The organism is Paenibacillus bouchesdurhonensis, assembly GCF_900155685.1.
Lineage (GTDB): Bacteria > Bacillota > Bacilli > Paenibacillales > Paenibacillaceae > Fontibacillus > Fontibacillus bouchesdurhonensis.
The window spans coordinates 1,116,010-1,173,680 of the sequence record NZ_LT732548.1; the positions used below are offsets into that span (position 1 = coordinate 1,116,010).

Annotated in this window: 54 protein-coding genes (2 of these 54 only partly in view); 35 read left to right on the forward strand and 19 right to left on the reverse strand. The window is 48.3% G+C overall.

Going from position 1 to position 57,671, the window contains the following annotated elements; genetic code table 11:
* Both CZ379_RS09575 and CZ379_RS09580 read right to left on the reverse strand, forming a co-directional pair.
* Positions 1–1,303, reverse strand: the 5' portion of a protein-coding gene (locus CZ379_RS09575) for a spore germination protein (protein ID WP_110931420.1). The gene continues 179 nt to the left of window position 1, outside the view; the window shows 1,303 of its 1,482 coding nt (coding positions 1–1,303); it begins with the start codon at positions 1,301–1,303; the stop codon falls past the left edge of the window.
* Entirely contained in the window at positions 1,293–2,390 is a 1,098-nt protein-coding gene (locus CZ379_RS09580) for a GerAB/ArcD/ProY family transporter (RefSeq protein WP_110931421.1), read from the reverse strand. Before CZ379_RS09580 ends, CZ379_RS09575 begins: the two co-directional genes overlap by 11 nt.
* A 135-nt stretch (positions 2,391–2,525) precedes the next feature.
* Between CZ379_RS09580 and CZ379_RS09585 the strand changes: the two genes are divergently transcribed.
* The 3 genes from CZ379_RS09585 (at position 2,526) to CZ379_RS09595 (ending at position 6,866) form a co-directional block, all read left to right on the forward strand.
* Positions 2,526–3,362: a YwmB family TATA-box binding protein gene (locus tag CZ379_RS09585; protein ID WP_199925549.1), complete on the forward strand. Its 837-nt coding sequence runs from the start codon at positions 2,526–2,528 to the stop codon at positions 3,360–3,362.
* Positions 3,363–3,545: 183 nt separating this feature from the next.
* Positions 3,546–5,093, forward strand: a complete 1,548-nt coding sequence (gene zwf, locus CZ379_RS09590; protein ID WP_110931423.1) for a glucose-6-phosphate dehydrogenase — start codon at positions 3,546–3,548, stop codon at positions 5,091–5,093.
* Positions 5,094–5,282: 189 nt separating this feature from the next.
* Entirely contained in the window at positions 5,283–6,866 is a 1,584-nt protein-coding gene (locus tag CZ379_RS09595) for a peptide chain release factor 3 (RefSeq protein ID WP_110931424.1), read from the forward strand.
* A gap of 175 nt (positions 6,867–7,041) precedes the next feature.
* On the opposite strand, the gene sspI is transcribed toward CZ379_RS09595, so the two are convergent.
* Complete coding sequence (gene sspI / locus CZ379_RS09600) at positions 7,042–7,275, reverse strand: small acid-soluble spore protein SspI (protein ID WP_110931425.1); 234 nt, start codon at positions 7,273–7,275, stop codon at positions 7,042–7,044.
* A 106-nt stretch (positions 7,276–7,381) separates the two neighbouring features.
* On the opposite strand from sspI, the gene CZ379_RS09605 reads away from it, so the two are divergent.
* The 8 genes from CZ379_RS09605 (at position 7,382) to nadE (ending at position 16,664) form a co-directional block, all read left to right on the forward strand.
* Positions 7,382–8,077, forward strand: a complete 696-nt coding sequence (locus tag CZ379_RS09605; RefSeq protein ID WP_199925808.1) for a potassium channel family protein — start codon at positions 7,382–7,384, stop codon at positions 8,075–8,077.
* Between the two features lie 21 nt (positions 8,078–8,098).
* On the forward strand, positions 8,099–8,893 hold the full coding sequence (locus tag CZ379_RS09610; protein WP_110931427.1) for a TrmH family RNA methyltransferase: 795 nt from the start codon (positions 8,099–8,101) through the stop codon (positions 8,891–8,893).
* Positions 8,894–9,350: 457 nt separating this feature from the next.
* Positions 9,351–10,628, forward strand: a complete 1,278-nt coding sequence (locus tag CZ379_RS09615; protein WP_110931428.1) for a MerR family transcriptional regulator — start codon at positions 9,351–9,353, stop codon at positions 10,626–10,628.
* Positions 10,629–10,769: 141 nt separating this feature from the next.
* Entirely contained in the window at positions 10,770–12,581 is a 1,812-nt protein-coding gene (locus CZ379_RS09620) for an FAD-dependent oxidoreductase (protein WP_110931429.1), read from the forward strand.
* A 202-nt stretch (positions 12,582–12,783) separates the two neighbouring features.
* A complete protein-coding gene (locus tag CZ379_RS09625; RefSeq protein ID WP_110931430.1) occupies positions 12,784–13,560 on the forward strand; it encodes an NUDIX hydrolase in 777 nt (258 codons plus the stop codon).
* Positions 13,561–13,621: 61 nt separating this feature from the next.
* Entirely contained in the window at positions 13,622–14,182 is a 561-nt protein-coding gene (locus CZ379_RS09630) for a cysteine hydrolase family protein (protein WP_110931431.1), read from the forward strand.
* A gap of 22 nt (positions 14,183–14,204) precedes the next feature.
* Positions 14,205–15,707 (forward strand): nicotinate phosphoribosyltransferase, encoded by a 1,503-nt coding sequence (locus tag CZ379_RS09635; protein ID WP_110931432.1) that lies wholly within the window; start codon positions 14,205–14,207, stop codon positions 15,705–15,707.
* A gap of 123 nt (positions 15,708–15,830) precedes the next feature.
* A complete protein-coding gene (gene nadE, locus CZ379_RS09640) occupies positions 15,831–16,664 on the forward strand; it encodes an ammonia-dependent NAD(+) synthetase (protein ID WP_110931433.1) in 834 nt (277 codons plus the stop codon).
* A gap of 76 nt (positions 16,665–16,740) precedes the next feature.
* Here nadE and CZ379_RS09645 read toward each other — a convergent pair whose 3' ends face one another.
* The 3 genes from CZ379_RS09645 to CZ379_RS26110 form a co-directional block, all read right to left on the reverse strand.
* On the reverse strand, positions 16,741–17,697 hold the full coding sequence (locus CZ379_RS09645; RefSeq protein ID WP_234404873.1) for a hypothetical protein: 957 nt from the start codon (positions 17,695–17,697) through the stop codon (positions 16,741–16,743).
* Positions 17,663–18,352, reverse strand: coding sequence for an ATP-binding cassette domain-containing protein (locus CZ379_RS09650; RefSeq protein WP_110931435.1), 690 nt, complete (start codon positions 18,350–18,352; stop codon positions 17,663–17,665). Before CZ379_RS09650 ends, CZ379_RS09645 begins: the two co-directional genes overlap by 35 nt.
* 72 nt (positions 18,353–18,424) lie before the next feature.
* Positions 18,425–18,961, reverse strand: coding sequence for a hypothetical protein (locus CZ379_RS26110; RefSeq protein ID WP_199925551.1), 537 nt, complete (start codon positions 18,959–18,961; stop codon positions 18,425–18,427).
* A gap of 280 nt (positions 18,962–19,241) precedes the next feature.
* Here CZ379_RS26110 and CZ379_RS09655 point away from each other — a divergent pair, with 280 nt between their 5' ends.
* Both CZ379_RS09655 and yunB read left to right on the forward strand, forming a co-directional pair.
* Complete coding sequence (locus CZ379_RS09655) at positions 19,242–21,560, forward strand: ATP-dependent helicase (RefSeq protein ID WP_110934299.1); 2,319 nt, start codon at positions 19,242–19,244, stop codon at positions 21,558–21,560.
* Positions 21,561–21,658: 98 nt separating this feature from the next.
* On the forward strand, positions 21,659–22,420 hold the full coding sequence (yunB, locus tag CZ379_RS09660) for a sporulation protein YunB (RefSeq protein ID WP_110934300.1): 762 nt from the start codon (positions 21,659–21,661) through the stop codon (positions 22,418–22,420).
* A gap of 99 nt (positions 22,421–22,519) precedes the next feature.
* Here the strand turns inward: yunB and CZ379_RS09665 are convergent, their stop codons facing one another.
* A complete protein-coding gene (locus tag CZ379_RS09665; RefSeq protein ID WP_110931436.1) occupies positions 22,520–23,365 on the reverse strand; it encodes an AraC family transcriptional regulator in 846 nt (281 codons plus the stop codon).
* 157 nt (positions 23,366–23,522) lie between these two features.
* Here CZ379_RS09665 and CZ379_RS09670 point away from each other — a divergent pair, with 157 nt between their 5' ends.
* A complete protein-coding gene (locus CZ379_RS09670) occupies positions 23,523–25,682 on the forward strand; it encodes an alpha-galactosidase (protein ID WP_110931437.1) in 2,160 nt (719 codons plus the stop codon).
* Positions 25,683–25,750: 68 nt separating this feature from the next.
* Here CZ379_RS09670 and CZ379_RS09675 read toward each other — a convergent pair whose 3' ends face one another.
* Positions 25,751–26,806 (reverse strand): M23 family metallopeptidase, encoded by a 1,056-nt coding sequence (locus CZ379_RS09675; protein ID WP_110931438.1) that lies wholly within the window; start codon positions 26,804–26,806, stop codon positions 25,751–25,753.
* A 174-nt stretch (positions 26,807–26,980) separates the two neighbouring features.
* Between CZ379_RS09675 and lipA the strand changes: the two genes are divergently transcribed.
* Positions 26,981–27,880 carry a lipoyl synthase gene (gene lipA, locus CZ379_RS09680; protein WP_110931439.1) on the forward strand — a complete coding sequence of 300 codons (900 nt, stop codon included), beginning with the start codon at positions 26,981–26,983 and terminating at the stop codon, positions 27,878–27,880.
* 25 nt (positions 27,881–27,905) lie between these two features.
* On the forward strand, positions 27,906–28,241 hold the full coding sequence (locus CZ379_RS09685) for a YutD family protein (RefSeq protein WP_110931440.1): 336 nt from the start codon (positions 27,906–27,908) through the stop codon (positions 28,239–28,241).
* A gap of 421 nt (positions 28,242–28,662) precedes the next feature.
* On the opposite strand, the gene CZ379_RS09690 is transcribed toward CZ379_RS09685, so the two are convergent.
* The 3 genes from CZ379_RS09690 to ylbJ form a co-directional block, all read right to left on the reverse strand.
* Positions 28,663–30,114, reverse strand: coding sequence for a S41 family peptidase (locus tag CZ379_RS09690; RefSeq protein WP_110931441.1), 1,452 nt, complete (start codon positions 30,112–30,114; stop codon positions 28,663–28,665).
* Between the two features lie 135 nt (positions 30,115–30,249).
* Positions 30,250–31,053, reverse strand: a complete 804-nt coding sequence (locus CZ379_RS09695; RefSeq protein ID WP_110931442.1) for an NAD kinase — start codon at positions 31,051–31,053, stop codon at positions 30,250–30,252.
* A gap of 68 nt (positions 31,054–31,121) precedes the next feature.
* Positions 31,122–32,408, reverse strand: coding sequence for a sporulation integral membrane protein YlbJ (ylbJ, locus tag CZ379_RS09700; RefSeq protein ID WP_110931443.1), 1,287 nt, complete (start codon positions 32,406–32,408; stop codon positions 31,122–31,124).
* A gap of 390 nt (positions 32,409–32,798) precedes the next feature.
* Here ylbJ and CZ379_RS09705 point away from each other — a divergent pair, with 390 nt between their 5' ends.
* Together CZ379_RS09705 and CZ379_RS09710 are read left to right on the forward strand one after the other, a co-directional pair.
* Positions 32,799–33,176 (forward strand): globin domain-containing protein, encoded by a 378-nt coding sequence (locus tag CZ379_RS09705; RefSeq protein ID WP_110934301.1) that lies wholly within the window; start codon positions 32,799–32,801, stop codon positions 33,174–33,176.
* A gap of 51 nt (positions 33,177–33,227) precedes the next feature.
* Complete coding sequence (locus tag CZ379_RS09710; RefSeq protein WP_110934302.1) at positions 33,228–33,926, forward strand: DUF2225 domain-containing protein; 699 nt, start codon at positions 33,228–33,230, stop codon at positions 33,924–33,926.
* Positions 33,927–34,031: 105 nt separating this feature from the next.
* Here the strand turns inward: CZ379_RS09710 and CZ379_RS09715 are convergent, their stop codons facing one another.
* Positions 34,032–34,265, reverse strand: a complete 234-nt coding sequence (locus CZ379_RS09715) for a hypothetical protein (protein WP_110931444.1) — start codon at positions 34,263–34,265, stop codon at positions 34,032–34,034.
* Positions 34,262–34,438 (reverse strand): YycC family protein, encoded by a 177-nt coding sequence (locus CZ379_RS09720; RefSeq protein WP_110931445.1) that lies wholly within the window; start codon positions 34,436–34,438, stop codon positions 34,262–34,264. Before CZ379_RS09720 ends, CZ379_RS09715 begins: the two co-directional genes overlap by 4 nt.
* Before the next feature lie 88 nt (positions 34,439–34,526).
* Between CZ379_RS09720 and CZ379_RS09725 the strand changes: the two genes are divergently transcribed.
* Entirely contained in the window at positions 34,527–36,329 is a 1,803-nt protein-coding gene (locus CZ379_RS09725; RefSeq protein WP_110931446.1) for a M3 family oligoendopeptidase, read from the forward strand.
* A 426-nt stretch (positions 36,330–36,755) separates the two neighbouring features.
* Complete coding sequence (locus tag CZ379_RS09730; protein ID WP_110931447.1) at positions 36,756–37,166, forward strand: O-methyltransferase; 411 nt, start codon at positions 36,756–36,758, stop codon at positions 37,164–37,166.
* 93 nt (positions 37,167–37,259) lie between these two features.
* On the opposite strand, the gene CZ379_RS09735 is transcribed toward CZ379_RS09730, so the two are convergent.
* Positions 37,260–37,487 (reverse strand): alpha/beta-type small acid-soluble spore protein, encoded by a 228-nt coding sequence (locus tag CZ379_RS09735; protein ID WP_110931448.1) that lies wholly within the window; start codon positions 37,485–37,487, stop codon positions 37,260–37,262.
* Positions 37,488–37,662: 175 nt separating this feature from the next.
* Entirely contained in the window at positions 37,663–38,637 is a 975-nt protein-coding gene (locus CZ379_RS09740) for an aldose 1-epimerase (protein WP_110931449.1), read from the reverse strand.
* Between the two features lie 513 nt (positions 38,638–39,150).
* On the opposite strand from CZ379_RS09740, the gene trpS reads away from it, so the two are divergent.
* The 3 genes from trpS to CZ379_RS09755 all read left to right on the forward strand — a co-directional run bounded on the left by trpS (position 39,151) and on the right by CZ379_RS09755 (position 41,915).
* Positions 39,151–40,134: a tryptophan--tRNA ligase gene (gene trpS / locus CZ379_RS09745; protein ID WP_110931450.1), complete on the forward strand. Its 984-nt coding sequence runs from the start codon at positions 39,151–39,153 to the stop codon at positions 40,132–40,134.
* Positions 40,135–40,340: 206 nt separating this feature from the next.
* Complete coding sequence (gene cyoE / locus CZ379_RS09750; protein WP_110931451.1) at positions 40,341–41,279, forward strand: heme o synthase; 939 nt, start codon at positions 40,341–40,343, stop codon at positions 41,277–41,279.
* 36 nt (positions 41,280–41,315) lie between these two features.
* Entirely contained in the window at positions 41,316–41,915 is a 600-nt protein-coding gene (locus CZ379_RS09755) for an SCO family protein (RefSeq protein ID WP_110931452.1), read from the forward strand.
* Positions 41,916–41,919: 4 nt separating this feature from the next.
* On the opposite strand, the gene CZ379_RS09760 is transcribed toward CZ379_RS09755, so the two are convergent.
* The 3 genes from CZ379_RS09760 to CZ379_RS09770 form a co-directional block, all read right to left on the reverse strand.
* Positions 41,920–42,267: a toprim domain-containing protein gene (locus CZ379_RS09760; RefSeq protein ID WP_110931453.1), complete on the reverse strand. Its 348-nt coding sequence runs from the start codon at positions 42,265–42,267 to the stop codon at positions 41,920–41,922.
* Positions 42,268–42,422: 155 nt separating this feature from the next.
* A complete protein-coding gene (locus tag CZ379_RS26615; protein WP_110931454.1) occupies positions 42,423–42,545 on the reverse strand; it encodes a sporulation protein YjcZ in 123 nt (40 codons plus the stop codon).
* A 138-nt stretch (positions 42,546–42,683) separates the two neighbouring features.
* On the reverse strand, positions 42,684–43,850 hold the full coding sequence (locus CZ379_RS09770) for an MFS transporter (protein WP_110934303.1): 1,167 nt from the start codon (positions 43,848–43,850) through the stop codon (positions 42,684–42,686).
* 254 nt (positions 43,851–44,104) lie between these two features.
* Here CZ379_RS09770 and CZ379_RS09775 point away from each other — a divergent pair, with 254 nt between their 5' ends.
* The 12 genes from CZ379_RS09775 to CZ379_RS09830 all read left to right on the forward strand — a co-directional run bounded on the left by CZ379_RS09775 (position 44,105) and on the right by CZ379_RS09830 (position 57,503).
* Positions 44,105–44,545, forward strand: a complete 441-nt coding sequence (locus tag CZ379_RS09775; RefSeq protein WP_110934304.1) for a hypothetical protein — start codon at positions 44,105–44,107, stop codon at positions 44,543–44,545.
* A 23-nt stretch (positions 44,546–44,568) separates the two neighbouring features.
* Positions 44,569–45,720 (forward strand): transglutaminase domain-containing protein, encoded by a 1,152-nt coding sequence (locus tag CZ379_RS09780; protein ID WP_110931455.1) that lies wholly within the window; start codon positions 44,569–44,571, stop codon positions 45,718–45,720.
* Positions 45,721–45,782: 62 nt separating this feature from the next.
* Entirely contained in the window at positions 45,783–47,825 is a 2,043-nt protein-coding gene (locus CZ379_RS09785; protein ID WP_110931456.1) for a peptidoglycan D,D-transpeptidase FtsI family protein, read from the forward strand.
* Between the two features lie 159 nt (positions 47,826–47,984).
* Positions 47,985–50,009, forward strand: coding sequence for a peptidoglycan D,D-transpeptidase FtsI family protein (locus CZ379_RS09790; protein WP_110931457.1), 2,025 nt, complete (start codon positions 47,985–47,987; stop codon positions 50,007–50,009).
* 205 nt (positions 50,010–50,214) lie between these two features.
* Positions 50,215–51,189: a metal ABC transporter solute-binding protein, Zn/Mn family gene (locus CZ379_RS09795; protein ID WP_110931458.1), complete on the forward strand. Its 975-nt coding sequence runs from the start codon at positions 50,215–50,217 to the stop codon at positions 51,187–51,189.
* 48 nt (positions 51,190–51,237) lie between these two features.
* Positions 51,238–51,996, forward strand: coding sequence for a metal ABC transporter ATP-binding protein (locus CZ379_RS09800; protein WP_110931459.1), 759 nt, complete (start codon positions 51,238–51,240; stop codon positions 51,994–51,996).
* 6 nt (positions 51,997–52,002) lie between these two features.
* Entirely contained in the window at positions 52,003–52,962 is a 960-nt protein-coding gene (locus CZ379_RS09805) for a metal ABC transporter permease (protein ID WP_110931460.1), read from the forward strand.
* A complete protein-coding gene (locus tag CZ379_RS09810) occupies positions 52,962–53,843 on the forward strand; it encodes a metal ABC transporter permease (protein ID WP_110931461.1) in 882 nt (293 codons plus the stop codon). Before CZ379_RS09805 ends, CZ379_RS09810 begins: the two co-directional genes overlap by 1 nt.
* A 209-nt stretch (positions 53,844–54,052) precedes the next feature.
* Positions 54,053–54,502 carry a GNAT family N-acetyltransferase gene (locus CZ379_RS09815; protein ID WP_110931462.1) on the forward strand — a complete coding sequence of 150 codons (450 nt, stop codon included), beginning with the start codon at positions 54,053–54,055 and terminating at the stop codon, positions 54,500–54,502.
* Positions 54,503–54,528: 26 nt separating this feature from the next.
* Positions 54,529–55,329 carry a Cof-type HAD-IIB family hydrolase gene (locus tag CZ379_RS09820; protein ID WP_110931463.1) on the forward strand — a complete coding sequence of 267 codons (801 nt, stop codon included), beginning with the start codon at positions 54,529–54,531 and terminating at the stop codon, positions 55,327–55,329.
* 7 nt (positions 55,330–55,336) lie between these two features.
* Entirely contained in the window at positions 55,337–55,822 is a 486-nt protein-coding gene (locus tag CZ379_RS09825; protein ID WP_110931464.1) for a DUF456 domain-containing protein, read from the forward strand.
* A 46-nt stretch (positions 55,823–55,868) separates the two neighbouring features.
* On the forward strand, positions 55,869–57,503 hold the full coding sequence (locus CZ379_RS09830) for a putative polysaccharide biosynthesis protein (protein ID WP_110931465.1): 1,635 nt from the start codon (positions 55,869–55,871) through the stop codon (positions 57,501–57,503).
* Here CZ379_RS09830 and CZ379_RS09835 read toward each other — a convergent pair.
* A protein-coding gene (locus CZ379_RS09835; RefSeq protein ID WP_110931466.1) for a DUF2515 family protein crosses the window boundary here: on the reverse strand, positions 57,500–57,671 show its final stretch. 1,085 nt of this gene lie beyond the right edge of the window; the window shows 172 of its 1,257 coding nt (coding positions 1,086–1,257); the start codon falls outside the window, past its right edge; its stop codon occupies positions 57,500–57,502. The genes CZ379_RS09830 and CZ379_RS09835 overlap by 4 nt on opposite strands.

Consider the following 57,671-nt stretch of genomic DNA (forward strand, 5'->3'; position numbering starts at 1 on the left):
CACTGATCAGGAACCCGAACATCCCCAAGATTGAGGATACAAATAATATATACAGCCGAAACTGGGATACTGCCCCGGTAAGCGATTGGTTGACAAGGGTATAGGTAGCTACAGTCGCAATGGCCACCGTGACGATGATCGTTGGCGAGGTGATGCCGGCTCGAATTGCAGCATCGCCGATAATGAGTCCACCGACCACGGTCACGGTCTGGCCAACGGCTTTGGGCAAGCGGCGTCCGGCCTCATTGAATATTTCGAATAGAAACAACATTATAAAGGCCTCCAATTGTATGGGAAAGGGAAGGCCATGCCGTGAATTGCTAATTGTCGCAAGCAGCGGAAGTGGAACCTGCTCCAAATTATAGCTTGTTAGCGCAACGTAGAACCCCGGCAGTAACATGGAGATTAGCAGGCCGAATACCCGCAGTATCTTCTGCATCGAAACGATGTAGTAGGAAGTATTCTCGTCTTCAGGTGAGGTGAATAAGGTCGTGATTGTTACCGGAGCCACAATGGCCATCGGAATACCGTCAACGATTACGACAAATTTACCGTTCAGCAGCGCATCTACGGCAAAGTCAGGACGTCCGGTATAATCGGTTAACGGAAAAAAGGCGTTTTTTTCATTGGTCACCACGTTCTCGATAAATGAAGTACCCATAATCGCGTCCGTATCGATACTATTTAAATTTCTTCTGATTTCTTGAAGGATGTCCTCATTGATGATGTCACTAATGTAAAATAAGCCGATTTTATTTTCGCCCCGCTTTCCCGCATTATAGTGCTCCACGCAGAGGGATTGGGTTCGCAGGCGCTTGCGCAGCAGTCCTGTGTTTGTAATAAGCTCTTCTGTAAATCCGTCCTGGGGGCCTTTAATGGAGGATTCCGTCGTAGGCTCCTCCGGCGCTCGAGAAGGAGGGTTAGCGATATCCAGGCTAAAGAACGCATCCAGTTTCTCGATATAAATGATCAGCTTTCCGCTATAAACCTGAAGAGTTAACTCGTGCAATAACGATTCTTCAGGCAAGGAGATCAGAGGGAGATGACGGTTGCGTTCGATGTCTATCATATTTGGTTCAGGAAATTCTTCGAAAATGGCCGTTAAACCGGGAAGCGCGATTTGATTCAACTGCATCGTATCAGCCATGGCATCACAATATATTATTGTTACCGGCTGATTGGCATTCTCGTCTCCTCCCTGTATGCAGTGAATAACGACATCTGCTGACTTCGAGAAATACTGCTGTAAAAATGGAGTATCAATATGCTCTGCTGCCGCAGGCAGCGGTGAGTTATTTGTCATGGATCGGTTCTCCTTTCTTGAGCGATCGGATGAAGACAGCAAGGGTAAGCAGCAGCGTAACGATAAGAATCAGGAATGTGTTGAACGGGAACACAAATCGAATCAAGAGGTTTTGAAACTGGATGTCCGTAAAGGTGGTAAGGCACAACAGGGTTAGGGCGACAGAATATAACAGCAACAAGGTATTGCGCTGCTGCTTATTACTGATGTTCCAGATGTCCGTTGCGATGAACAAAGCTACAGCGATGCGCATGATCACTCCGGCGAGCCACTGATAGATCGAGAAGAAATCGGTCTGCGACACATATTTTCCAAACCCGGCAATTCTCCATTGTTCATAGGCAGGATAGCGCTGCAAGGAGGCCTCGTGAGGGTTGAATTCCGCAATGGAGCCGGTAAGAGGGCCCAATGTTAAACCGATTAGGATAAAGCCCAGAACAAGGAAGTGTCTCTTGGTAAGCGGTGCTTTTAAATATGGCTGCAAAAATAGAATAAAGAAAATCTCGAATAATCCTGTGCAGGCATACATGACTCCTTTGATGGGGGGGCCCCAGCCATTTTCCAACAACGGGAACAACTGATGATAATCTTTAAACTGGACGTTTACGATAGCCACATAGAATCCTAGAAGAACAACGAGTGGGAGCAGTATTCCGGAGGCGTATGCCATGGAATTCACGCCGAGTCGAGCCGCGATCAGGCAGACCAGCACAAGCCCGGCAGCCGTTACAATCATGGGCGTGTAAGGAAGAAAGGTCACCTTAGTCCACATGATGGTATCGAACAGAGCAAACCAGGCGGTACCGAGGAAGTAAACAGACGTGATGATTTTAAACGGGATGGAAATTACTTTCCCGTACTGGTTTTCCAGCCAAACGGGCAATGGTTTGCCATTTGTTCGGCTTGAGATATAGGCGATCAGCAGCGTAATAAAGACGAATGGAACTACCGATAGAATGACGGAGAACCACGCATCCCGCTTCGCGGTTTGGAGAAGCGCGGGAATAATGAATACATGATTCGTGATGCCGACCGTGAGCATGATGGTCATGATCGCTTGCAGAGCCGTAGGTTTTGGGGGATTCATTTACATCAGTCTCCAGTCTATGATTCAGTGAGCTTATTATTTTCCAGTCAGAGAAAGGATATGCAAGTATAAATTTCTGCTCCTATGGAGAACCTGTTGATAGATTCATAGAATGGTTCGGGAGAGATGATATTCATGAGAAAATTATGGGGTATTATCGCTATGGTTATTGTGGCGGGAGCAATTATGATAAAGACATTGAACGGGCCAGGAACAACAGCTAGCGCGATTGCTGCTTATTCGTCCGAGGCTGAATTATCGAGAATGCAATTGGAGAAAATATTGGCTGTAGGCAAGAGCATGACTCAGGGAGAAATACGAGGCACCGTGAAGTGGCAGGGAGAATGGCTTACCGAACTGTCCTTGGAGGAAGCGGCGAAGCTTCTGGCTGACCGTCTGGGTTGGCTGGATCGTTATGCAGAACAAGTGCATGACCGGGAAGTGCTGTATGCTGAATCCGTGACAGAAGAAATTCACGGCAAACTGGCCATTCTTTCTCATGGAGACGGGCTGTATTATGTTGTCCTCCGGCTTGAAAATCAAACGTTGATGGGGTTGGAGCAGTTGGCGGAATACAGTGTGAAGTATGGTGAAATGCTCCTTGCAGAAGGCGTGCGCATCAAATGGAATGCGGCTTTGCAGGGGGCAAGCATGGAAGCCGATGATGCGCCAATCCTGTCGCAAACCGGTGTTTCCACGAGCATTAGTCAAGAGGGGGAGCCTCAGGCTATGTCTGTGACCGTCGCCTTCGACGCAATCGAATCTAGTGCCAAGAAGCGGCTGAAGCTGCACCAGGTGGAGAGTTTTGAGGATGAGCGTACGGTCAGCCGCTCTTATGCAGTGGAGGAATTGCCGATCAGGGTGCAAAGCGCCGGGCAGGATATTAGCTTACAGCTAGCGCTTCATTGGAATACGGAGACGGAGCGATATGACATATCTATAGGTTCTCCACTGCTGACGGTCGAATATTAATGAATATTAGATAAATATTAGATGAATTTTCAAAGAACATAACTAATTTTGATATGAATTTGATGGCATCCTTGTAGTGAATATGCTAAAATATCATCACATGCTGTGATGCCGTGTAAGGTTATAGCATTGATGGGAGAATGAATAAATATACACTATATTACATAGAAAGAATGAGGAGCCATGACTGAAATACAAAATCTAGATTCAGTGAAGACACCAGGAACGGTATACTTCATTTTCGGAGCAACCGGAGATTTGGCACGGCGCAAGTTGTTTCCCGCAATATATTCCTTGTATCGCGAAGGAAAGCTCGGAGAAGATTTTGCGGTTATCGGCGTGGCGCGACGTCCCCGCTCAAGAGAAGAATTCCGTGATGATGTGTATCATTCCATTCAGGAGTTTTGTCGTTATTCCGTTGATGATAATGCGGAGTGGAGTCGTTTTGCAGAGCATTTTTCGTACAAATCGCTGGACATTAACAATATAGATGGATACCGGGAGCTGCTCCAGCAGACCGAGGAAGTGGAAGCTCGCTTCGGCATTCCGGGCAATCGACTGTTCTATCTGGCACTTGCGCCGGAATTGTTCGGCAGCGTATCCTTCAATTTGCAGAAGGGCGGCATGCTGGATAGCAGTGGCTGGCATCGACTCGTCATTGAGAAGCCGTTCGGCTATGATCTAATCTCTGCACAGAAGCTGAATGAAGAATTGAACCAAGTGTTCAAAGAGGAAGAGATTTATCGAATTGACCATTATCTCGGCAAAGAGATGGTACAGAATATCGAAGTGATTCGCTTCGCGAATGCGTTCTTCGAGCCGCTTTGGAACAATAAGCATATTTCTAATATCCAGATTACGCTGAGCGAAACTGTCGGCGTAGAGGAGCGCGGCGGGTATTATGACAATGCCGGGGCTCTTCGCGACATGGGGCAGAACCATATGCTGCAATTGCTTACGATGATTGCGATGGAGCCGCCAAGCCGATTGCTCGCCGAGGACATTCGGGATGAGAAGGTGAAGGTGCTTCGTTCGCTTCGCCCGTACACTTCCCCGCAGGAAGTGAAGGAGAATGTTGTTCGGGGGCAATATTCTGAAGGCGAGAGCGGCGGCAAGGCGCTGCCGGGCTATCGTCAAGAGGATAAAGTTGACCCGAATTCCAATACAGAGACGTATTTTGCGGCAAAGGTATATGTGGACAATTTCCGCTGGTCGGGAGTTCCGTTCTATATCCGCACCGGTAAACGCCTCCCGGTGAAGACAACGGAAGTCGTGGTGGAATTCAAGCAAATGCCTACTAACGTCTACCTCGGCCAAAAGCATAAGCTTGAGCCCAATCTTCTAGTAATTCGCGTCAACCCGATGGAAGGGATCTACATCAAGATCAACGCGAAGAAGCCGGGAACAGAGTCGCAAATCAGTCCGCTGGCAATGGAATTCTGCCAAAGCTGCCAAGTAGGCATTAACTCTCCTGAGGCATATGAGCGTCTGATTCATGATGCAGCCAATGGCGATTCCACTTACTTTACCCGGTGGGATGAGGTTGCTACAGCATGGGCGTTCGTTGACCGTATCGCTACAGCGTGGGCGCAGGAATCCGGAGATATCAGCACTTATGCAGCTGGATCTTGGGGCCCTGAGGAAGCGGATAAGCTGCTGGCGCAGGATGGCTTCCACTGGTGGCCGGTGAATGGCCAGGAAGAGGACAACGTCATTTGGATCAAGGGTTAGGCTGATATCGATATTGATATCGAGCTGGCTGGGTAAATATAAGCCGTCGATCAGTTGAAATGCTGGTTGGCGGCTTCTTTATTGTTAAGAAATATGTCTCCCAAGATGTGAGGGTGTTTTTGCGTACAAAGAGACAAAATATGTTACAATATACAACGTGAATTTGTGGAATGAGAGGACTAGTGATAAATGAGCAAAGCATTGGGACAAGTGCTGCAGCAGGAAGTGGACAAACGGCGGACGTTTGCGATCATTTCCCACCCGGATGCCGGGAAAACAACATTAACCGAGAAGCTGTTGTTGTTCGGCGGAGCGATCCGTCTGGCTGGATCAGTAAAGGCTCGAAAGGCAAGCAAGCATGCGACAAGCGACTGGATGGAAATTGAGAAGCAGCGCGGAATCTCCGTGACTTCCTCCGTCATGCAGTTTGATTATAACGGTCACCGGATTAACATTTTGGATACACCGGGCCACCAGGATTTTAGTGAGGACACGTATCGAACGTTGACCGCTGCGGACAGTGCCGTCATGCTGATCGACGTGGCCAAAGGCGTTGAGGTTCAGACGATTAAGCTGTTCCAGGTTTGTGCCAAGCGCGGCATTCCGATCTTTACCTTCATCAACAAGCTGGATCGGGAAGGGCGGAGCCCGTTTGATCTCATGGAAGAGCTCGAGCAGGTGCTGGGCATACGCTCTGTGCCGATGAACTGGCCGATCGGCTCGGGGCGCGAGTTATCGGGCATTTATGACCGGATGAATAATCAGGTTGAATTGTTCCAAGGGGACGATCATTCCCAGATTCAGGTGAAGAAGGTGGAGAACTATCATGACCCTGCGATCCGTGAGTTGGCTGGGGAATTTCTTCATGATCAGCTCTGTCAAGATTTGGAGCTCCTCGATGTGGCGGGCGATCCTTTCGATATGGAAAAGGTAAGCCGCGGCGAGCTCACTCCGATCTTCTTCGGCAGTGCTGTAAATAATTTTGGCGTTCAGACGTTTCTGGAGAACTTCCTGCGCCTTGCTCCGAAGCCGGAGCCGCGGCATAGTTTGGCGGGAGTGGTTGAGCCGACTCATGAAAAATTCTCGGGTTATGTATTCAAAATCCAGGCCAATATGAATCCGGCGCACCGGGATCGAATTGCCTTCTTGCGCATTGTTTCTGGAAAATTCGAGCGGGGCATGTCGGTGAAGCATGTTCGTGTCGGCAAAGAGATTAAACTCTCACAGCCGCAGCAGTTCCTTGCCCAGGATCGGGATATCGTAACGGAAGCATATCCGGGTGATATTATCGGTTTGTTTGATCCGGGTATTTTCCGAATCGGGGATTCCCTTAGCCAAGGAAGCGAGATTCAGTTTGATGAGCTGCCGACCTTCTCTCCGGAGATTTTTGCCAAGGTAACGGTGAAGAACGCTTTGAAGCATAAGCAATACCAGAAAGGAATCGATCAGCTTACAGAAGAGGGAACGATTCAAGTGTTCACTACGGTAGGTTTTGAAGATATGCTGCTTGGCGTCGTTGGGCAGCTGCAGTTCGAGGTGTTCGAATACCGGATGAAAGGCGAGTACGGCGTGGACGTGCAATTGCAGCGAATGCCGTATCAGTTCGCCCGCTGGCTTGTCGCGGACAAGGTTGATCCATCGAAATTCCGGATTAATTCCACGCTGGTTAAGGATAAGAAGGGGAATTATGTCGTCCTGTTTGAGAACGAATATGCGATGAGAACCGCGATGGAAAAAAATCCGGATGCAAAGTTTTTAGAAACGGCGCCTTAAGCGATTAGTTCGGAGAAATAGGTTAAGGCTTACCCGCCATATTGGAAATCATTACAGGGGTTGTAATGGGGTCAAGCCGGAGGCCTATGGTTTTAGATAAAAACTAAAGGAAGCCTCCTTATCCGACATCATGTCAGGAAGGAAGCTTCCTTTGTTGTGTTGCAGCGGGCGATCGTTATTTCAATGGCTTAAGCTCGGCAGAAGAAAGCTCTTTGCTTAGGAGTGAGATCAGTTCATCCTTTTTGGGGTCATCAATATGCTTCCAGATGATCTCGAAGACGACTCCAAGGCCGGGAAGCGCCGCTTCCTGGGCATCGATAGATCCTTCTACCATGTCCCGCAGGCCTGCTTCATTCTTGCCGTGCATCTTATGCACAACTGCTTGTCTAAGGTCAAGAGTAATTGGCATAGCAATACCTCCCTGAAATAGTCATTGCCCGCTGTTAATGTTCCCGATGTACGCTGTGAAAATACAAGTTAAGGACATGTTGTGGTATACTAATTCGCATAAAATAATGACTCGGGCAGGTGGAAGCATGGCACAATCCGGAAAGAAACAATACGCCGTTATCGGCATGGGTCGATTTGGGCTTAGCGTGGCTACTGCCTTAAGCGGTATGGGCTTTGATGTGCTGGCGGTCGATTCCAACGAGCAGCGTACGCAGGCGGTATCGAATATTGTTACGCATGCTGTCTCGGCGGATTCTACGGACGAGGAGGCGCTTCGTGCGCTGGGCATCCGGAATTTTGATGTTGTGGTCGTCGCGATCGGCGAGAATATTCAGGCGAGCATTTTAACAACGCTCATTCTTAAAGATTTCGGCGGGCCGATCATCATCGTTAAAGCTCAAAATGAACTGCACGGCAAGGTGCTGAATAAGATTGGCGCGGACAAGGTGATTTATCCAGAGCGGGATATGGGGCTTCGCCTCGCCCATCACTTGACTTCACCGAATATATTGGACTACATTGAACTGTCGGACGAATACAGCATCGTTGATTTGCAGATCACGAAGGCGATGGTGGGAAAAAACCTGAAGGAGCTCGATATTCGCGCTAAATTCGGGTGCAACGTTATGGCGATCAAGACGGGCAGCAAGATGAACATTTCACCGGCAGCCAATGATCGGCTTGCTGATGGAGATATTCTCGTTATTGTCGGAGAGAAGAACGATCTTAAGAAGCTGGAACTAGCTTACTCGGAATCATAAAATAAGGGGATGAACCGAACTATGCAGCAAATTACTTCTCCGCACAATCCCCGTGTGAAGGAATGGGCTGGGCTGCTTGAGAAGAAAAATAGGGATAAGCAGCATAAATTTCTGATCGAAGGCATTCATTTGGTTCAGGAAGCGATTAAGGCGCAGATTGATCTGGAATGCGTCTGTTATGAAATCGAGCGCGGCATTCCTGCGGAGTTATCGGAGGCAGCGTCCGCTTCGCTGGGCGTGGAATGGATCGGCGTTACGGCGGCGATCATCGCCAAATGTACCGACGCGAAGACACCGCAGCCCGTATTTGCGGTCGTTCGCAAGAGCAGCGATGAGCTGGAGCCTCTGCTGGCGGAGGAGCGCAGCCTCGTTGTCGTCCTGGATGGGGTGCAGGACCCGGGCAATGTGGGCACAATCATTCGCAGCGCGGATGCCGTGGGAGCGAGCGGCGTAATCGTCGGGCCGGGCAGCGCGGATATATACAATCCGAAGGTCATCCGCTCGACGATGGGCTCGTTGTTCCATTTGCCCGTAATTGAGGGGGAGCTGGCTGACATTCTGCCTCAAGCGAAGGAGCGAGGCATCCGACTCGCCGGAACCAGCCTGCAAGCCGCGAAGAGCTGCTATGCTTATGACTTTACAGGGCCGGTATGGCTCCTGTTTGGCAGCGAGGCGAGAGGTCTTAGCCCGAACGTCCGGGAGCTGATGGACGACGGGCTGCTTATTCCGATGCGGGGCCAAGCAGAATCGCTGAACGTGGCGATGGCCGCGTCGGTGCTGCTGTTTGAGGCGCAGCGGCAGCGGTATTTTAAGTAATCACCAAACTCTAAAGACTGGTAAATGCTCTAATCTTTGGTCAAGCGTTTCCCCAGTCTTTTTCTCCTTTCGTTCACAATTTATCCAATTTATTTCTAGGTTTTCATCCTGGATTTATGTCGAATTGGGACAGTATTTATTATCCCGAACATGAAGGAGAGGGCAGCATATCCAACGGACTTCCCTTTGTGTATGCTTCAACAGATAGTTGCGCAGTATTTATTGATCGGGTACGATAGCGGTAGGAGGCAAGAAAAAGGAATTGGCGGCCATTTGGAGAGTATTTAGCAGCTGCAGGCATTCTGATGAACTATCCATCAGCCACATTGTGATTTTTTTCACTATATATGTTGACATAGTTGATTACCGGCATCCCGACGCTAAACACTGCGTGCTGCGGAATCTCTTTCAGACATACTGCAGCCCGACATCATGAACCATAAAGGAGTAATGCAAAATGAAGATTGGCGAGTTCGCAAGAAGAAATAACATAACGCATGATACGATTCGCCATTACATAGACATGGGACTGCTGGTTGTTGAAAAGCAGGGCTCCCAATATCATTTTACGGAAGAGGATAGCGGCGCCATCGAGCAAATAGTTATGCTGAAGCAACTGGATTTTTCCTTAACCGAAATTCAGGAAATTCTATGCTTCTATCGGCTTGAAGGGGAGAAATCGGATGATTTCAGAAGCTTTTACTTGTCACATTTGGAGAGAAAGCAGGAGCAAGTCAGGCAAGAGCAGCAAAAGATGAAAGAAATCGACTATCATCTCAAAAACAAAATTAACGAGTTGAAGTTAGAAGATAATCGTAACCTGAGAAGGCTGGGGTTTCCCATATCCTCCCTAGCACTCCTGCACTGTCCGTATTGCAAAAATGCGCTCGGGATCAGCGGCGGATCTATAGCGAACAATATGATCCTGGAAGCAGCTATTGAGTGCAAGTGCGGTTACACCGCGGTCATTGAGGATGGAATTTTTATCGATACGAATGCGGCCGGAAGGGCTGGAAGAAAAAAGGAGATGCCGACGAAGCATGAGTTTCTGGAGGTTGCTTCACCGAAGTACATTAATTTTATTTATAATGGGACGACGACATTAATCGACTATATGCAAAACTACGGAAACACCCCGAAATATATTATGGAGCTGGATAATTGCGCTGGCCGGTTTCTGATGCAGTATATCGATGATTTGCCCAGCAGCAGCACCTATATTCTCATTTGCCATGACAAGGAACGGATCGCGAATTTGAAGAATAACTTAATGATCCAGCACGAGCATAGCAACTATATTTTCTTCTGCTGTGAAATCGACCAATTGCCTATCGTTCATTCCTCTATAGATATCATAATCGATCATTGGATGAGCAAAAATTATGCAAAATCCGCGCAAAAGTTTCTCCTGGATATCGTATCGCCTCTTCTTAAGCCGGAGGGGCTGCTTATCGGAGCGTATCCTCATCTGGGTACGAAATGCAGAGATTTTATGGACATCCCGCTAGAATTAAGGGATCAATTCAATCGCAATAAAATACTGGAAAGATTGGCTGAGTTAAATTATTCGCCAGTAGATACGGTAGATCTCGGGCCAATCATTGAAGATAATCCGTACATCGACATCAAAAACAAGGAGCAATATTTGACTCTTTATGTTGGCAGGAAAAAAAGCAATTTTGAGCTGATATCCTCTGGAGCCCAGCATGTGCACATACAAAATATGATTTCTTGAAATGTGGGGTCGACCCCGTACTTTCAAATTTCTTAAGATTATTTACGTGCATTTTTTCACAAAGTCACCTTGACATCGTCATAACCCCAGAATTTAAAATCAAAGCTGTACTCAGGAATTTTAAATCAAGGGGGAACCGGGATGAAAAGGAATAGGAATTGGAAAAGGATAAGGCTGTTGCTAGTGGGGCTTGTGTTAATACTCGGCCTGGCTGCTTGCTCGCAGTCTGCTTCAGATACAAACTCGAACTCAGGAGATGCTTCTGCCATTTATAAAGCAGGTACTTATACGGCAACGGCAGAAGGCAACAACGGCGATATGACGGTCGAAGTCGTATTCGATGCTAAATCGATTGTTTCGGTTACCGTGAAGGAGCATAGCGAAACGAAAGGTCTCAGTGATACGCCAATCGAGCGCATCCCTCAACAGATTATCGATGGACAGACATTGGCTGTTGATGCTGTGTCGGGTGCAACCAATACCTCGGAGGCGATTCTTGCCGCCGTAGAAGATTGCGTTAAGCAGGCTGGAGGGGATATAGATGCCCTTAAAATCGCTGTAGCAAACGATGCTCAGCCGCAGAAGGAAATGGAATTAACGACTGATGTTGTCGTCATCGGCGGTGGAGGAACCGGTCTTGCCGCTGCAGGCTCCGCGTTTGAGAATGGCGCTAAGGTCGTTGTGCTGGAGAAAATGGCAACAGTTGGCGGTTCCACGGCTTTATCTGGCGGAAGCATCGCCGCTACGGGTACCCGCTTCCAGGAGGAGCTTGGCATCGAGGATACGCCGGAGTCATGGATGAAGCTATGGAAGGAGCGCCAGCAAACCAGTCTGCGGGACAGTGAATATCCGGATTATGAGCGCGTGCAGAAATTCATGGATGATGCCGTAGACACAACCCATTGGTTAGTTGATTATATGAATCATAAATATGTAAAAGTTGGCGGATTTGGCGTTGACCCTGTAGCTCGCCTTCATGATCCGGAAGCGGGCGGAGCCAGCTTGATTGCAAATCTGGAGAAGACGCTCCAGGATAAAGGCATTGACATTCTTACCGAAACGAAAGCAACAGAATTAATTACGGATGAGCAGGGCGCTGTAATTGGCGTGATCGCCGAGAATGCAGAAGGAAAGCTAATCGTTCATGCGAAAAAGGTCATTATTGCATCAGGCGGTTTTGCAAAGAGCGAGGAGCTGATGAAGCGCTTTGTGCCTGAGTTTGTGGATAACATGGACGTAAGTGCGGCTGCCGCGGGCAGTACGGGTGACGGTATTCTTATGGCAGAGCAGTTGGGAGCGGCGCTCTACGAAGATCCGTGGATTATCGGGCTGGGCGTTGCGGCGCACATTCCTGAATTGCGTGCATTGGAATGGGATCCTACAAAAGTATACGTGAATGAAAAAGGCGAGCGCTATATGAATGAAAACAGTCACTATGCCATTGTAACCAATAAGGCGGAAGCCAATGATCAGATATGGGTAGTTATTGACTCAAGCGACAACAACGCGAAGGTCATCGAATCGATTCAAGGCAAGCTTCCAAATGAAGAGATTGCGTTTGGCGAGACCTTCACGGAACTGGCTGCCGCAATGGGGGTGCCTGAAGCGGTCTTCGCGAACACGATGGAATCGTTCAATGCCGGCGCTGCCTCCGGGAAGGATGCCTTCCAGAAGGATTCCCAAATGCTCGTCCCGGTAAATAAAGGGCCATATTACGCATTCAAGTTCTATCCCCGAACGATGGGAACCTTTGGCGGAATCAAGATAGATGAGAATTTCCGGGTGCTCAAAGAGGACGGCTCGATTATCAGCAATCTTTACGCGGGCGGCGAAGCAGCAAACCGATATTTGTACAATCAGGTCTATATGACTGGAAGTTCTGTACAGTATGCGCTGACCAGCGGACGGTTGAGCGGAGCGCACGCTGCACAAGCAGTGAAGGAAGGCAACTAGTCAATCTAATAGCCAATAAAAATCGCCCAGCCTCTACTTCGACAGAGGCTGGGCGATTTTGCTGCAGGCCATTCATCTCTATTAGATTTAAGTTCTATGAATAAATATCACAGTTGCCCTTGACAAATAAAGAAACAAAGCCGATAATACAATTAACAAATTGTTAATTGATAATTTGCATAGAGGAGGTCTGACCCAGCGCATGTCGAATGAACAGGCTTTGCAGCAATATGACGTAAAGAAATATAGAACACCTGACGGGTACACCTCAGATATTGCGGTATTTACCATTAGATCTGCGAGAGACGAAATGTTTAAGCCTCCGACTATGGAGCTCCACATTATGCTTATAAAACGGAGCATGATCGATAGCGAGGGGCGCCCCAATATTGAGGCGGGCAAATGGGCACTGCCCGGCGGCTTCGTAGATCCGGATGAGACGGCATTCCAATCGGCTGCCCGGGAATTGAAAGAGGAGACTGGCGTGGATCATATCCATCTCCAGCATTATGGCGTATACGACGCTCCGGGGCGTGATCCGCGAGGCTGGATTATCTCTAATGCGCATTATGCGATTGTACCAGAGCATCAGCTTGCTCAACGCCAGGCCAATGACGATGCGAGCGAGGTGGAGCTTTTTCCAGTGGAGGAGGTGCTGCAGCTCGAGCTTGCTTTTGACCATGCGCAAATTATCGCTGATGCCATTGCTGTCATCCGGCACAAGCTGCTCGAAACCACGGTGGCCAAGGAGTTTCTGCCAGCAGAGTTTACGTATTCTGAGCTCCAAGCGGTACTGCTTACCGTGACAGACGATTCCGCGATTGCATTGGACGCTGCATTTGCCCGTAAAATAAAAAGCTTGCCTTTTATTCAGGAAATCGAAGGGAAGAAGACAACACGCACATCCAAGAAACCTACTCAGCTGTATCGTTTTGTTGACGTAGAAGTGAATAGCTCGATCTATCACGCCAAAAGGTAATTTTTTTTAGTTTTGTTAATTAACAAATTGATAATTGTTAAATAAAGAGGAGGAGCTTGTTATGATTACTCTAAACAAAAGAGCGTTAATTAATGTTGATTACACGTATGATTTTGTCGCAGCGGACGGAGCGTTGACATGCGGTGAGCCTGGACAAGCGATCGAGGAACGTATGGCTGAGCTGACTAAAGAGTTTATTGAGCGTGGTGATTTTGTGGTATTGGCGATTGACCTTCATAAGCAGGGCGACACGCTGCATCCAGAGACGAAGCTGTTTCCTCCGCATAATATCGAAGGGACAACTGGACGGAAGCTGTATGGGGCGTTAGATGCGGTGTACCAGACCTACAAGAATTCCGAAAACATGTACTGGATGGATAAAACAAGATATAGCGCATTCGCGGGTACAGATCTTGAACTGACTCTTCGTGCACGTGGAATTACGGAGCTTCATTTGGTCGGGGTGTGTACGGATATTTGCGTGCTGCACACGGCGGTGGATGCTTACAACAAAGGCTTTGAGCTTGTTATTCACGCGAATGCTGTCGCAAGCTTTGACCCGAAAGGACATGCGTGGGCGCTAAGGCATTTCAAAGGAACGCTGGGCGCGACGATTCTATGAGATAAGAGAGGGGATAGCCGATATGAGAACTCAAGCAAACATCCAGCTTCCATCGCTGCCTTATGCCGATGATGGACTTGCCCTGCATACGGATAAATATCAGATTAATATGGTGGAGGCCTATTGGCGGGATCAAATGCATGAGCGTAAAGCCGTATTCGATGTCTATTTTCGCAAAATTCCGTTTCAAAACGGCTATTCTGTCTTTGCAGGACTGGAGCGAGTCATTCGCTACCTTAAGAAATTCCGATTTACAGAGAGCGATTTAGCCTATTTAAAAGAGGAGGGCTATGGCGACGATTACCTCGCCTATCTTGAAACGCTGCGCTTTACGGGAACGGTGCGCTCGATGAGGGAAGGGGAGCTTGTCTTTGCCAATGAACCGATCATGCAGATCGAAGCTCCGCTTGCAGAGGCGCAGTTAATCGAGACGGCTGTGCTGAACATCGTCAACTATCAAACGCTGATTGCAAGTAAAGCCTCGCGGATTAAACAAGTGATCGAGGATGGTGTGAGCATGGAGTTCGGCACCCGCCGAGCCCAGGAGATGGATGCCGCAATTTGGGGGACTAGGGCCGCTTATATTGGAGGCTTTGAGGCTACGTCGAATGTTAGAGCCGGGAAATTATTTGGCATCCCTACCGTCGGAACGCATGCCCATGCCATGGTTCAGGCCTATCGCGACGAATATACCGCTTTTTGCAAATACGCGGAATGTCATAAAGACTGTGTATTCCTAGTCGATACGTATGATACGCTTAGATCGGGGGTGCCTACCGCCATTCAGGTAGCCAAGGAATTCGGCGATCGCATTAACTTCAACGGCATACGCCTGGATAGCGGAGATCTGGCCTACCTATCGAAAGAAGCTCGTAAAATGCTCGATGCGGCTGGCTTCCCTGACGCAAGAATCTACGCCACCAATGACCTGGATGAGCATACAATCATGAACCTGAAGGCACAGGGAGCAAAAATCGATGTCTGGGGCATCGGCACGAAGCTGATTACCGCTTATGACCAGCCTGCACTCGGGGCTGTTTATAAATTGATTTCAATTGAGGATGAGCATGGTAAAATGGTGGATACCATTAAAATCAGCTCGAATCCTGAAAAGATTACGACGCCGGGCCGTAAAAAAGTGTATCGGATTATCAACAAAAGCAATCAGAAATCGGAAGGCGATTATATTGCTTTGGAACACGAAAACCCGCAGCGCGAAGAACGTCTGAAAATGTTCCACCCCGTTCACACGTTTATCGCTAAATTCGTTACCAACTTTGAAGCGCGGGAGCTGCACCAAACGATTTTGGAAGACGGAGAATTGGTATATGAGCTTCCAACTTTACAGGAGATCAGACAGTTTGCAGCAGGTAATTTAGGGGTGCTTTGGGAGGAATACAAGCGGCTCTTGAACCCGGCCGAATATCCTGTTAATTTAAGTCAAGACTGTTGGAATAATAAGATGAGACTGATTGAAGATGCGCAGCACAGGGTTCAGCAGCGAATGGCGAACCCGGATGGCTAAGAGAATGTATTCATTCGGGGATGATGGCTTTTCAAGCTTATAAGGGTAATGATATTTTTTAGAATGTTGGATAAGAATCGACTTAGGTTAGCCAGTTCAACAGGTAGAAGGGAGTAGGTTTCAATGCCAATCGATAACGATAACACTCAGAAGCAAATCACCGAAGCATTGCACGTCAAGCCGAGCATTGATGTGAAAGCGGAAATTCGCAGCCGGATCGATTTTTTGAAGGCTTATTGCAGGAAGGCCAGTGCGAAAGGCTACGTGCTTGGAATCAGCGGAGGCCAGGATTCCACGCTGGCCGGCCGGTTAGCGCAATTGGCCGTCGAAGAGCTGCGCGCCGAAGGGTATGACGCGACGTTCTACGCAGTGCGCCTGCCCTACGGGGTGCAGCAGGACGAAGCTGACGCCGTTGCCGCGATGGAATTCATTCAGGCGGATCAGGAATTCGTTGTGAACATTCAGGAGCCGATCCTGGCTTTTGCCAACGTATTCGAACAAAGCACGAAGCTCGGATTATCCGATTTTAACAAAGGCAACGCCAAAGCTCGCATGAGGATGATCGTCCAATATGCGATCGGTGGAGAAACCGGCTGCTTGGTTGTAGGTACGGATCACGCTGCGGAGTCCATTACGGGGTTCTTTACAAAATTTGGCGACGGTGGGGCGGATGTTCTGCCTCTGGCGGGGTTAACTAAGGGACAGGGGCGCGAGCTGCTGATGGAGCTCAAGGCTTCGGATCGCTTGTATCTCAAAATCCCTACCGCCGATCTGCTGGACAACAATCCTCTGCAGTCCGATGAAACAGAGCTTGGAATTACCTATGAGGTGCTCGATCAGTATTTAATGGGGCTGGCCGTTGATCCGCAGGATCAGTCCAAGATCGAGAAACGCTATGCCGTCTCCCGCCATAAGCGGGAACTTCCGGCCACGCCGTTCGACACATGGTGGAAATAGGGAAAACTAAACTCCCTAGCGATCTTTTATGCTCCCTTTGCAGGCTGATTAATCCTGCAGAGGGAGTTATATGTGTTTAAAGACTATACTTACTTTGTCTCCAAAAGAAGAAGTAGGATAAGGATAAACACAGGGTAAATACAAAAAACAATAGCGATATTGATGTGAAGTAATTGATTGGAACGGGCTTAAATAGTTGGAATCTGCCTTTAAAATCAAATATTTGATGAGCGAGGACGGAGATCATATTTCTAATGTCGTATTTCCCTATAATTGGGATTATTAAATCGTATACAAAAAATATAATTACAGGCAACAGAGCGGCTTTAAATAAAAGGCCAAGAACAAACCCTATCGTGGAAAACAGTAGGCTAATCGCAAGACTAAAAATAATCTGCAGAATAAGGCGATTATTCGTTATATTTAGATTCATTTTCAGAAGATCTTCAGAAGACAGGCTGCTGACTATTCCGTTATATAGTAAGTTGCCGGCTGCGTATGATATGAGAAGAGTACATGTAAATATGATGAAGACTCCCGCATATAGGGAGAAGAGTTTTGCCGATATGATTTTTGGCCAGCTATATTGAGCTGCCTTTATTTTTATAGTCTCATATTTATAATCATAGGTTGAAATGTATATCGAATACAGAGCAAAGATGATAGGAAAAAAAATAAAGGTCATCCACTCCAATGTTTGCGTAATGGCTGCCCCACCCTTTAATAATTGAATAGCCTTCTCGGCTTCCTCAAATCGATAACGAACAGGATTATCAATCATTTCTGTACTATCACTTTTTTTAATATTTACGGGCATTTTCATCATGCTTTCTACATCCATACCTTCCTCCTTGTATAGGTTATAGGTTCTGATATAGAAATCATAGGCTCCTTCGGCTTTGGTCTGTAATCCATATAAATTAAGTAGAGATACTAAGATAGAAACAAGTATAGACACCGTTAGAAGGTGGGAGTACCATTGATATTTTAATTCTCTTCTACTCATGCTTAAGATGCTGTTTGTAAATTTCACGAATATCACCACCTTCCACCTGCTTGAAATTATCTATTTGAACTGCGGATCGGTCGTTAAGAATGATAAGCTTATCAATAATGGGAGAATAGTATTCAAAATGATGCCCTATTGCTAAGATCGTAGTATCGACGGAAAGCTTACTTAACAAGCTTTGTAGTTCTATTAGAGAATCATAGTCCAAGCCATTAGAAACTTCATCTAAAAAAAGGAATTTAGGGCGATTAAGTAACGCGATCATTAAGCTTAATTGTTTCTTTTGTCCGAAGGAGTAGCTTTTAACCTTCTTTTTTAATATTTCTGCTGTAAGATTGTTGGATATTAAGTTCTTATCTGATAGAAGTATATCGTTATTAATTGCAGAAACAGTTTTAACCAATAATTTTATATTCTGATGACCTGTCAAATTAGGATATAAAGGCGAGCTATCGTAAATAACGAAGATCTCCTCCCTTATAACATTCAAAGGCAGGTTTTCATATTTAATGTCGCCGTCGAAGTCCTCTAAATGGAGCATACACTTGAGCAGTGTAGTTTTTCCTGAACCATTAGGTCCTGTTATAAAGGTTATTTTGTTCTTAGGAATTTCCAAATTAATATTCTGTAATACTGTCTTTTTTCCATATGCTTTTGTTAATCCGCTTATAGTGATCATTAGGTTCCTCCACATACACAAAACAACGACCATTTCGTTTAAAATGGCCGATGTTTTGCAATTAGATTATTATTAATAGTTTGTAGCTGATCCGTCTTTATATACTTTTAAGTAGTCGGAAAAGTCAGTCTCATATACAGTAACATCACCCCATGGTGTGACCACACCCGCACCAATGGTCGTTTCAGATAGGTAGATGTGATATGAGGCAGCGGAAGACTTTTGCTTGGTAATCCCATTTGTTCTTACAATGTTAGGAAAGACATACCCTGATTTTTGGTGAGCATCACTAGATGTTATTTGAGTTGAATTTGCTGTCCAGTCTACTATAGCATCAGACCATGCTAAAAAGGAGCCTCTCGTTAATTTAAAACTATAAGAAGATACAGAACTTACAGCGGAAGTAGAGATACGTGTGTTTAGAGAATCACTTTTTTTAGTAATACTTGTTCTTACCTGTTTTGCGCTGTTAATTACCTCCAACTGTTCAGGTGTGAGGTTTTCAGTACCTAATGCAAATGTAGGGGAAGTAGAAAGTAACAAACCTAACGACAGCGCACAAGCAGTAATAGACTTGTAAAATTTACCGCAAAACACAATCATCACCATCCTTTTGTATTATATTTCCTATTATACCATATAATATATTTACTTGTGTTACATATTTGTAAATTATTGTAATTATATTAAAAATTAGATTTTTGAATCTGTAAATTAAAGATTAAGAAAGATACTGAAGAGACAGTAAAGTCGATTCCTCATTCAGAGTTGATATAATATGATAGGAACTGGGACGAGAGTTACAAAACTGAACCTGGATTGCTTTATTTACGGTTAAAAAAATGGTTGTAATATAGCGAGAAATAAAGAGGTTTTGAAAGGAACGATCATGCAACAGGAACATCACTTTTTCTTAAGAAAAAAACAGCAAATTGCTGTTCAGCTCAATGAAGTGCAGCAGCAAGCGGTGCTGCATACGGAAGGCCCGCTGCTTTTGCTTGCGTCGCCAGGCTCGGGCAAGACGACGACCCTGCTGATGCGGATCGGCTACCTGATCGAGGAGAAAGGGGTGCAGCCATCGCGAATTAAGGCGATTACCTTCAGTCGGGCTTCGGCTGGGGATATGAAGGAGCGGTATAAGCGTTTTTTTCCGGAGCTGCCGTCCGTAGACTTTTCGACGATTCATAGCCTGGCCTTTGAAATTGTGCGAGAGTATTTCCGTACAGAAAATATCATCTTCCAGATTGTCGAAGGTCATGGAGCGACTCAGGATGTTGAAGCGGTAGAAGCCGGCGATTCGTCGGCTCCCTTATTGCATAAGAAATTGATATTGCGCGATATATTTAGGGTGGTTGCGGGAGAGAACGTCACGGATGATCAATTGGATGAGTTAACAACTTACATCAGCTATATTAAAAATAAAATGATTCCGGAAAGAAAATGGGGCGATGTGCCCTGCGGCGTGCGTCATGCGCATCGAATCCTTAGCGAGTACGAGAGGTTTAAGCGCGAGCATCCGAGCGGGCTGCTTATCGATTTTGACGATATGCTGACGCTGGCTAATGAAATTTTAAGCAAAGAGGCCCGGCTGCTCCGCAAATATCAACAGCGCTACGACTATATGCTTACGGACGAAAGCCAGGATACTTCGCTGGTACAGCATGCAATCATCGAGCAGCTCGTGATAGAGCATCGGAACCTGTGCGTCGTAGCGGATGACGATCAATCGATCTATAGCTGGCGGGGGGCGGAGCCGTCATACCTGCTGGAGTTCCGGCAAGTGTACCCGGAGGCGCGGATTCTGTATATGGAGCAGAACTATCGCTCTTCGGGAAATATTGTCGAAACAGCCAATCAGTTTATCCAACGGAACAAAAATCGCTACGATAAAAAAATGTTCACGCGCAACGACGAGGGACAGCCGATCTCCCTCAAGACTCTGCCCGACTATAAGCAGCAAACGAAGTACTTAGTCGAGGAAATCCGCAAGCTGGGCAATCTGGGCGAAGTAGCCGTGCTTTATCGGAACAATTCTTCTTCCATTGATCTGATGAATCAATTTGACCGTGCCGGGATTCCGTTCTATGTGCGTGATGCGGACAATCGCTTTTTCTCGCATTGGGTGGTGCAGGATATTCTCAATTTCATGAGGATGTCGTATACGGATCGGAGGCCTGATATTCTTGAAGCCATTCATACGAAGTTTAACGGCTATATTACGAAGCAGCAGATGGCTGCTTTAAAGGAAATTAACAATAACGAGTCCGTATTTGATAATTTGTTGAATTACGTGCCATTGCAGGACTATCAGCAGAGACAGCTGCCGCAGTGCAAATGGATCTTTGAGCAAATGAAAGGCATGCCGCCTTTGGAGGCGATCGATGTCATCCGAACGAAACTGGGCTATGACAAAGCTCTCGATAAAATGTGCGAGCGTCTTGGTTTCCGGAAGGAATATTTGCTAGGCATACTAAATTCGCTAGAGGAGATTGCGGAGTCCTTGCATTCGATGGAGGAATTTGCGCAGCGCCTCAAGCATTTGGAGGCCTTATTGAAATCCTCCAAATCCAGAAAAGGCCAGCATGCTGTCACGTTCTCGACCTTTCACAGCGCCAAAGGCTTGGAGTTCAAGCATGTATACATGGTTGATTTGATCAACGGCATCCTACCATCGAAGGAGGATTTGAGGGATCGGGCGGGAGACCGGAATAGCGAACTGATGGAGGAAGCGGCACGGCTGTTCTATGTCGGTATGACAAGAGCTAAGACACAGCTTGAGATGCTGACTTATCAGCAAAGAGAGGGAGAGAAGACGACGGAATCCGCATTCCTAACCGAGGTGCGGGCGATTTTGAATCCTCCGCAGCTTCGGGTGACTCTAAATTCTGAGCGGCAGACATACAGCGGCTCTAGGGCAGGAGCTTCTTCCGGCGGGACAGCGACTGGCACGGCAGCTTATACGGTTCCAATAGCTGCCGCGGCTCCGGCTCCCTCGTTTAACGCGAATACGATTCGGGCGCTAGTAGATTTAGCCCCAGGTATGCAGGTTGTCCACCTTGCATTTGGTTTGGGAAAGGTAACGAATATTTCCGGGCCAACCGACCTGATTGAAATTCAGTTTGCTGCTGGCGTCAAGCGGCTGTCGGTTCGTACTTGCCTGGATATGGGGCTGCTTGAAGTGCCGGAGCCAGTGGAGATATTGAAGTGACCGAGGAGGTACAAACCTGGAGTTAGTCCGTCTTTTTCGTGGCTGTCCTGCATAAACTTGGTGATGAAGCAATTGAAGTGCTGCCTGGGGGGATGGAGATGCGATTTAGAAGGGGATGGCATAGTCGGAGAAGAAGGGGCAGGCTCACTAGAGGAAATATATGGTCTATTGCGATAATCGTCGTCATCGTTGCCTTCGTCATGTTTGGCCAATACGTCGAACGAAATATGATCGGGCCCATTAAGCATCTCGCCCAAATCCGGGTGAAGCAAATTGCCACCGAATCGATCAATGAGGCCATTACAGCCCAGGTGGCCAACCGCGAGCAAATCGATAATCTTATCGATTGGAAGACTGATTCCTCCGGCAAAATCTCTGGATTTATGCTCAATTACTCGGCTCATATGCAAATTACGTCCGATACGATTCAGACGGTTCGCTCAACGTTGGACGAAGTGTCCAGACTGTCAGAGCACATCCCGCTCGGTCAGGCGCTCGGAAGCCCCATACTGGCCTCCTTCGGCCCGAATATACCGATACGCATTGAGCCAAAGGGTGATGTGAAGGTAGATTTAAATACCCGCCGCCAAGAGGCGGGGATCAATATGATTCTCGTTGAAGTGTTTTTGCGCGTGCGGACGGAGCTTGCTGTCGTGGTGCCTTTTGACATGGGGGCGCAAGCTGTGGAGACCGAAATACCAGTATCCTACATGCTGGTGGTCGGCGACGTTCCGATGTACTACTACGATAGCAAAGGCAATCCCGTTGGAGATCATGGCGTGAGCGCGCCAAATATTGCTTTGCCGTCCCTTCCTAGCAAGACAGGCACAAGCCATGGCACAGAAGCGGAGCAGGAGTAAACGGACAATCGATGAAATGTAAGGCGTCTTTCATTTTGAAGGACGTCTTTTTACTTTGTGGATAGTCCTTGTGAGATCGAGAAAGTCCATCGGTATGAGCTAATTGTTATGTTCCTCCTCCTTGCTGATCTGAGCCTGGCGATAATGCTTGGGAGAAAGGCCTTTTGCTTTTTTGAAAATTTTTGAAAATAGCAGAGGATCTTCGTAGCCGACTGACCGGGCGATGTCGCCAATGGATAAAAGCCGATTGTTCATCAGCTCGCAGGCTTTGCCGATCCGATATTGTATAAGGTATTGCTGCAGGCTGGAATGCGTCCGTTCCTTAAAAATAGAGCATAAATAACTGCGATCAAGTCCAACGAACGCGGCGATTTGTGCGATGCTGATTTGATTCGCATAGTTGATTCCGACGAAGTCGAGCACTTTCTGCACGTAGAAGTCGCGGCGATCCGTCCTGCTGTCCTTAAGCTCCTGATGCGGGTTCGATTCGATCATATGGGCGAATAAGGCATAGAGCAGCGAGTTCAACAGCAATTCCCGGCCATACGCCAGCCCCTTGGAATCATGCATTTGTGCAATATAACGGTGAGCAACTGAGGGGTCTATCCGGGAAAGAATAGGAGAATTGACGGACAGTCCGGCTTGGTGGAGAAAGTGACCGGCTTGCACCCCTTGAAAGCCCACCCAGCAGTAATGCCAAGGCGACTGTTGGTCTGCTTCGTAGTAGGTGACCGTTCCCGGATAAATGAGAAAAGCCTCCCCTTTGCCCAATAAATATGTGCGGCCGTCGGCCTCGAATCTCCCACAGCCCTCCAGGATGAAATGAATCAGGTAATGATCCCTCACAGCGGGCCCATGATGATGGAGAGGGGCGCATTGCTCGATGCCATATTGGTTAATGTGCAAATCCCGGAGCGATGTGCTGCCAGCCAAGTATTCGATCATAGGGCCATCCCTTCTTTAATCTTAATCGCAAGTGCCAACATCTAGTAACATACCATATTTATAGAACGATGTTCCATGTACGTTGAGCAGCCGCTTTCGATAAGATAATGGAAAGTGCTTTAACTCACGTATTAATTTTGAATGGAGAGGGATGTTCATGGCTATTCACTATTATGATGCAGAAGGAATCTTTCATCTGCAGTCGCAGAATATGAGTTATGTTATTCAAATAGTAAACGGTTTTCCAGTACATGCGTATTGGGGCAAAAAATTAGGTTTAGACGATTCTCCGGGCAGTTTTATTGACCTGTCAGGAAATCTGTCGCTCGACCGCCTGCCGCAGGAATATCCTCAGTATGGATCGGGTGATTTTCGCAATCCGGCTTATCAGGTTCGGTTGGAGGATGGAAGCCGGATCACGGAGCTTGTCTATGAGGGATACGAAATACGGGACGGAAAACCGGAATTATGCGGGCTTCCCGCTGTATATACGGAGAGCGGGGAGGAAGCGCAGACACTGGAACTGAGGCTGCGTGACGCTTATAGCGGCCTTGTCGTGAAGCTAAGCTATAGTGTATTTGCACAGTTCGATGCCGTGGCCCGTTCGGTGCTCTTCGAGAACGCAGGCAAGCAGTCCCTGCAGCTTCTAAGGGCGCTTAGCGCGAGCGTAGATTTACCAGCGGCGGATTATGAGATGATCTATCTGGCTGGAGCCTGGTCGCGGGAAGCGCAGCTTCAGCGTCGCCCGTTGGGAACGCAGGGCGGAACAACGATTGAGAGCCGCAGGGGCAACAGCAGCCATCAAATGAATCCGTTTATCGCCATCGCATCTCCCGGAATAGGTGAGGATCAAGGAGAGGTCTATGGTTTCAGTCTTGTTTATAGCGGCAATTTCGTTGCCAGCGCGGAAGTTGATTCATTTCAGAGCACAAGGGTCAGCCTAGGCATTAATCATTTCGATTTTGCATGGCAACTGCTTCCCGGACAAACGTTTCAGACACCGGAGGCGGTCATGGTCTATTCGTCGGAGGGACTGGGGGGCATGTCTCGAACCTACCACCGAATGTACCGAACACGGCTGTGCCGGGGGATATACCGAGACCGGGAGCGGCCGGTATTAGCCAACAATTGGGAAGCAACCTATTTCGATTTCAACACGGAGAAGCTTGTGCAAATCGCCCAGGCAGGATCCGAGCTCGGCATTGAGTTGCTTGTGCTTGATGATGGCTGGTTCGGCAAGCGTGATAACGATAGAACTTCGCTGGGAGATTGGACGCCGGATTTGAGAAAGCTTCCGGGAGGACTTGGTGGACTCGCTAATGAGATCACTGCCCTCGGCCTGCGGTTTGGCCTATGGGTGGAGCCGGAGATGATCTCGCCGGAGAGCGAGCTATACTGTAAGCATCCGGATTGGTGCCTGCATGTGGAGGGGCGCCGCAGGTCAGAAGCACGCTGGCAGCTTGTGCTTGACTATTCAAGGCAGGAGGTTCGCGATTATATCTATGAGACGCTTAGTGGAATATTCAGTACAGTACCGATTTCTTATGTTAAATGGGACATGAATCGGAACTTGACGGAAATCGGTTCCGCAACAAGCTCTCCAGAGCAGCAAACGGAAATTGCCCACCGTTATGTGCTTGGACTGTATGAGCTGCTTGAGCGCTTGACTTCCAGCTTCCCGGATATTCTGTTTGAAAGCTGCTGCAGCGGTGGAGGGCGCTTCGATCCGGGCATGCTTTATTATATGCCGCAAACGTGGACGAGCGATAACACGGATGCAGTAGATCGCCTTAAAATCCAGTTCGGTACAAGCTTGGTATATCCCGTGAGTTCGATCGGGGCTCATGTATCGGCAGTTCCCAATCATCAGGTCGGAAGAATAACCTCGCTGAAGATGAGGGGCGATGTGGCGATGTCGGGAAATTTCGGATATGAGCTCGATTTAACCAAATTTACGGATGAGGAGAAGGAAATCGTTAAGGAACAGGTAGCGGTTTATAAAAAAGAACGAAAGCTGGTGCAGCAGGGAGATCTTTATCGACTGCTGAGCCCCTTTGAAGGAAATGAGACATCCTGGATGTTCGTTTCGCCCAATCAAGAGGAAGCGCTCATCGTTTACTTTAGAGTGATGGCTGAAGCTAATGCGCCTGGGCGGCGCCTTCGTTTGAAGGGCTTGAATCCGGATTTCCACTATGAAATCGAAGGCACAGGAAGCGTCATGCGGGGGGATCGGTTGATGTATCAAGGAGTCGCGCTGCCGCAGCTTCAAGGGGATTATGCCAGTGTTATGTACAAAATAAAGGTCGTTCATCCATAAGGAGATGTAGGACAAGTCGCATAGAAGTTGAATGGAACTAGCTGCTCGAGGAGCAGCTAGTTTTCAACTTAGGAGCCCTTTTTCTTGCGATTTTTATCCTGCCGCTCCCATTGCTTCAGCAAGGGAAACGGGTTGAACGCCCACTCTTTCGTTCCGGTATCCTTGTAAATGCCGTAGTGCAGATGAGGCGGGAATCTGCCTTGTGTTCCTGGAGGCCCGTAGCCGCTGCTGCCTACCCAACCGATCGTCTGGCCGGGCGTTACGGTATCGCCGATATTGATGTTCTTCTCAAAGCCTTGCAAATGGGCGTAGTAGTGGTAGCGGTTGTTAAGATCTCGAATTCCCATTCTCCAGCCGCCGTATGGGTTCCAGCCTTTGGTTTCGACAATGCCGTAGCAAACGCTGCGTACCGGTACCCCATAGGAAGCGAAGAGATCCGTCCCTTCGTGCGTGCGCAGGCCGCCCCAGCCACGCCGGTCTCCCCATGTATCGCGGAAAGTGTAGGTGCTTTTTACAGGAAGCGGAAAAGTGTTGTCGAACAGGTCGGTGCGATCAAAGTTGTTGTAAACTTTGGCGAATTGGCGAATTCGCTCTACGGATGAATCATTTTGGTAATAGCGCCAGAGGGCGATACGTATGTCGTCGTCGCTATAGCCGAAATGAAGCAAATAAGCCGCCATGGTGTACAAGGCATCTCGATCATTATGAGGGTCTGCGATGGCGTCCGATGTCGCGTCTTTACCAATTCCGCCGAACAAGGCAATCGTCGCAGGATTCGTATCACCGGGGTTAGGATTCAAAGGTCCGGCCCAGACAGCTTCCTTAAAGCGAATGCCGACCAGCCTATTGTTCATTTCCGGGCTTTGCTGGGCGCGCGGGGTGAGCGTTCGTTCATACTGATCTATGGCGGCAAGCCAGTGCCAAGGAATTTGCGTCAATAAGCCGATCTCCTCATATAAGCTTCGTCGTAGCTCATAAGAATTTTTGGGGGGAGACGAGCTCGGTTTGCCGGGAGCCTCCGCAGCCGATGCCCCAAAACCGGGAATGCTCCATAGTGACGTCAGTACGGTCACGCCAATGAGGCAAGGAATAAGTCTACTGACGAATAATAAACTCGACCTCAAGGTGAGATCTCCTCCTTTAAAAATCCGTCGTCGATTACCTTAACGTAAACAACGTTTTTTTAGGTTGGGACAAAAGATGTTTTTTTATTCCATTTGTCAATGAGGTTTTTCCAGACGATTCATGGTATAATAATGGCGCTATAGCCTATTCCAAGAGAAGGAAGGTCTCTATTCTTGTCCAAACTAGCTAAAGAACCGAAACCGGATTGGATTCGAATCAAGTTGACGACTGGCGATAATTATCAGGAAATTAAAGAGATGATGCGCTCGAAGACACTACATACGGTATGTGAAGAAGCGCGTTGTCCAAATATATATGAATGCTGGGCGAACCGTACAGCTACATTCATGATCCTAGGCGATATTTGCACCAGGGCCTGCCGCTTCTGTGCAGTCAATACGGGCATGCCCACGGAGCTGGATCTTCAGGAACCGGAGCGGGTTGCCGAGGCTGCCGAGAAGATGGGGCTGCGCCATTGTGTAGTCACTAGCGTGGCACGGGATGATTTGAAGGATGGCGGGGCGACTATATTTGCAGAGACGGTTCGCGCTATACGGGCGCGTATGCCGCTTTGCAGTGTAGAGGTGCTGATTCCAGATTTTTTAGGCAACGAGGAATCACTGCGCATCGTCATGGATGCGAAGCCGGATATTCTGAACCATAATATTGAGACGGTGGAACGGCTTTCCGATCGCGTGCGCGCCAAGGCGAAATATCGCCGTTCATTGGAGCTGCTTCAGCGTGCCAAGCGGATGCAGCCAGATATCCCTACGAAATCCAGCATTATGCTGGGCGTAGGTGAAGAGTGGGCAGAAATTTTGCAGGCGATGGATGATTTGCGAGCCGTTGACTGCGATATTTTGACGATTGGCCAATATTTACAGCCTTCGCCGCAGCATCTGACTGTGGAGAAATACTATCGGCCGGAGCAATTTGCCGAACTGAAGGAAGAGGGCATGAAGCGTGGCTTTAGTCACGTGGAATCCGGCCCGCTTGTTCGCAGTTCATACCATGCCCATGAGCAGGTTAAGTCGGCGAAGAGCCACCAGGCAGCCGTTCCGGCGGAAATTTAAGGGCAAGGCAAGAGGGGGATACCGAATGATCCAAATCGGTGGCAGAACATACGAATTGATTCAAAATTACAAGGATGCTTGGGACGCTGAAGCGTTCAAACAGAGATACAGTGAAGTGCTGGATCGGTACGATTATATTCTTGGGGACTGGGGCTACGAGAAGTTGAGACTCAAGGGCTTCCTGCGGGACAACCATCCCAAGGTAAACAGGGATACCGCCTATTCGGGCATTACGGATTATATCAATGAGTATTGTAATTTTGGCTGTGCTTATTTTGTCCTTCAGAAGACGAAGGAGCACAAGGAGAATAGAGGAGGCCAGAAGGCTTCATCGTCAAATACAGAGACAGCTGGAGATTAACTGATTGACGGTGGCTGGAACTGCTGACGGTTCAGTTTGCTGTGAGCAATAATAGTGTATAGTTTCGTTACCATTGCAATATATGCCTACTAGGAGAAGCTTAAATTTTGTATGCGGGGCAGTTTTCGAGGAATTCGGAAGCTGCCTTTTTGGTGCGGAAAATTTAGAGTGGCGGGAAAAGAGTTCTGATAAATGCATCGATTTGCAGTTGTATCATCTAGCGCCGAATAGAAATCTAACTCCGTACTTGTACAGAGAGGCTTGCGATTAGCCGGTCATGGCAGTTATGTACGAAATATCGTACAAAATTGCTTGTGACCGGCTAGAGCAAGCCTCTTAGCATTAACCCGGTTTTGATTGTAATATAAGCCAACAGCCTACACACCTAGCCAGCTCACATCCGACTAGAACGAAATGATATTTACCCCGTTTTCGCCTTCAGCTTTAAGCTGCCTTGCTGATAGCTCCATTCGATTTCAGGATATTTCTTCTGGAACTCCTGCAGTTCGATATAGGTCTCGTCGTTAAGTATTTTTACGCTTCCGTCACTTCGTTTGAACTGCTGCTTGTTGTCCGAGCTATCGGTTATTGTCAGCACCCCGGTGCTGGTTGCCCAGGAGGCTTTGCCTTGAACAAGGGCAGCGAGCACGCGGGATTGCGCATATACATTGCTTCCCTCTTGCACGACATCAAGGTAACCAGTAAAGGAAACGTTGTTAATGTTGAGTTCAGAGGAGTTTCCGCTTACTTCCATGTTTTTGAGACCGATTTGGTGCAGGGCTGCAATGAGCTGGGCAGTCGAGCTCAGATTGACCTCGACATCGGGCTCCAGACCGATATAGTTGAAATCCTCTTGATTCGGCGTTAAGTATTTCAGAATCGTCAGCTTCAGGGAGCCGCCATTCGATAAAGAGTAAATATTTTGAATGCGTGCCTTACCGTAAGTTTGGGTACCAACGACAGCAGCTATGCCATTGTCCCGCAGCGCCGCGGTCAGAATTTCTGAAGCGCTGGCTGTCCATTCATTGGTCAAAATAACGACAGGCATACTGATTGAGCTGCCGTTTGTAATTTTAATGGCTTCTGGCTTGCCGTTCTGGCTTTCCGTATACATCAGCACACCGTCTTTGATAAATTGCTTGGCGATATTCTGCGCTGATTCCACATAACCGCCGAGATTGTCTCTCAGATCCAGAACGAGTGATTTCATTCCTAATTTGCGGAGCTTGTTCAAATGCACGGCAAACTCTTCATCTGCTTGATCCGAGAAAGTGGAGATAGCGATATATCCGATATCTCCCGATGAGATCATTCGGCTCGTTACTGCCGGCAAAGCAAAATGGGCACGGGTAATCTGAAAGCTTAACTGGCTGCTGCCCCTTTTGATCGTGACGCTCACCTTCGTATTTTCCTCGCCATGAATGAGGTAAATATCGTCTGCACTTGTAACTTGGTGATCGTCGACTTTGGCAATGATATCTCCTTTGCGCAAACCAGCCGATTTAGCCGGAGATCCTTCGAGTACTTCGGTCACATAGAGCTTGCCTTGAGTAAAGCGGATCAGTACTCCGATGCCAACGTATTCCTGATTGAGCTGATCTTCAAATTCCTGGAGCTCTTCTTGTGTGAAATAGTCCGAATAAGGGTCTTCTAAAGTATAAACCATGCCGCGTATGGCATTTTCGATGAATTCGTTTCGCTCTACTCCTTCAATATTGTTATCATTCAAGTATTGAAGAACCTCCCGAAGTATTTCGAGGTCGCTGGATTCTGCCGCTTCATTCGCGGAACTCTCTGCAAATACGGCTTGAGGCAGGCAAAGCGCGAGAAAAAGAAGGGGAATTAGAATTTTTTTGTACCATGGTTTAATCATAATTATAATACGTCCTTTGCTATGTATTAACTAGAATATATAACTCTATCATACAGGTAAAAAAGGGAAATTTATATAGGAAAACGGATGTTCCTTGAACATCCGTTTTATTGTACGTGCTCAATATGCTATTTTTTAACCAAGAAAAGCATTGCGGACGCGATTCCAGAAAGGAAAGGGACGATAGCGTACGAAGCTGATACTCTGCTTCGCTACCTGGCAACGAACGGATATGAGGTCGCTGATCGGATGGTTGATATGATCCAAAGTGAGCAGCAGATTCTGTTCCTTGCGCGAATAAATATCGCAGTGATGATGTTTAGGAAGTACCAAGGATGAGCCTATGGTTCGGAAAACCCGATTATTGATCGAAGCGATTTCGGAAATTTGCAATGCCTTAATCGAGGGATGAATGATAGCTCCGCCAAGACTTTTGTTATAAGCCGTGCTTCCAGAAGGTGTAGAAATGCAAAAACCGTCTCCTCGAAACATTTCGAACATTTGATCATTGATATCGACTTGGGCGACAATTGTTCCATCCACGCCCTTGAGCGTAAATTCATTCAGGCAAATATAAGAGGAGGTTCCTGATTTCTTCTGAATCTCCAGCTCAATAAGCGGATAATGTACGATCCGGGGTTTGAGCACGGACTCATCTTTGTGTCTGGCGATCATATCTACAAGCTCAGGAATTTCATTGGCTTGCCAATCGGCAAAAAAGCCAAGATGCCCGGTATGTACCCCCACAAATGAGATCGACGGAATACGGTCAATAAACGTATGGAAAGCGTGGAGCATCGTCCCGTCTCCCCCAATGGAAACGACGATGTCCGGTGACTCTGCATCCAACTGAAGACCTTGCTTTGCGGCCAATTGATGGAATTTCTCGCTCAATTCAACGGACAATTGATCGCCACGGTCAAGAACGTAATATCTCAAGATGACAGGCTCCTTTGTATTATCCTTTTGTAAAGATCATAATCAATTCTGAAACAGAACACAACGGTTCATTTCCTTGATCTCCCTTCGGCTCGGGTAAGCAAACGATGAATGATTCGGGCAAGCAGAGATAAAATAAGGAGTATCGATATCAATTTCAGGAAGATTAAAAAGGCGTCGGGAATACTGCTCCATCCTGCGGGCATCTCGCCGTACAATGAGTTAAGCCATGCGTCGTCCGATGGGGAGCCCATAAATGGTTCCCAGAGCAGCAGCAATAGTGCCGCTGCCAAAATGCCGTGAATGAGGCGAGCCGCTAGAAAGGGGGCATAGCGTAAATCCGCTCCGTTCAAAATGCTGGCAACCTGAGCATGAACGGATAACCCTCCCCACGATAAAATAAACGCCGCCGCTGCTGCTTTATGCATCAGCGGGACGGAAACAGGAGCCGCAGCAGCTTTGGCACCGAGCGTAACCTCGAAGATTCCTCCTACGAAGGGCTCCGCCAAAGCGCTAGGCAAGCCAGTTAAGCTTAGGAAGGAATGGACGCTGGCATAGAGCAGGGTCATCATGCCGGAAGCGGTCAGCAGCTCCAGAATAACCGAGAAGAAGACAACAAGCCCGCCGACTACCGCCATGAGCTGCAGGGAGGAGGAAACGGCCTGCTTCAGCAGCTCGCCTAGGCTGCGTCCGTCATTTTGCCGGGCCTCGTGCATCGCTTTAAGGGCTAGCCGCAAGCTGAACCTTGCGGAAGGTTCAGAAGGTTTACTTGACGAAGCTGAACTATTCACTTTAACCGTCTTGATTTGAAGGTCGACCTTTTGGTCTAAGGCATCCTGCTTGGTGCCATAGAACCTCATTATGACTCCAAGCAGCAGGGCGCTTCCATAATGGGCTAATGCGAGAATGCCCGCCAGCTTGGAGCTGCCAAAGAAGCCGACCGAGACGGCGCCGATTAGAAAAATCGGATCGGACGAAGTGGTAAAGGCTACAAGTCGTTCCCCTTCTACACGACTAATAAGCCGCTGTTCTCTAAGCTTGGTAGCGAGCTTGGCGCTGACCGGGTAGCCGGAAGCAAAGCCCATAGCGGCGACGAAGCCGCCGCTGCCGGGGATTCGGAATAAAGGCTTCATTAAAGGATCAAGCAGCTTTCCTAAGAAATGGACGATCCCGAAGCCAAGCATCAATTCAGAGATGACGAAGAAGGGAAACAGAGAGGGAAATAACACCTCCCACCAAATGGCGAGCCCGGTAACGCCTGCTTCCCAAGCAGCTTGGGGATAGGCAAGCATCAGGAAGCCGATTGCCGCCATGGTAATCACCATCATCGAAATGGTGATTCGCGCAATATTCATGAAGAACGCCTCCACAATAGGTCATAGTGGAGTGTATGATTGGATTAGGACAAACAGCACAAAAAAGGCAAGAAAGCGATTACATTTTATACTGTATTTTTGATTAATATGTGTTAGAATAAAAGTCACAGATGTATACTTCACGGGACAAAATCTCTGATGGATGGAGTGTTGGCTATGAGTTATGTAGCAGGTGTACTGGTATGCGCCTTTGTGTATGTTATCCGCGCTTCTCGCGTCCATTCTAGTGAAGAGGATTGGCGAAGTTATTGAAATAGCAGCAGGATGATCCTGCTGATACGTAAGGGCTCCGGTAGGAGCTTTTATTTTTTTTTGCTATAATTGATAGGGAGTATCAAAAATACAATGTGGAAGTTGGAGAGGAATCCCGTGAATCCAAGTTTAAGCATTTATGATAATCTGGGCGGCGAGAAGGTCATCCGTCAGCTTGTGGAGGCTTTTTATCCAAAAGTAAAGGCGAATCCCCTGCTTGGGCCTTTGTTCCCAGAGGATATTGAGCCGGTGATGGAGAAACAGTTTATGTTCTTATCGCAATTTTTCGGCGGGCCTTCGTTATTTTCGGATGCTTTTGGCCATCCGATGATGAGAGCGAGACATCTATCCTTTCCAGTCACACGTGAAAGAGCCGAAGCTTGGCTGGCTTGTATGACTGAAGCATTGGAAGAGGTCGGAGTGGACGATGAGTTAAAGGATTTTGTCATTCAACGGTTGTCTGGACCTGCATTTCATTTCGTAAATACACCTTAGGGATGATGAAACGCCTTGCCTTATGGCGGTGATGGAAAGGAAGTTATCGTGTTGGAGCTGGAACCTCTTTATAAAATTAAGGTAACTTGTGTTTATTGTGAGAATGTGTTCTCTACTTCTCGGGTAAGGCCAAGCCTGAAGCGGGCCTTTCGAACGGATACTGACTTTTGCGGTTATTACCGGGAGGAGAATCCCGATTATTATGTGGTGCGGATTTGCCCTTCATGCGGATTTGCCTCTACGGAGAATTCGAATGACCGCTTGACGGATCATCAGCGCAAAGAGTTCAAACAAAATATTGGAAATCGTTTCGTGAAGCGGGATTACGGGGGCCAGAGGAGCTGGGAGAACGCGCTGGAGACGTATAAACTGGCATTGCTTTGCGCACAGACGATCGGCGAGAAGGAGAGAATTATCGCCAGTTTGCTTCACCATATTGCCTGGCTGTATCGCTACCGTGAGGATCATGAACAAGAACAGCGCTTTTTAAAGCACGCCCTGAATTCTTACATAAAGGTATACGAGAATGAAGGTGCTGGCGATAATGATGCCAGGCTAATGTATTTAATCGGTGAATTGAACCGCAGAATCGGGGCAAATAATGAAGCCGTCAAATGGTTCTCTAGAGTTATTAATGACAAGAAAATTATGGATGCAGCGATGATTCGCGCTTGCCGCGAGCAATGGGCACTGCTGCGGGAAGAAATGCAGAGCAAAGGGGAAGAGCTGACGGAAGAGGTAAAGGGATAGTCTCAGAATAATTTATAAATTCATGAGATTGTAGGCGAGAACGATAAAGGCCGTTCACATGAAAGTGCGAACGGCCTCTTCTGGCCTGAGAACTCAAGGCCTGTGTTATTTGCGTACAACCGTATCGGTTAATAAATAGTCCCGGTCGCTATCCAATAGCGTTAGCTTGTTCTTGCAGCAAGGAAAGACGAGCAGCTTCTTCTTGCCTTCATGGACGCTTTGAACTTCATGAGGCTTCATGGAGAGAAGGACGTTTTCTTGTTCGCAGAAAGGGCATTTTGGCGCATAGACATCACCCATGATAATATCGTAAGGCAGCGCCTTCTCAAATGGAATCATGAGGATGTACCCGAGTCATTAGAAGACGGTGGATTTGCCGCTTCTTCTTTGGCGATTTCCGCGATTTTTTGCATTAATATATGCTGTGGCATATGCATAAGGTGCTCGAGTGGCACCTTTAGTTTTTCGGCTAGCTTTACAGCAGTTTCCGGTGAGACTTGCAGTGGCTTCATATGATCCCCTCCTGTCGATCTGGTTTCTATATCATACACTTTTAATGCCGGTGGCATCAACATTGGCATGAGGAAAGGATGCATATTTATGGCACAATTGACAGATCCAGTACAACTGACATGGGAGCTGGATTCAATTTTTACGGGAGGCTCTGCCTCGACGAATTTTGAAGAGTTCTTACAGCAGCTGCAGGCGGATATTGCAGCGATGCATCAGGATTTGCAGAATCACCCTGCTCCTCAAAGCTTGGAGGAAGCAGCGAGTCTTGATCCATTGATCGCGGGGCTCCAGAACGCAGCAGCCAAAATTATGGAGGCCGATAGCTTTGTGGCTTGCCTGACGGCAGAAAATCAGCATGATAAGAAGGCGGTGCAGCTTTCCGGCAAAGTAACCTCGCTGCGGGCTGCGTTTGAGAACGTCATGACATTGTTCCAAAACCTGCTGCGAAATACGGGGGATGAACTGTGGGAAATATGGATGTCCCGCGAGGGGATTGCCCCGATATCGTTCGTGCTGAGCGAGAAGCGGGCTGCTGCCCGCGAGAAGCTGGCACCGGAGCTGGAGAGCCTTGCTTCCGATTTGGCGATTGACGGCTATCATGGCTGGGGACAGCATTACGATACGATCGTGGCAAAGGTGGCGGTTCCATTTAAGGACGAGGACGGTAAGCTGACGTCCTTATCTGTAGGCCAGGCTGCGAACAAACTAGAGGACAGCAGCCGTGCTGTGCGGGAAGAAACGTTCAGAAATTGGGAGCAGGCCTGGAGCGGGGTTGCTGATTATTGTGCAGATACACTTAATCGGCTGGCAGGCTTCCGTATTAAGCTTTATGAAAAGAGAGGCTGGAATGACATTCTTAAGGAGCCGCTGGACATTAATCGAATGTCTCGGGCTACTTTGGATATGATGTGGCAGGTCATTGAAGAGAACAAACCGGTATTCGTCGCGTATTTGAACCGGAAAGCAAAGCTTATGGGGTTGGAGCAGCTCTCTTGGAGCGATCTGGAGGCTCCGATCGGGGAGTCATCTGAGAAGATATCTTATGAAGCTGCCGCGAACGAAATCGTCAAGCAGTTCCGCAACTTCAGTCCGAAGCTGGCGGATTTTTCGGCTGAGGCCTTCAATAAACGCTGGATCGAAGCCGAGGATCGTCCGGGCAAGCGTCCGGGAGGCTTCTGCACCTCGCTTCCGGTCAGCCGGCAAACGCGGATCTTTATGACCTTTGGCGGGACGGTTTCTAACGTCTCGACGCTGGCTCATGAGCTTGGGCATGCGTATCACCAATATTTGATGGATGAGCTGCCGCAATTCAACCAGGATTATGCGATGAACGTTGCGGAGACGGCTTCCACTTTTGCGGAAATGATCGTGGCGGATGCACTTGTAAAGAATGCTTCGGACGACAAGCAGAAGCTGAGCTTACTGGCTGATAAGATCGGAAGCAGCATCAGCTTTTTTATGAATATCCACGCCCGGTTCCTGTTCGAGACACGCTTCTATGAGAGACGAAAGCATGGAGCGCTAAGCGCGGATGAACTGTCCCTCTTAATGGAGGAAGCACAGCGCGAGGCATATCACGGGGCGTTGGCCTCCTATCACCCTCACTTCTGGGCATCGAAGCTGCATTTCTACATTACCGGGGTGCCGTTCTATAATTTCCCTTACACGTTCGGATATATGTTCAGTACTGGGCTGTACGCGAGAGCTCAGCGTGAGGGAGAGAGCTTTGCCGCGAAATATGATGCTTTACTGCAGGATACAGGACGGATGTCGGTGGAAGAGCTGGCCAGCAAGCATCTTGGAGTCGATCTGACGAAGCCGGACTTCTGGCGGGAAGCGATGGCCGTAGCGGTAGCTGATGTAGAGGCATTCTTAAAATTGACGGAATAAATATGAGGCAGGACTTCCAAGTCGAAGTCCTGCTTTTTGATATTGATCATGACAGGTGAATTAAACGTCCAATTCATATAGGTAAAAAGAACTAGTTTATTGATGGTTTTTTAAGACGGTAATTTGGCGAGATGAAAATTATGTCAGTTAGAAAACGTAAAACCTTATGAACATACCCAGTTTGGAGAAGCGAAAAAACATTGCAGGCAAATGACAAGCAAGTCCCGATAACCCTGAATTATAAAGGGGAAACGCTGTCGTAAAAGTGTGCTTTTTGGCGAAAGATTTGTTTTATTACTGTTGAAAAATATATAGATATAGTAATAAATAACCATTTTTGTTTCTTATTGTTGATCGGCTAGTCATATTGGAATATAATGAGGCGTAAGCCCTATATAGGGGATCATATGGGAAGGGAGGGTGGATATGCTGAAGACGGACCAGCTTTCACTTGCCAGGCAGGTTGACATGGTGTTTAAGGAGCTTGAGGAAGAATTATCCGGCATGACCTCGGGCACTGTATTTATTCAAATTCGTAACAATGCCATTGGAAAATTCGGTATCCGCCATAATCCGATTGCCGGTCGTAACGGACAATTGTCTGAGGAGGATAGAGGATTAACGAAGCAACAGTTAAAGTCATTCAAGGCGATGGCTATCGAAGCTTTGAAATTCAAGCGTTACTGGACGCATGGGGAAATCAGTTATGAGTTTGCCTTACGGCAGGATAAGATCATCGTAGATGCTATTCTCGAGTCTAATTATAATATGGCGAATTTGATGATACAGCGTTATTCAAGAAAGGATTCAACAAGTACATATCACGATATTTCATAAAATTAAATAGAACATGAATTTAATGAGCAAAAAGCAGGCGATCTGCTAAATGCAGACCGCCTGCCTTCTTATCGGTTGAATAAAACCTGCAAATTACTGGTTAGAACGACCCGACAATTGCTGCTCAGCGATTTGAACAAGACGTTTTGTAATGTAACCCCCCAGAGAACCAGTCTCGCGGGAAGTATAGTTACCGTAGTAACCATCTTGTGGAATTTGAACGCCCAGTTCTTGTGCAGCTTCATATTTCAACTGCTGCAGTGCAGCGTTCGCTTGAGGAACGACAAGGTTGTTGGAACGGCTTCCGCGTTGGTTTGCCATGATTGTCACCTCCTTTGCCTTTGTGAATTTAGTATGGATTTCGCGGACGAAAATATGCAGCCTTATTTCTTTCTATATCATTGGTAATTATTTCAACGTAAAAAAGCAATCCTCCGCAGAGAATTGCTTGATTGAATATAGTGCTGCCCATCGTTCTAGTGGTCTCGGGTTTCGATTAGGTAGCGCTTGGATAGACCATCTCCAACTGCAGGTTGAGCTCCAAGGTTTGCTCAGGCTTAAGCTCGATAAGTCCAGTTACTTCGTTAGGCAATCCCGAATTTGGCGCGTCCGGCAGCCAGGTGTATGGTTCAATGCAAAGGAATTGATCTGCTTCTCCCTTTGTATATAGCACCCAATGCTTGAAATAAGCCGGATCTGCAGAGTAAATCAGTCCATAGCCCTCTTCATGCATTAACGTTGCTTGCACGGGATTATTGCCGATCTGAAACATCGTATCAAAATTAGTTCCTTTCAGGTTCAAACCTTCGGATAATTGCTTCAATTCTCCCAGTGGCGAGATTTCGCCTGTAGTGATCAGCTCATCGTCCAAATTATATTTCCCCGAGACCGGAAGCGTAATCGTCCACTTGTCAGGCTCGCCATCCAATAAGAACCAGGTATGTAAACCAAGTCCGAAAGGAGCAGGCCGATCGCCCAAATGGTGGATTTTGAACGTCTGCTGGAGCTTGGCGCCTTGAAGACGTAAGGTCATTTCAATCTTAAGCGGTACTGGGAACTGACGGATCCACTGAGGGTCATCAGAGGTTACAAACTCCGTTGTGATCGCACAGCCTTCATCGTCCTCTTCGATGTCACTTACACACCAAGCCTGTGTGCGGTGAAGACCGTGGATATGATTGTCGTTGGCCGTATTGCGGTCAAATTGATATTCTTGTCCCGCATAAGTGAATTTCCCCCTGCGAATTCGGCCTGGTGGTATTAACAGAGGAATGCCGAAGTGATATGGCTTTTGTAAATAGAAATCGAGTTCACTCTCATCTGGGCTGCGAAGTACATCGCGTTGCTGAATATGATCCCGTATGCTAATGACATTATTGCCAAGGCGGGGCAGCAGCGTGACATCAAGCTCGCGGCTATGTAACGTATAGGTATCGTAACCGTTCCATTGCCCTTTGGTCACTTTTTTCATATCGATGCTCCTTTTCCCACAAATAATCGAAATCGAACAACTAGCTTTATCATAACACTTTTTCTTGGGTACGAAAAACGGAAGTTGACATAGCAACTTCATGAGAAGTATGATTGGACATATAAATTTAACATGTAGAATGCGTTGACAGGGATAAGTAAGCGAAGCGGACTTCTTAGTGCAGAAAGCTGGTGGTGGATGCGAACCAGTGAAGTTGCTTAGGCCGAATGGACCCTGGAGCGCCGTGCGTAACAGATAGACGGAACGATCTGTCCTATTAAGCCGGCCGGCCCGCTCCACGTTACGGAGCATAAAGGCTAAGACATTGTTTACTTTCGCTAGTGCGACAAGATTGCTACAGTCTTGGCGAACAAGGGTGGCACCACGGTCTCACGTCCCTTTTTGGGCGTGGGATTTTTTGCGTTCTGTATGTGTCCTGGCGGTAATATTTAGCTCACAATAAGAGGCGCATAGAAGCGGCTCTTTTCACAAAATATAAGGAGGATGTTAGTTATGAAAAAAGTTCTTTCCGGCATTCAGCCCAGCGGTAAATTGACTTTAGGAAACTATATTGGCGCTCTTAAAAACTTCGTCAAGTTGCAGCACGAACATTTGTGCAATTTCATGGTGGTTGATTTGCATGCGATTACGGTTCCCCAAGATCCTGCTGCTTTGCGCGAACAGTCAGAGGAGGTCGCAGCGCTATTTGTAGCGGCGGGCATTGATCCCTCAAAGGCAAATGTCTATATGCAGTCCCATGTTCGTCAGCATGCTCAAATGGGATGGATTTTGACGACGCTAACGAATATGGGAGAGCTTGAACGAATGACGCAATTTAAAGATAAGTCCGAGGGCAAGGAATCGATCGGCGCAGGGTTGTTCGTATATCCATCGCTAATGGCAGCGGATATTCTTGTGTACAATGCTGATTTGGTGCCGGTTGGCGAGGATCAGAAGCAGCACTTGGAGCTGACACGTGATTTGGCGCATCGGTTCAACCATCGGTACGGAGAATATTTCACGATTCCAGAGCCATATATCCCAGAGGTAGGAGCTCGCATAATGTCATTGGATGATGCTTCCAAGAAGATGAGTAAGAGTAATCCGAACCCAGGCAGCTATATTTCATTGCTCGACGCACCAGCCGATATTCGTAAAAAAATCAGCCGAGCGACGACCGATTCAGGCAGTGAAGTAAGATTTGATCCGGTAAATAAGCCCGAGCTCAGCAATCTGATTACGATTTATAGTCAATGCGCAGAAATTTCTGTGGCCGAAGTAGAACGGCTCTACGAGGGCAAAATGTACGGAGCCTTCAAGAAGGAACTGGCTGAGGTGGTAGTCGGCGTCATTGAGCCGCTGCAGCAGCGGTACCACGAAATCCGGGAGTCTGGCGAAATTTTCGATATTCTGGCTCAGGGAGCAGAGAGAGCTTCCGAAATGGCGGAGCAGACGCTGACGGATGTGCAGCGAATGATGGGATTTATCACTAAATAAGCGAGAAGCAAGCTAAAGAACGAGAACCCGGATGAAATATCCGGGTTTTTATGCTTCTCGTCACGGAATTGTCATAATAACTTGATTAATACGTAACGATTGTCAGAGACTTCGAGGATTTGATATGATAAAGTTTATAGCGTAAGGGTATTTATCTAGAAAATTATTTGATTTATATATATAAGCATAGGAGGAAGATATAACGCATGGAAAAACCACTAGGCTATCCAGCTCCATCGGATTCCCCTGCGTTGTCCGTGAGACCAACTCCTCCGGGAGAAACGGCAACATGGAGAGATTTCATTGCTTTAACGAAGCCGGGCATTATCCGTTCGAATGTGATCGCGGTTTTTGCTGGGTTTTGGCTGGCTTCTCAATGGGATTTGCAATACGGGAAATTAATCTGGACGATATTGGGAGCCGTTCTTGTAATGGCTGCATCTTGTGTATTTAACAATTATTTCGATCGCGACTTCGACATGAAGATGGAACGGACGAAGCAGCGCGCTTTGCCTACAGGCAGGTTGTCGCCCACGGTTGTGCTGTGGTATGCAATTATTCTTGGCGTTTTTGGATTGACGGCTTTGTTCAGCTTTTCCGGTTTGCTGGCTGGATTGTTTGGCATAGTCGGAATGTTCGTTTACGTTGTCGTCTACACGCTATGGCTGAAGCGTACGTCAACCTGGAGTACTTCAATCGGTGCAATTTCAGGTGCAATGCCTCCGGTAATTGGTTATGTTGCCGTAACGGGTAAGGTTGATCTTGGGGCATGGCTGCTGTTCGCACTGCTTTTCCTATGGCAGCCGCCGCATTTCTGGGCGCTCGGCATTCGCCGGGTAGAAGAATACAGGGCAGCGGGATATCCGCTGCTGCCGGTAGTGAAAGGCATTCCGAGAACTAAACTGCAAATGATTCCTTATCTTGTACTATTGCTGCCTATACCTATATTAATGTACGTCTACGGATATACCGGAATATGGTTCATGATTATTGGCGAAGCACTATCCATAGCATGGCTGTACCTGACGCTTAAAGGCATCCGCTCGCAGAATAATGACGCTTGGGCCAAAAGAGTGTTTATCTTCTCCGTAAACTATTTAACGATCAGCTTGATCGTGATGATTCTGGATACAGTACGGATTTAATAACGGGATAGCGATGTTTATGTTGGAGGCGCTGGAATGACTCTGTTAAAAAAGTATAAATGGACATGGATCCTCATGGCGATTTGCGTGGTGCTTGCAGGATATTTGCTATGGGACTCATTTGCCAAGCCGAAGCTTCCCGTCATCGGCACAGTAGCGCCTTTTACGCTGGAGAATTTGGATGGCAATCATGTAGCGTTAGAGGATACGAATGGCAAGGTGAGGCTGTTCTATTTCTTCTTCTCTAATTGTCCCGATGTATGTCCGGTTACTACACTCCGGCTCTCCCAGGTTCAAGACGAACTGAAGGAGAGGGGATTGTTCGGGAAAGATGTATCGCTAGTGTCAATTACTTTTGATCCAGAGAGAGATACGAAGGAGCGGCTCAAGGAATTTGGCGATAAATTCAAAGCGGATTATTCGAGCTGGTACTTCTTACGGGGAGAGCAGGAGGAAGTCATTGATCTGGCTATGAATTCTTTTAAAATTCTGGTGAATCAGGACAAGGAAGGAAACTTCGTGCATATGGATCTCATCGGACTTGTTGACCGCGAGGGGAATATACGTGAAATGTTGTATCCCGACGCAACGGCGGAGGAAATTGCGAATGTCGTTGCGCGGTTAGCGAAGGAATAAGGGCTCATAGAAAGCTGGGCGGAGGATAAATGATGTAATCCTCCAGCCCGGCTTTTTCTAATTGGGCAATAATATATTCATCCGGCGTACCTTCGACCCCGGCGTAGCCGCGCCTCGTGTACATTTGAACGGCATCGGGAAAGGCATCGCAGAGAACGCCGCGGATTCGTTTACCGGAGGAGTCGTTATCCATAAATAAGAACACTTCGTCATCTCTAACTTTCTTGCGCAATGATTCCAGTTTCAAGGAGTTTAAAGTTCCGAAGGTGCAGAGTATCGTAATTTCCTCGTTCACTAGACGACGGAGCTTGCTCCGGTCATTTTTTCCTTCAACGATGATGTAGATCGACATATGGGTCACCTCAAGCCGACTTTATCGAAGTTATGTAGATTAATGCGTCAGGATTTTGGTCTCCTCTAGTGTATACCGCAAGAAGGAATCATGCAAAAAATGCCCAGAGGAAAACGGCCTGCACAGGCAGGCCGCTATAGATGAGGCACATATTATTAGTACAGGGGAGCACGGAGAATAATCACCAGTAAAATGTACAATACAAGTATTGTTCCCGTGGATGTCCAGAAACTTCCTGGTATGACCGGTCCAGGTCCGCAAGGATTGATGTTGCCCATTTCCTTCACCTCACTTTCGTATCTGGTCGGTAACTACACGTTATACTATGTGTGTTTGCTGCTAATGCCCTGTGCATCAGCCTAAAGAAGGGGAAAAGAAAATATAGATAATGCCGGTGCCTCCTGGAGGGCGTTTGCTTAATGAATATTCGTTCGCGCAGCCAGTGGAGGGAGGACGGCGCCCTTTTTTCTTACGGGCGGAACGATGATAATAACTGCCATCAAGAGCAGGAAAGCAACAAAATAAGGAGAGTATGAGCCGTGTATTGCCCCGGCAGCTATGGGGCCTATGAATGACCCTATCGACATCGCGATGGATTGCAGGGAGAATACGGTGCCGAGTCGCTCTCCGCCGCTCAGGTCGATGAACAAGGAAGACATTGCTGGGTAGACGACTCCTTTGGCAATGCCAAGCGCAAATAGCGACACAGGCAATGGAACGGCATCCAGGGCAGCGAGCGAGAAGAAGGATAAGGCGATGCCTAATATGCCTAAATGGGTTCGCAGATAAGGCGAGTAATGACTTAGAAAGAACATTGATAATGTTACTAATGCTCCCAGGCTAATAATTGAAAAATTGATCCCGGTATGCATAATCCCCTCTGTACCGCCTAACTGCAGCGGAAGCTCGAAGAATAATATCCCCTGGGAACAGGAGACAGCAAGGGGCAATAAATAGTACCTTAAGGGAATCACCTGAAATACAGCAGGCGTACGTTCATTCGCCATTAAGGATCTTGTGCTTATGATCTGGGGCACGCGAGGCTCGTGAACCATGAATATGGCAATAATACCCGTGATAATCAACAACCAACCGAGAGACTGAAAGGTCATGGAGTAACCGCTTTGGGCAACGAGAAAAGCACCGGCCGCAGGAGAAACTACGGAAGCGAGTGTATGTACTACGCCATGGCCAGCCATGAGCTTGCCTTGTCCCACAGGATCTTTAGATAGCGAAGCAAGCAGTGCTAAGCAAGCTGGAGAAAGAAACGCCAGCACAAACCCGCTGATGGAGCGGAGAACGAGAAGCTGCCAAGGCTCGGTAACATGCGCCTGCAGCAGCAGGATGATGCCCGCAGAGATGAGGCTAAAGATCATATAGCCTTTGCTCCCGTGTTTATCGACGCCTTGGCCCGCGATTAAATTGCCGGGCAGATGCGTGAGGGCGTAGATCCCCATCATCCAGCCGATGAATACCGGCGCAGCGCCGAGTGAAAGTGCGAACGGGGTAAGAATCGGATATTGCGCATGCAAATCAAAGAAAGCGAGGAACAAAAAAAGGTAGAGCCAAAAAGCCATTTTCATCATACCCTGCCCTCCTGAGTAATTCCCTTATGCTCTACTTGTACGTTGAAGAGGACGAACTTATACCCTTTTATAGAGCCGCTAACTACTTTTCCTTGAATACCGGGCAATAAACAAGGGTTAGCTGACATCGCTCAGGTCGATCATGTATAATAACTTACACTACGGAATGCCACGAATTTGAGATGAAACTAAGTTGAAGCTTGTTACGTTTAATCTAATAGAAAATGAGATTGTAGGGGTGTTGTTAAATGATGGATGTCCAGGTGTGGACGGAGTTTCTGAAGCAAAATTGGCTGGTTATAGTCATTGCGCTGGTGGTTCTGCTACTCATTGTTAATTTGGTGAAGACGGTTGTGAAATGGGCATTGGTTCTTCTTATCGCTGCTTTCATAGTCATTTACAGCGGCATTTCGCTCAAAGATATCGGTGCTGCCGTGAATACAGTCAAGGATCAGGCGGTGGAATACAGCAAGAATGAAGTGCTGAATGCGATGAAGAGTGAAGCTAAGGAGGCGAAGTGGGTTCAGAATGGGGACGGCACTTTTACGATAACTACTCCGAACTTGGAAGTGACCGGTACTCCGGGGAATGACAAAGTGAAGGTGGTCTTTCGCGGCGTTTCTCTCGGTGAATGGAAGATGAGCGACGCGCTGGAAGTCTTTGTGCAGGAGGCGCAAAAAAACTCAAAATAACTCACGGACTATAGGGGGCGGACATGACGGAAATCTGGATCGACAGTTTGCGGGAATACAACATGATTTCCGCCTTGCTCATGCTCATTATGATTATTTCGATATTGCAGGGGCTGTTAAGGGGAGCGTCACGTTCGGCTGGCCGGTTATTCACATTGTTTAGCGGCGGACTGCTGTCGCTCCTCAGCATTGCGGCATCGGTGCCGTTCACCATATGGATCGCTCCTCAGGTTCAGCAGTGGCTTGGCACCTTTGCCCCGCCTGGACGGGAGCTGTCAAGATGGGAGCAGCTATACTTTACTCTTGTCACGGCGGTACGGGATTTTCCGCTCATGCGCTTTGCCGTCGTGTTCATACTCAGCTACTGGCTGATCCGCTCGATCACGGGGCTGATCTGTGCTTTTGCCTTCGGCGGCGATTCATTGTTCGGGCGCCTGGCTGCCGGGCGTGAAGGAGCGGCTTCAGGGATTAGCCGTCTCATGGGTGCAGGAATTGGCGCGGTCATCGGTGCTGCTCGTTGCCTTATGGTCATTGCGGCGTTGTTTATCGTGGTTACACTGTTTCCGAACAGCGGGTTCAGCCGCTATGTAGAGGCGTCACCTGTTTATCAGCAAGGGGCCCGTACGATTATTGAACCGTTAACCGGTGATCTGATCAAGGATAAGCTTCCCGTCTTCACCCGGGGCGCCCGGGAAGAGCTGAACGAAATTTTGCAGCGCCGATATGAGGTCATCGATGCAGAAATTCCGCAAGATATTGAACAGGCTGCGGCAAAAATAACTGCTAATGCCAAGGATGATGAAGAGAAGGCGCGGCTGCTCTATGAGTGGATTGGAACTCGGGTAGACTATGATTACGATAAAGTAAGGGATTATGAAGATAAGGATATCTGGCATGAGCAGACGCCGCAGATGACCTTCGACAGCAAGCGCGGAGTATGCATCGATTATTCCCGCTTATATGCCGTGATGGCCCGTTCGCAGGGGCTGCAGGTAAAAGTAATGACTGGTCTTGGATATGACGGCCGCGGCGGTTATGGGCCGCATGCTTGGAACGAGGTATACTTGTCGGAGAAAGACGTTTGGATTCCGCTCGACGCCACTTGGGCCAAAAGCGGTAATTGGTTCAATCCGCCTGGATTTAACGAGACACATATCGCGGACAATGTTATTTAGAGTATGTTACAATATTGCAAAATTGCATGAATTTGCGAACAAGAGAAAGTGAGATTTCTGCGATGAAAAAAATATATTCAGATGATCCGCGTGAGCAGGAAATAGAACTGCAGCGGCATTTCAATATTCGCCTTAATTTGTTCTTCTTTAGTGCGTTTGCCATCTTTACGGTCATCATCGTTCGGCTGGCTATTCTTCAGTTCGTGGAGGGGCCGACACTAGCTCAGCAAGGGACGGGCCTTAGAGTGAAGGATGTTCCCCTTCCGCCGACGCGGGGGACGATTTATGCAGCAGGGGGAGAGAAGCTGGCCTATTCGACGCCGGTACAATCCTTGTATATTACGCTTCAGAAGGATTACAGCAAGAGCTCGACAAAGGGGAAGGAGAATCGCCCTGAAGCCATAGCTTTGGCAGAGAAGCTGAAAGCGGCTTTTGATAAATATGGTGACCCTGATGCCACGCCGATGACGCTCGAGGATATTATCGATGCCATGGATTTGGAATACCGGAGAGCAGGCGGCTTCGCACCGCGAAGAATTAAGATCGATTTGACTGATCGGGAGATTGCTTATTTCTTGGAAAGGAAAGATCAATTTCCAGGTATCGATATCGTGGAGGAGAGCATCCGCCATTACGACGAGGACAGGGTAGCGGTTCAGACGATCGGCTATTTGCGGAAATTCAGCTCTACGCTGGACGTGGCGTGGTATGATTCGGTCAGAGAATTGATGGCCTCGGAGAATAAGGATCCAGGGCTGGAGTATACGTCGGAGGAATTTGTGGGCTTCGACGGTCTGGAGATGCAGTATCAGCACGAACTGCGCGGCAAAAACGGGTATAAAAGCGTGCCGATCGACCCGCGCAACATGGCCAGTGGAATTCCTGAATTGACGGCACCGCAAAAGGGCTATGACCTGCATACGACGATTAATAAAAATGTGCAGCTTACCGCTCAGCAGGCGATCACCGACCAGCTCAAATGGCTGCACAGCAATCCGGTATCCGGCAAACTGCATCCCAATGCCAAGACAGGATATGCGGTAGCGATGGAAGTGGAAACTGGAAATATTATAGCTATGGCCAGTATGCCTGATTACGATTCTAACGTTTGGAAGAGCGGCGGAGTGACTGGCGACGTATGGAAGCAAATCGAAAATAACTATAAGAACGGGACGATAACGCCGTTCGGTTCAGGCCGTTCGGGCCATAATTTCGAATCAACGGTGCTGCTAGGGTCAACGATCAAGCCATTATCCGTGTTGATCGGGTTGAACGAAGGTCTGTTCACGACGAATCAATATTACAATGACAGAGGGATCGCTTATTTTGGCCGTAATGACTCCTCCAGCGTTCGCAACTCCGGAAGGCATGCTTACGGATCGATGGACGCATCCAGAGCGATCTATAAGTCCTCGAACGCCTTTATGGTCGATATGATCGGAAAGAGGCTGTACAACAAGTATGGAGCCGAAGGAATTGACGTATGGGATAAATACATGAAGGAATTTGGCCTAGGCGTCTCAACTGAAGTGGATCTTCCTTCCGAGTACTTAGGAAAGCTTGAGTATAAAGATGAGAATGAGACGGCATTAGCGAGACTGGTCTATGCTTCATTCGGCCAGCAGGGGAAATATACCACGATGCAATTGGCCCAATTTACGACTACCCTGGCTAATCAGGGCAAAAGAATGGAGCCGCATCTCGTCAGTAAAATTACCGACTCTGACGGCAACATCATTAAAGAGTTCGAGCCAAAAGTACTGAATGAAGTAAACTTTAAGAAGGAACATTGGAATGAAGTTATCAGCGGCATGAGGACGGATGTCTCCGCGTTCAACGGTTTTCCTTATGATTTTGCTCGAAAGACGGGAACCTCTGAGCAGGCTTACCGCGGTAAAATGATTGACAACGGGGTGTTTATCGCCTTTGCTCCACGGGAGAACCCGAAGCTTGCGGTGGCTGTCGTTGTTCCTGAGGGCGGATTCGGTTCCATGAGCGCCGCGCCGATCGCGCGGAAAATCTTCGATGCATACGATCAGGAATATGGTTTGGACGGCGTGCCGAAGAAAACAAATCAGTCCGAGCAAGAGAAAGAAGGAAATTAGTGGATCCATGATGACGAAGGATGGATCAATATAAGAGTGGCTTCCCTAGGTTTTAATTGGGAGCCACTCTTTTCCTTATTCCTTGAGCTTTTTTTGTGCTCCTCGTGTTACAATAATTGTATATTATAAGTAATTAAAGGAAGATGGAGAGTTTATGCGATGAAAAAGTTGTATGCAGAGGATCCGCGCAAGCAGGAGGCAGACCTGCAGCGTCATTTCAATATTCGTCTTAATATGCTCTTCTTCACCGCGTTTGCTATCTTTACCGTGATTATCGTCCGGCTGGCCATTCTGCAATTTGTAGAGGGGCCTACGTTGGCTCAACGGGGAATGGAGTTGAAAGTGAGAGACATTCCATTCTCACCGATTCGCGGGACGATTTATGCGGCAGGGGGCGAGAAGTTGGCTTATTCAACATCGGTACAATCCCTGTATATGACACTTCAGAAGGACTACAGCAAGAACACCGATCTAGGGAAAGAGAATCGTCCTGAAGCTGTAGCTTTTGCAGAGTCATTGAAGGCTGCTTTTGACACATACGGCGACCCGAATGCTGAGCCATTGACGCTCGATGCTATTATTGACGCGATGGATTTGGAGTATCGAAAAGCGGGCGGATTTGCGCCGCGACGAATTAAGGTCGATTTGACGGAACTGGAAATCGCTTATTTCCTGGAGCGCAAGGATCTGTTTCCCGGTATCGATATTGTGGAGGAGAACATTCGACATTACGATGAGGACAGGGTGGCAGTTCAAACGATCGGCTATTTGCGGAAGTACAGCTCAACGCTGGAAGAGCCTTGGTATGATTCCGTCAGAGAATGGATGGCATTGGACAATAAGGATCCGGGGCTGGAATATACCCAGGAGGAATTTGTCGGCTTCGATGGACTGGAGATGCAGTACCAGCATGAACTGCGCGGCAAAAACGGATATAAAAGCGTGCCGATCAACCCGCGAAATATGGCGAGCGGTATTCCTGAATTGACGGCACCGGAGAAGGGCTACGATCTGCATACGACGATTGACAAAAGGGTGCAGCTGGCCGCCCAGCAGGCGATCACGGACCAACTCGAATGGCTGCACAACAACCGGGTATCCGGAAGGCTGCATCCGCATGCCAAGACGGGGTATGCCGTGGCAATGGAAGTAGAAACCGGAAATATCGTAGCGATGGCAAGCATGCCGGACTATGATACGAACATTTGGAAGACAGGGAGCCTTACCAATGAGCAATATGAACGAATAAAGACGAATTATCGGAATGGAACGATCACGCCATATAGCTCGGGTCGTTCAGGGCATGGCTTCGACCCGGCGGTGCCCCTGGGCTCGACAATCAAACCGCTGTCCGTGTTGATTGGGCTCAATGAAGGGTTGTTCACGACGAATGATACTTATCCTGATCGAGGGATCGCGTATTTCGGAAAGAATAACTCCTCTAGTGTTCGAAATTCAGGGAGGTTTGCATATGGAGGGATGGATCCGTCCAGGGCGATTTATAAATCTTCCAACGCTTTTATGGTCGATATGGTCGGAAAGAGGCTTTACAACAAGCATAGAGCTGAAGGAATCGATGTGTGGGATAAATATATGAAGGAGTTTGGCTTAGGGATTTCGACTGGTATAGATTTACCTAAGGAATTTCACGGGATTCTTGATTATAAGAATGATAGGGAGACGACGCTGGCAAGGCTGGTATACGCTTCATTCGGTCAGCAAGCGAGGTATACGACCCTGCAACTGGCGCAGTATACTGCTACTTTGGCTAGCCGGGGCAAACGAATGGAGCCGCATCTCGTCCGCAAAATTACCGATTCGGAAGGGAATGTGGTGAAAGAGTTTGAGCCGAAGGTGCTGAATGAAGTGAACTTCAGGAAGGAACATTGGAATGAAGTTATCAGCGGCATGAAGACGGATGTTTCGGCATTTAACGGCTTCCCTTATGATTTTGCCCGGAAGACGGGAACATCGCAGCAGGATTATAAAGGGAAAATGATCGATAACGGGGTATTCATTGCTTTTGCTCCGCGGGAGAAGCCGAAGCTTGCGGTGGCAGTTATTGTCCCTGAGGGGGGATTCGGCTCCTCAAGCGCCGCGCCGATTGCCCGCAAAATCTTTGATGCATATGATCAGGAATACGGGCTAGATGGGGTGCCGAAGAGGCAGAGCCTGCAAAAATAAATACGTCAAAAATTTTTGAATTTGCCTCCGAGACGGAAGTTTAAAGCGAGAGAAAATATTTCTCTTGCTTTTTTGTATAGGTATGGCTTAAAATTTGCACTAGGGAAACTTTATTTTATGAAGCAAACAATTAGGGGTTGGGGAAACATATATACCTTGCCCCAACTCATAGAAGAATATATAAGGATGATTAGGAGGGAATATCATGGATCAATTGAAAGTGAAGAAGAGTCCGCTACAGCGCGTAAAGATGACGCTTGGTGTATTGGCGTTAATTATAGTAGCGGCATGCTCCAAGGTGGACGGTGACATGTTACATGCCACGCGCGCAGAGGGACAGGAGGTTATTCAAGTCGTAACCACGACGGGAATGATCGCTGATCTAGTTCAAGAAATTGGCGGAACGGAAGTGAACGCCGTGGCTCTTATGCGTCCTGGGGTAGACCCGCATTTGTTCAAGGCGTCACAGGGGGACATTCAGAAGCTGGATCAAGCAAACATGATTTTTTATGGCGGTCTGCATCTGGAGGGAAAGATGACGGAAATCTTGGAGAAGCTGGAACGGCACAAATACACAGTACCGGTCTCCAAGGATATTGATCAGGCCCTGCTTAGATCCGGCGCCGATATCAATGGGACGCAATTCGATCCGCATATCTGGTTTGATGTTAAGCACTGGATTTCCGCCGCAGGAACGGTTCGCGACACGCTAGCCGCGTATGATCCGAATCATGCGGATCTTTACGAGCAGAATGCGGCGGCGTATATCGAGCAATTGAATGCGCTGGATGTGGAAATCAAAGAGAGAATTAATGAAATACCGGAGTCTGGACGGGTATTGGTTACAGCTCATGATGCTTTTGGATATTTCGGGGATGCTTACGGAATGGAGGTTATGGGCCTCCAGGGGATTAGTACGGCTGCCGAATACGGCTCAAAGGATGTCAGCAAGTTGAGAGATTATCTCGTTGAGAACAAAATCAAAGCCGTCTTCGTAGAATCGAGCGTTCCGCCGAAAGCGATGGAAGCAGTTATCGCCGGGGCCAAGGAGAAGGGGCATACCGTTAAAATAGGCGGCGAGTTGTATTCCGATTCGATGGGGGAACCGGGCTCGGGGGCGGACACTTATATTACAATGGTTCGCCATAATATTAACACCATTGTTGAAGCGTTGAAATAAAATGTAGGGCGGTAACAATTGCCTATGGTATAAAAGGAGCGATAATCAATGAATTCAAATCCACTGGAGATCCAAAACTTAACGGTGGCTTATCAGAAGAAGCCGGTACTCCGCTCCGTTTCTTTTCAAATCCCTTCCGGAAAGCTTATCGGTGTGCTTGGACCGAACGGGGCGGGGAAATCAACTATGCTTAAAGCAGTGCTGGGGCTGCTCCCGAAGGTAGACGGCGAAGTGCTGATCTACGGGAAGCCTTATCAAGAGCAACGCAAACTGGTTGGTTACGTTCCGCAGCGGGAGTCGGTCGATTGGGACTTTCCGACGAATGCCCTGGATGTCGTGATGATGGGGAGATACGGGCATTTAGGCTGGTTCCGTCGGCCTGGCGCAGAGGAACGGCGAATTGCCCTCGACTGCTTAAGTAAAGTCGGCATGGCTGACTATGCCGGCCGTCAAATCAGCCAGCTGTCCGGAGGGCAGCAGCAAAGGGTATTTCTAGCCAGAGCTCTTGCTCAGAATGCCCAGTTGTATTTCATGGATGAACCTTTTGCAGGGGTGGATGCTACAACGGAGAAGGCGATTATCGGACTTCTTCACGAGTTGAAGGAGCAGGGCAAAACCGTATTGGTCGTGCATCATGATTTGTCCACAGTCAAAGAGTATTTTGATCATGTCATTCTGCTTAACGGAGAATTGGTTGCGGAAGGTACTACTGAGGACACATTCACCCCGCAGAATCTGCAGAGAACGTACGGAGGCCGGATCGCTATGCTTCAGGATTTCGCCGCTGTACCGATAGAGATGGAGTGATCGGATATGTTCGATACGCTGTTTGGATGGTTTAACGACCCGAATATGAGATGGATCCTCATGGGCTCGCTGTTGCTAGGCTTAGGCAGCGGAGTGATCGGCTCCTTTACCTTCCTGCGCAAGCAGAGTCTGTTGGGGGATGCGCTCGCCCATGCCGCTTTGCCGGGCATTTGCATCGCGTTTATGCTTAGCGGGGTGAAATCGGTGGGGTTGTTTATGATCGGGGCGATATTGTCGGGGATGCTGGCGACATTCGGGATACACCTCGTCACTCGCTATTCCAGAATTAAGCAGGACGCCGCGTTGGGAATTGTACTTACCGTTTTCTTCGGCGTCGGGGTAGTTCTGATGACGAAGATTCAGCATAGCGGTAACGGCAATCAAAGCGGCCTTGATAAATACATGTTTGGTCAGGCCGCCTCCATGATGTTGTCCGACGTATATTTAATGGGAGCCGTTTCTTTGATTCTCGTACTTATTTGCGCCTTGTTCTTCAAAGAGTTTAAGCTTGTCAGCTTTGATCCGGGTTTTGCGCGCGGGATGGGCATGAAGGTCGGCCTGTATGAGCAATTGCTGCTCCTGCTTACCGTCGTTGCGGTGGTCGTGGGAATTCAGGCAGTCGGCGTAGTGCTCGTCGCTGCTCTATTGATTACCCCTGCGGTCGCTGCCCGTTATTGGACGGACGCGCTTGGCGTCATGGTAATTTTGGCGGGGCTATTCGGCGCTTTGTCTGGAGTTACAGGTACGCTGATCAGCTCGACGTTGTCCAATCTGCCGACGGGGCCTGTTACGGTGCTCGCGGCCACAGCACTGTTCATCGTATCGATTGTGTTTGCTCCACGACGGGGCTTGTTGGCGAAGTGGATGCGGCATCGGCGGACACGCAAAGATGTGCGTAGAAATCTGGAAGTTCAAACGGCAACCGCAATGATTAGCCAGCATGCAGCTGAAAGGGGGGCGGATTGATGTCTGATTTCTGGATTATTTTAACCGGGACACTCGTTGCCGCCACCAGCGGCATCCTCGGTTGTTTTCTCGTATTGCGTAAAATGTCACTCGTGGGAGATGCGATCAGCCACTCGGTGCTGCCCGGGATTGCCATCGCTTTTATGATTAGCGGTTCAAGGGATTCCCTGCTCATGATGGTTGGCGCGGCCATATTAGGGCTTATCACTGTTTTTCTCATTCAGCTGCTTCAGCAAGGGGGGCTGCAATCGGATGCCTCGATCGGCATCGTCTTTACGGCGCTGTTTGCTATCGGCGTCATCTTGATCAGCCGCAATGCCTCGAATATAGACCTTGATTTGGACTGCGTGTTATTCGGCGAAATTGCTTATGTTCAGTGGGACATCCTCATCATTAACGGCTATAATATGGGCCCTGCCGCCGTTTGGTTTCTCGGCATCACCTTATTTATTGTCCTGCTTGTCATCGGTTTGTTCTACAAACAGTTCAAATTGTGCGCATTCGATCCGGCCCTAGCGGCAGCCGTAGGCATTCCCGTTGCACTGTTCCACTACCTGCTAATGGGACTAGTCTCGCTCTCAACGGTTGCGTCCTTTGAAAGCGTCGGTGCGATTCTTGTCGTCGGCATGCTGATCGTTCCTGCGTCCACGGCTTACTTGCTGACAGATCGTTTGAGTATGATGCTATTGTACAGTGTATTGATCGGCGCGCTAAGCTCCGCTGGCGGATACTATTTCGCCAAGTGGCTGGATGCTTCCATTGCCGGCTCGATGATCACCGTTGCAGGGCTGCTGTTCCTGCTGGCATTTCTGTTCTCCCCGCTTCATGGGCTGGTCGCCCGGTTTAGCAAACGGCGCAGGATGAAGTCCATGGCGGCATAATGTGTGTGAAGATATGCCGGGATAATGCTGTTTAATATTCATGCCATCATCATATAGCGTAAGGTATAGTGTAATGTTCGTGCTCTAGAAGCTGCACTTCCGGATTTTGCGGAGTGCGGCTTTTTTCATATTTTAAAAGTATTGAATGTTGGTGAGGGAGTAATGTAATGTTATTAATAAATACTGGGGAGCAAAGGAGTTGTTGACGCTTGTTGATCAAGCTGGACGTCACGAATTATGATACAGCCAGAAAGATGATTGATATACAAATCCCTGCCTATAAGGTTGAAGCAGAGCTGATCGGTTATGACGGAATTCCTCAATTGCTGGACACCGTGGAAACAATGATGGAATGCCGGGAGAAGTTCGTGGGATATTTCTTGGACGGTGAGCTGGCGGCCTTTGTTTCATACGAGGAAACAGAGCAAGAGGTTGAAATATGCCGACTTGTTGTGCATCCGTATCATTTCCGCAAGAAAATCGCTACGATTCTCGTCGAGCATATCGTGGAAACCATTGCCCATGGCCGTCCGATTCGGGTTAATACGGGGGCATTGAATTTCCCTGCAAAGGGATTGTATCAAATGTTCGGTTTCCGGCAGGTTAGGGATGTCGAGGTAGCCCCAGGAGTATTCATTACCGAGCTTAGGAGAAACTGAGCGACCTGTATGCGATCTTCGGTAATATGGTAGAATGGCGTTATATAGACAGAAGATTGCATCATTGGAATGGAGGAACTGGATTGAAATACAAACTGTTAGCACTTGATATGGATGGTACGTTGTTGAATAGCAATCATCAGATTTCCCCAAAGACAGAGGAATGGCTTCGCAAGGCGATGGCGGCGGGAGTCCATGTCTGCCTGTCGACGGGAAGAAGTTACGATGAAGCTGTTTCTTATGGGGAACAGCTAGGGCTTGAGACTCCGATGATTACGGTAAATGGCAGCGAAGTATGGCGGACGCCGCATGAGTTGTACCACCGTGAATTGTTCGATCATAAGCTGATTGGGCAAATGTATGAAATATCCAGGAGGAAGAACGTCTATTTTTGGGCTTATGCCGTAGAAGGTATATATCGCGAAGATGATTGGGATCCAAGCTTGCTGGAGCGTAATCAGTGGCTGAAATTCGGCTACACGACCGAAGATGATCAGCTTCGCCATGAGATTAACCTAGAGCTGCAGAACATGAGCGGACTTGAAATCACCAACTCTTCGCCCTATAATTTGGAAATTAATCCGCAGGGGGTCAACAAGGCAAGCGGGGCTGCACTTGTCTGCGATCTGCTTGGCATTCAAATGTCGGAGGTCGTGGCGGTCGGCGACAGCCTGAATGATCTGGCGGCCATTCAGGCGGCTGGTCTTGGCGTGGCCATGGGGAATGCACAAATCGCGGTGAAGGAGAACGCCGACGTGGTCACGGCTTCGAATGACGATGACGGAATCGCTCTGATCATTCGCGATTATATTTTGACGGAGGAGTGATCCGCCTTTGGATATACTCGGCTGGATTATTGTTATCGCGCTTTTTGCAATCGGGATGGCTGGGGCGGTATTTCCCGTATTGCCTGGTGTGCTTGCGATTTATTTTGCCTTCTTCGTATACGGATGGTTCTTTTCGTTCGAAGCGTTGGGGCCTGTCTTTTGGATTGTCCAGACTCTTGTAGTCGTGGCTCTGCTGGTGGCGGATTATGCTGTTGGCGCCTGGGGCGTCAAGAAGTTCGGAGGCAGTAGACTGTCGGTCTGGTTAAGTACGATCGGCATTATTGTCGGCCCTTTCATCATTCCGGCGTTTGGGCTTATTCTGGGCCCGCTCATCGGTGCGATGATCGGGGAAATGATTAAAGGCGAGACGCCGGCAAAGGCGTTTAAGGTTGGAGTCGGCTCTGTCGTCGGCCTGCTGAGCAGCATGGCCGTCAAAATCGTACTGCAGCTCGCGATGATTATCTTGTTCGTCATATGGGTCGTGTCTTTTTAGTGGGAAGGCTGGATGTGCCTAATCGAGTGGAAAGAAGGAAAAATCGTTGTCTAAGAAGGAATCGTTTGTTAAAGGAACGCTGATTTTAGCCGCAGCTGCGCTGATTGCCAGGCTGCTGGGATTATTTCAGCGTGTGCCGTTAGAGCATATTTTGGGAGACGTCGGTAATGCTTCCTATGTTTTGGCTAACGGGATCTACTTTATGCTGCTGCCCTTGGCTACGGCGGGCTTGCCAAGCACGCTGAGCCGGATGGTCTCTGAACGCCATGCTCTGGATCGGCCAGCGGAATCGGAGAGGGTGTATCAAGCGGCTCTTTGGTTCGCTGCCGTTATGGGCATTATTATGTCTTTGTTTTTATATTTTGCCGCACCTTATTATGCGGCTGCTTCCCGAGTGCCGGAGGCGGCTATCGCCATTCGATCACTGTCGCCGGCCCTGCTCATCTTTCCGCTGATCGCTATTATGCGCGGTTATCTTCAAGGCCGCAACATCATGATCGCGGGCGGCGTCTCCCAGGTTATTGAACAAATCGTGCGTGTCGGCTCCGGAATCTCGCTGGCCTTTGTGCTGTACCATATGAATGCCAAAGGCGAGGAAATTGCCGCGGCGGCTACATTTGGAGCTGTGCTTGGCGGGGTGGCCGCGCTCATCGTCATGCTGTATTTCAATGCCAAAACGAAGCGGCAGGATCGAGCGGACGGTTTGCAAGAGGCTAAAGACGATCCCAATCGGCTGCCCTTTTCCAAAATTTATATGGAAATCTTCAAGCTGTCGATTCCGATTGTGCTGTCCTCGCTTACCGTTCCGGCCGTCAACTTTATCGACGGCTCGATTCTGAAGCCGCTGCTCAGCCAGCAGATCGGCGCGGATCAAGCTACGTATATCCTCGGGATACTTGGTAACCGTGCTCAAATGATTGCGGGCATTCCGCCGATTTTAGCGATTGCGCTCAGCACATCTCTGCTGCCGATCATTTCCGCAGCGTTTGCCCGGAAGGACGAGGAGCATCTCCATCGGCAGGTTTCGCTCGCGATGCGCGTATCCGTCCTGACGGGAATGCCGATGGTTATCGCGTTAACGACAGCCGCTTATTCGGTGAATGGGCTGTTATTCAGTACGCGTGACGGCAGCAGTATTATTGCCCTGCTGACCTTTGGTACGATATTTCAAATTACGATGATGATCAGCAACTCCATACTGATCGGGATCGACAAGGTGAATCTCTCTATGGTTCATGTGGGGATCGGCGTAGCGTTGAAGCTTGTTCTTAGCTTGCTGCTTGCTCCGCTGTGGGGGATTTACGGCATCATCACGGCGACGATTCTATGCTTCCTTACGATTACACTGCTCAACGTAAGAACGATGAAGAAGATTGTCCCTTTCTCGATCATGGGCAATCGCTGGACAGGCTTTCTGTTTACGATTATCGTGCTGTCGGGCGTTGGCTATGGTCTTAATCAAGCGGGCATCAACTTGGTATCTGTTATGCCGGATCGCCTGGCCTTTTTCATCACCTGCTGCATTGTCGGTGTAGCCGTTGTGGCGCTGTATCCGGTGCTGCTGGTCGTGCTGCGCGTCGTCCGCAGGGACGAGCTTGCGACATACCCGGCGCCGCTGCGCAAGCTGCTGTCCCCATTGATGCGCCTGCAGCGCGGCGGACAGCCCGGTCAAGGCCGCTAATCGGCCTTGAAGGGCAAGACGGCGTCGTGGGCGAACGCCGTCTTCAAGACACCGGCCCGATGCTCGCGACTAATGTCGCAGAGCAGCGGGGCCTGCGGCGCGCTGATGCCGTCCAGCGCGCTCGTGTCCTTGAGCCAATCCTCACGGGATATTGGCTCATAAGGCGTG

What these genes read in the sequence shown, in the direction of transcription:
- CZ379_RS09580 (WP_110931421.1), bottom strand. Translation starts at nt 2,390, where the DNA reads ATGAATCCCCCAAAACCTACGGCTCTGCAAGCGATCATGACCATCATG.
- CZ379_RS09585 (WP_199925549.1), top strand. Translation starts at nt 2,526, where the DNA reads ATGAGAAAATTATGGGGTATTATCGCTATGGTTATTGTGGCGGGAGCA.
- zwf (WP_110931423.1), top strand. Translation starts at nt 3,546, where the DNA reads ATGACTGAAATACAAAATCTAGATTCAGTGAAGACACCAGGAACGGTA.
- CZ379_RS09595 (WP_110931424.1), top strand. Translation starts at nt 5,283, where the DNA reads ATGAGCAAAGCATTGGGACAAGTGCTGCAGCAGGAAGTGGACAAACGG.
- sspI (WP_110931425.1), bottom strand. Translation starts at nt 7,275, where the DNA reads ATGCCAATTACTCTTGACCTTAGACAAGCAGTTGTGCATAAGATGCAC.
- CZ379_RS09605 (WP_199925808.1), top strand. Translation starts at nt 7,382, where the DNA reads ATGACTCGGGCAGGTGGAAGCATGGCACAATCCGGAAAGAAACAATAC.
- CZ379_RS09610 (WP_110931427.1), top strand. Translation starts at nt 8,099, where the DNA reads ATGCAGCAAATTACTTCTCCGCACAATCCCCGTGTGAAGGAATGGGCT.
- CZ379_RS09615 (WP_110931428.1), top strand. Translation starts at nt 9,351, where the DNA reads ATGAAGATTGGCGAGTTCGCAAGAAGAAATAACATAACGCATGATACG.
- CZ379_RS09620 (WP_110931429.1), top strand. Translation starts at nt 10,770, where the DNA reads ATGAAAAGGAATAGGAATTGGAAAAGGATAAGGCTGTTGCTAGTGGGG.
- CZ379_RS09625 (WP_110931430.1), top strand. Translation starts at nt 12,784, where the DNA reads ATGTCGAATGAACAGGCTTTGCAGCAATATGACGTAAAGAAATATAGA.
- CZ379_RS09630 (WP_110931431.1), top strand. Translation starts at nt 13,622, where the DNA reads ATGATTACTCTAAACAAAAGAGCGTTAATTAATGTTGATTACACGTAT.
- CZ379_RS09635 (WP_110931432.1), top strand. Translation starts at nt 14,205, where the DNA reads ATGAGAACTCAAGCAAACATCCAGCTTCCATCGCTGCCTTATGCCGAT.
- nadE (WP_110931433.1), top strand. Translation starts at nt 15,831, where the DNA reads ATGCCAATCGATAACGATAACACTCAGAAGCAAATCACCGAAGCATTG.
- CZ379_RS09650 (WP_110931435.1), bottom strand. Translation starts at nt 18,352, where the DNA reads ATGATCACTATAAGCGGATTAACAAAAGCATATGGAAAAAAGACAGTA.
- CZ379_RS26110 (WP_199925551.1), bottom strand. Translation starts at nt 18,961, where the DNA reads ATGGTGATGATTGTGTTTTGCGGTAAATTTTACAAGTCTATTACTGCT.
- CZ379_RS09655 (WP_110934299.1), top strand. Translation starts at nt 19,242, where the DNA reads ATGCAACAGGAACATCACTTTTTCTTAAGAAAAAAACAGCAAATTGCT.
- yunB (WP_110934300.1), top strand. Translation starts at nt 21,659, where the DNA reads ATGCGATTTAGAAGGGGATGGCATAGTCGGAGAAGAAGGGGCAGGCTC.
- CZ379_RS09665 (WP_110931436.1), bottom strand. Translation starts at nt 23,365, where the DNA reads ATGATCGAATACTTGGCTGGCAGCACATCGCTCCGGGATTTGCACATT.
- CZ379_RS09670 (WP_110931437.1), top strand. Translation starts at nt 23,523, where the DNA reads ATGGCTATTCACTATTATGATGCAGAAGGAATCTTTCATCTGCAGTCG.
- CZ379_RS09685 (WP_110931440.1), top strand. Translation starts at nt 27,906, where the DNA reads ATGATCCAAATCGGTGGCAGAACATACGAATTGATTCAAAATTACAAG.
- CZ379_RS09690 (WP_110931441.1), bottom strand. Translation starts at nt 30,114, where the DNA reads ATGATTAAACCATGGTACAAAAAAATTCTAATTCCCCTTCTTTTTCTC.
- ylbJ (WP_110931443.1), bottom strand. Translation starts at nt 32,408, where the DNA reads ATGAATATTGCGCGAATCACCATTTCGATGATGGTGATTACCATGGCG.
- CZ379_RS09715 (WP_110931444.1), bottom strand. Translation starts at nt 34,265, where the DNA reads ATGATTCCATTTGAGAAGGCGCTGCCTTACGATATTATCATGGGTGAT.
- CZ379_RS09720 (WP_110931445.1), bottom strand. Translation starts at nt 34,438, where the DNA reads ATGAAGCCACTGCAAGTCTCACCGGAAACTGCTGTAAAGCTAGCCGAA.
- CZ379_RS09725 (WP_110931446.1), top strand. Translation starts at nt 34,527, where the DNA reads ATGGCACAATTGACAGATCCAGTACAACTGACATGGGAGCTGGATTCA.
- CZ379_RS09730 (WP_110931447.1), top strand. Translation starts at nt 36,756, where the DNA reads ATGCTGAAGACGGACCAGCTTTCACTTGCCAGGCAGGTTGACATGGTG.
- CZ379_RS09735 (WP_110931448.1), bottom strand. Translation starts at nt 37,487, where the DNA reads ATGGCAAACCAACGCGGAAGCCGTTCCAACAACCTTGTCGTTCCTCAA.
- CZ379_RS09740 (WP_110931449.1), bottom strand. Translation starts at nt 38,637, where the DNA reads ATGAAAAAAGTGACCAAAGGGCAATGGAACGGTTACGATACCTATACG.
- trpS (WP_110931450.1), top strand. Translation starts at nt 39,151, where the DNA reads ATGAAAAAAGTTCTTTCCGGCATTCAGCCCAGCGGTAAATTGACTTTA.
- cyoE (WP_110931451.1), top strand. Translation starts at nt 40,341, where the DNA reads ATGGAAAAACCACTAGGCTATCCAGCTCCATCGGATTCCCCTGCGTTG.
- CZ379_RS09755 (WP_110931452.1), top strand. Translation starts at nt 41,316, where the DNA reads ATGACTCTGTTAAAAAAGTATAAATGGACATGGATCCTCATGGCGATT.
- CZ379_RS09760 (WP_110931453.1), bottom strand. Translation starts at nt 42,267, where the DNA reads ATGTCGATCTACATCATCGTTGAAGGAAAAAATGACCGGAGCAAGCTC.
- CZ379_RS26615 (WP_110931454.1), bottom strand. Translation starts at nt 42,545, where the DNA reads ATGGGCAACATCAATCCTTGCGGACCTGGACCGGTCATACCAGGAAGT.
- CZ379_RS09770 (WP_110934303.1), bottom strand. Translation starts at nt 43,850, where the DNA reads ATGAAAATGGCTTTTTGGCTCTACCTTTTTTTGTTCCTCGCTTTCTTT.
- CZ379_RS09775 (WP_110934304.1), top strand. Translation starts at nt 44,105, where the DNA reads ATGGATGTCCAGGTGTGGACGGAGTTTCTGAAGCAAAATTGGCTGGTT.
- CZ379_RS09780 (WP_110931455.1), top strand. Translation starts at nt 44,569, where the DNA reads ATGACGGAAATCTGGATCGACAGTTTGCGGGAATACAACATGATTTCC.
- CZ379_RS09785 (WP_110931456.1), top strand. Translation starts at nt 45,783, where the DNA reads ATGAAAAAAATATATTCAGATGATCCGCGTGAGCAGGAAATAGAACTG.
- CZ379_RS09790 (WP_110931457.1), top strand. Translation starts at nt 47,985, where the DNA reads ATGAAAAAGTTGTATGCAGAGGATCCGCGCAAGCAGGAGGCAGACCTG.
- CZ379_RS09795 (WP_110931458.1), top strand. Translation starts at nt 50,215, where the DNA reads ATGGATCAATTGAAAGTGAAGAAGAGTCCGCTACAGCGCGTAAAGATG.
- CZ379_RS09800 (WP_110931459.1), top strand. Translation starts at nt 51,238, where the DNA reads ATGAATTCAAATCCACTGGAGATCCAAAACTTAACGGTGGCTTATCAG.
- CZ379_RS09805 (WP_110931460.1), top strand. Translation starts at nt 52,003, where the DNA reads ATGTTCGATACGCTGTTTGGATGGTTTAACGACCCGAATATGAGATGG.
- CZ379_RS09810 (WP_110931461.1), top strand. Translation starts at nt 52,962, where the DNA reads ATGTCTGATTTCTGGATTATTTTAACCGGGACACTCGTTGCCGCCACC.
- CZ379_RS09820 (WP_110931463.1), top strand. Translation starts at nt 54,529, where the DNA reads ATGGTAGAATGGCGTTATATAGACAGAAGATTGCATCATTGGAATGGA.